Raw genomic sequence first — 55,528 nt, forward strand, 5'->3', positions numbered from 1 at the left:
AGTCGGCACCTGCGGGCACAGGCGCGCCGGTGAAGATCCGCGCACAGGTACCCGGCTTCAAGGGCTCCGGGGCCTGGCCTGCAAAAATCTTCTGACTGACCACCAACGGCTCTCCCGTCCAGTCGGCCAGGTGCAAGGCATAACCGTCCATGGCACTGTTGGGCCAAGGCGGCAAATCAAGTGTCGAGACCAGGTCAGTGGCCAGTACACGCCCCTGAACCTGCACCAACGGCAAGCGTTCGTGTTCATCAATCTTCGAGGCGTCGGCCATTTCCAGTAAACGCGCCAGTGCTTCCTCGACAGCCATCAGGTTGCCAGTCTTGCCTGGCTTACCCGCGGGATTCACAGGGTGCCGCCTGTTTCAGATGGGCCACGAAATTGCACGGACGGTGACGCGAATCCAGTTGCTCGGCGAGAATGCCATCCCAACCGGTGCGCACCGCATTGGTCGAGCCGGGTAAACAGCACACCAGCGTGCCATTGGCCAGACCGGCCAAGGCCCGGGACTGAACCGTCGAGGTGCCAATATCCGCGACCGATATCTGCCGGAACAATTCACCAAAACCATCGACTTGCTTATCCAGCAGGCAACTCACGGCTTCGGGCGTGCTGTCGCGACCGGTGAACCCGGTACCGCCGGTGATCAACACCACTTGCACGACCTCATCGGCAATCCAGCTGGCGACTTGCGCGCGAATTTTGTAGAGGTCATCTTTAAGCAGTACACGGGCCGCCAGGTTATGACCGGCAGCGCTCAAACGGTCGACGAAGACCTGGCCTGAGGTATCGGTTTCCAGGGTACGGGTATCGCTGACAGTCAGCACCGCGATATTGAGCGGTGCGAAAGGTACATCAGCCTTGGCTTTCATAGGCTCGTCCAGTTGTAGGAGAAACAGCCCGGTGTTATATCACAGCGCCTCATTTTTTCGCCGCCCCCATGGAGAAGTGCGATGACCTCGAATACACCTCTGCCGCCTTGCTCCATTCTGCTCCTGGCCGGCGGCCGTGGCCAACGCATGGGCGGTCAGGACAAGGGGTTGCTGGATTGGCACGGCGAACCGCTGATCGCCCATCTGCACCGCAAGACGCGCCCGCTGAGTGATGACCTGATCATCTCCTGCAACAGAAACCTGGAAAAATATGCGCCTTATGCGGATCAGTTGGTCCATGACGACGAAGGCGACTTTCCAGGACCATTGGCCGGTATTCGCGCAGGCTTGAAAGCCGCCCGCCACACTCACTTACTGGTGCTGCCCTGCGATGTACCACGCATCGATGCCGCGCTGCTCCAGAACATGCGTGAAACCGCCGGACAGCATCCGGACAAACCGTTGATGCTGCGCCATGGCGAACATTGGGAACCCTTGCTGTGCATCATTCCTGTCGCGCTTTCAGCGGCTTTCGAGACCGCCTGGAACGAAGGCGAGCGCAGCCCGGGTCGCCTTATGCGCAAGCTGGGCGCCACAGCCCTGCAATGCCCGGACAACGACCCTCGCCTGGCCAATCTCAATACGCCGGAACTGTTAGGCACACACCACACTGTGTCAGACTGACATGCGAAGGAACTTGCGTGCGTTGTACACGTCTCAAGCTCGGCAACCAAAAGAATTCCCATTCGGAGACACACCCATGACCCAACGGACCCTCGCCACTTTCATGCTCGCACTGGGCCTTGCGACCCTCGCCGGTTGCGCATCGCCTACAGTGATCACCTTGAATGACGGTCGAGAAATCCAGGCTGTCGACGCGCCTAAGTACGATGAAGAATCGGGCTTTTACGAATTCGAACAACTGGATGGCAAGCACACCCGCGTCAATAAAGATCAGGTCCGTACCGTTAAAGATCTGTAATCTTTGCGGCGACAACCGGATACAGAAAAGCCCGCTTTATAAAGCGGGCTTTTTCGTGGCTGAAGAAAAGCAGAGTCGTTAGACCTGTGATCACCACTGCAAGGTGATAGTGCTTTCGAATTCTCTTTCCTGCCCCGTGACCGGATCGACAAATCGCAGCCCTTGGGCCAACAGCTTCAAGGGGTTGGCATAGTCATCTTCAACGTCCTTGAGCACCTGCGGATAGAACGGATCATTGCAGATGCTGGCCCCCAGAGCTGTCATGTGAACTCGCAACTGATGTTTCTTGCCCGTCACCGGGTACAGAGCATACCGCCAGAGTTCACCATTTTTTTCCCTGACCTCGACAGCCGTCTCGGTGTTGCTGAGGCCCGGACCTTCTTGCATGCGAAAAAACGGCTCGCCATCGATAAGTCGACTTTTATGGACCAGCGGAAAGGAGTGTTCTGGCAATGCCCGGGCGATTGCCTCATAGCGCTTTTCGATCTGGCGTGCAGGAAACAAGGATTGATACGCCGACCGACTCTGAGGGTTGGCTGAAAACAGTACCAGCCCCGCCGTATGCCGGTCGATCCGATGCAAAGGCACCAAGTGCGGGTTATCCAGGCGACGGATCAGGCGCCGTAGCAATGTCTGCTCAACGTATTCACCCGCCGGCGTCACAGGGAGAAAGTGCGGTTTGTCCGCCACCACCAGATGCTCGTCGGCGTAGAGGATCGACTCCACCACCGGGATCGGTTTTTCGTCCGGTACTTCACGGAAATAATGAATCCTCAGACCTTCCTTATAAGGCAGATCCAGGGCGATCGGCAGGCCTTGCCCATCGAGGACACGACCGCGCGCAATTCTGTCCAGCCATTGTTCACGACCGATGGCGCTGAAGTGTTCGCACAGGCAATCGAGTACGGTCTGCCACGGCCCAGGCGGCAGATAGAGCGTGCTGGCCTGGTTGTGTGCAGCAGAAAAAGATGAAGTGGACATACGAAAAGCTCTAACCCTCAATACAGAGCGGCATTATCCAACAGTGGCCGGAACGAACCTAGAAGAGAATCCTCAGGCCGGTATCGACTGTGTTCGAGCGGCCGCTTCGGTGAACTCCTTGAGCCAGCGCAGCACATCGACCGCTTCCCAGCGCCCCGGATCATAAAGCGCATACAACAACCCCTGATAACCCACGACATCCAGTTGTCGGTGATAGCCCGCACGCTGGAACAAGGCTTCGATTTCGGCGAAACAGGTATTGAAATGCAATTTGTTGAAGGGCGTTTTCCCCTCCGTGACCAAGCCATCCAGACGCAATTCGAGGACGGCCTCGCGCACCACGTCCGCCGACATCCGGTTCACGCTGTTCTTCAATTGTTCGACATTGACCATGATTCATCCCTCTTGCACCCGACTTGCCTGCTCAAACCCGAAAACCAGCGGCGGCAAGGCAGCATCACGAATAACTGTATACGCATACAGTATCCGAATAACATCGGTTAAGCCAAGGTATCAATCATAAAGTTCGACACGCGGGAACACCGTCACCGTCCCTCCTACCGCAGGAACGCCACCACTTCATCGGCACCGAACGGCCAGCCCAGCTCAGCGCCGGTATCGACCCGTCGTAACACCGGAATACGCAGACTGTAAGCTTCGAACCAGGTTTCATCGTCAGCGATATCCACCAGCTCCACCAACAGACCACGCTCGACAAATTCCATCAGCATGGCTTCGGCGAGTTCACAGAGATGGCAACCAACGGTGCCGAACAGCTGACATTCAGGAGGCATGACGACAAGACCAAACGAAGTAAGCGCTCATTCTAGGCCCGCTATCAAAAGCAGTCGAGCCGATGCCCGATCTGTCTGAGCAATGGCTGATTTCAAGAGATTTCGGCAAACTCCTGACGCACATCATTCGCCTCAACTGTCATTTGCGCGATGCTCGCGTCTTTTTTGCCTCTACGCTTGAGTAGTCAGAACCCTCACCGGAGTTTTTTGTGTTCGCCAATCTGTTGATCATCTTCACCTCCTCTCTGGTGGTGATTGCACTGTTCCAGCGCCTGCGCTTGCCACCGGTGCTGGGCTACCTGTGCGTAGGGCTGATGATCGGGCCGACCGCGTTCAACTGGGTGAATGAAAGCGAAGAGTTGCCCGACCTTGCCGAGTTGGGCGTGGTGTTCTTGCTGTTCTCCCTCGGGCTTGAGTTTTCCCTGTCGAAAATGCTCGCACTGCGCCAAGTGGTTTTTGGCCTGGGCAGCCTGCAAGTGCTGTTTTCCGGGATAGTGCTGGGGGGGTGCTGATGCTGTTTGGCATGCCAACCATACCTGCACTGTTACTCGGTGCCGGTTTGGCGCTGTCGTCCACCGCCATTGTCAGCAAGGAGTTGAGCAGCCTCGGTGAGCTTTTCAGCCGCCACGGCCAGAATGCCATCGCCGTGCTGTTGTTCCAGGACGTGGTCGCGGTGTTGCTACTGACCCTGGTGCCGGTGTTCGCCGGCACCAGCGACCAGGTTTGGTATTGGGCTCTGCCATTGACTCTGGGCAAGACCATGGTGCTGTTCGTCGGGCTGCTGCTGGTCAGTCGCTGGTTTCTGCCACGCCTGTTTCATGAAGTCGCCGCGTCCCGGTCCGCGGAGCTGTTCGTGCTGTTGGCGCTGGTGATCGTTCTGCTGACGGCCTGGCTGACTCACCTGCTCGGCCTCTCTCCAGCCCTGGGCGCCTTTCTCGCCGGCATGCTACTGGGGGAAAGCCACTACCGGCATCAGATCGAGGCGGACATCCGTCCGTTCCGCGACATTCTGCTCGGGGTGTTCTTCGTCAGCATCGGCATGCTGATCGACTTGCGCTTGTTTGCCAGCCACGGCCTGCTGATTCTCGGTCTGACGCTGGGGTTGCTGCTAATCAAAGGCACCGTGGTCGCGCTGCTGGTCAAATGGCGCGGCAGCGATGTCGAAACCGCCTGGCGCAGCGGCCTGGCATTGGCTCAAGGGGGCGAATTCTGCTTTGCCCTGATGACGCAGATGCAGCAGAACAAACTGATGCCCGCCGACTTCGGTGGCCTGCTGCTGGCCGCCACGTTCTGCTCGATGCTGGTGACGCCTTTACTGCTGCGCGCCGCTCCCCACATCGCCACACGTTTGCACCACAAGCCCAACGAAGAAGCCGAGCTCGAAGAAATCAGCGCGCTCAACGCTGGCTTGCACAATCACGTAGTGATTTGTGGCTACGGCCGCGTAGGCCAGTCCATCGGGCGCGTCCTGCGTAATGTAGATCAGCCTTACATTGCGCTGGATACCGACCCGGTGCGGGTTCAGGAAGCAGCGGTCAATGACAGCTGTGTTCATTACGGCGACTCACGTCGCGGCGAGCTGCTGGTCGCGATAGGGCTGGAACGCGCCAGACTGCTGGTGGTCGCCGTGGACAAGACGGACATCGCACTGTTGATACTCAAGGAGGCACGCCGGTTCAACCCTAGCGTGTCGATCCTGGTGCGCACACGGGACGACAGTCAGTTGGCCGAGTTGAAGGCGGCGGGCGCCAGCGAAGTCGTACCCGAGTTGCTGGAGTCGAGCCTGATGCTCGCCTCCCACGCGCTGATCATGCTGGGCATACCCGGCCAGCAGGTGCGAGACCGGGTCGACCAGGTACGGCGTGACCGCTATCGCCTGCTGCACGGTTTTTACCCCGGCGCTGACGATGAGGAACGGTGATTCAATCCTGACTCACGGCACCGATCTTGTGCACCGACAAGTCCGCGCCGTGATATTCCTCTTCCTGGCTCAAGCGCAGACCATGGAACGTCTTGATCGCGCCGTACACCGCAAAACCGCCGGCCAGCGCTACGATCACCCCCAGAGCAGTGCCGATCAACTGACTGATCAGGCTCACGCCCCCCAAACCACCCAAGGCGGTTTGACCGAAGATGCCACAAGCGATTCCGCCCCAGACACCACACAGTCCATGCAAAGGCCAGACGCCCAGCACATCGTCGATATGCCATTTGCCTTGGGCGGCGGTAAAGCACCAGACAAACAGTGCCCCGGCGATGGCTCCGGTCACCAATGCGCCGATCGGGTGCATCAGATCCGAGCCGGCGCAGATCGCCACCAGTCCGGCCAATGGGCCGTTATGCAGAAAGCCCGGGTCATTGCGCCCGATGATCAACGCCGCCACGGTGCCGCCGACCATGGCCATCAGCGAGTTCACCGCCACGAGCCCGCTGACCCCTTGCAGCGTCTGGGCGCTCATCACGTTGAAGCCGAACCAGCCGACGATCAAAATCCACGAACCCAACGCGAGAAAGGGAATGCTCGACGGCGCGAATGCCACCAGTCGTCCGTCGCGATAGCGACCTTGCCTTGGCCCGAGCAACAACACCGCCGCGAGTGCCAGCCAGCCGCCCATGGCGTGAACCACCACAGAGCCTGCGAAGTCATGGAAGCTGGCGCCGAAGCGTTCCAGCAACCAGGCTTGCAGACCAAAGTTGCCATTCCAGATCATGCCTTCGAAGAAGGGATAGATAAATGCCACGATCAGCGCCGTCGCACACAACTGAGGGGCGAACCGGGCGCGCTCGGCGATGCCTCCGGAAATGATTGCCGGTATCGCCGCAGCAAAGGTCAACAAAAAGAAAAATTTCACCAGCCCATAGCCATGATCGGCAGTGATCACCGCCGCCGGCTGCATGAAAGTGACCCCGTAGGAAATCCAATAGCCTATAAAGAAGTAGGCCAGGGTCGAAATGGCGAAGTCGCTGAGGATCTTCGACAAGGCGTTGACCTGGTTCTTTTGTCGAACCGTACCCACCTCGAGAAAGGCGAAACCGGCGTGCATGGCCAGAACCATGACCGCACCGATAAGGATGAACAACGTGTTGGAGCTATGGACCAGACTGTCCACAGCACTTTGCAGATTTTCCATGGATTGGCAGACCTGAAGGCTGAAAAAGCACCAAAGCAGTTCGCGCAGATGGCTCGCGCACCAAGTTGCAGCTTATCCAGACTGAAGCGTTGATCCGGATGAACCGCTTTGGCGCACAAGAACGGAGCCTTTGCGCGAGTTTTGATTATTTGAGTTAAGGTTTTCCTGAAATCATGCCCAGCAACAGCGCAATGGCGCAGGCTGACGCACCACGACACAGCAAAAGTTGTACCAGTCATTTGTACTGAACCTTCACGCAAGGCTCATACTCGAACGCTTCAGAAGCCACTCACGGAGATCACCAATGGCACGCACCACAGCAAAGACTGCTCAAGAAGTTCTGATGGAAGATTTTCAGACGCTGGTCACCGACACCGAAAGGTTGCTGGAACACACCAAATCCCTGGCTGGCGATCAAGCCGATGAATTGCGCCAGCAGATCCATGACAGTCTGCTGCGCGCGCGGGAAACCCTGAGATTGACCGAAGACTCTGTGCGCGAGCGCGGCAAAGCCGCTGTCACCGCCACGGAAGATTACGTCCAGGCCAATCCATGGCAATCGGTCGGAATCGCGGCTGGCGTGGGTTTTCTGATCGGCCTGCTAGCCACTCGGCGCTGATATGGCGATCGGCGAATCCGGCCCGTCCGCGACGGGCACCGGCTCATCACCGCGGCGCCTCGGTGCCGCGTTTCTTGGACTGCTGCACAGTCATGTCGAACTGTTCGGCATTGAATTGCAGGAACAAAAAGCACGCACCGTAAGCCTGTTGCTGTTTGCAGGCTTGACGCTGGTCTTTGCCTTGTTATTGCTGGTGGGCTTGTCGACGCTGGTGTTGATCCTGTTTTGGGACACCTATCGCCTGGCAGCAATCATCGGGCTCTGTGTGTTCTATACCCTCGCAGCGTTGTTCTGTGCGATGCGCTTGAGAGCAGCGATTTTCGATGAATCCTCGCCCTTCCATGGCACCCTGGAAGAGTTGACCAATGATCGGGAGCGTCTGTTGCCATGAGCATGTCTGAACTTCCCCGCAACAGCTCGCGCACGGAAATGCGCAAGGCGCTGATTCGCCTGCGTATGGAAATGCATCGCCAGGAAATTCGCCACGAATCCCAACACCTGCTGCACCCCCTGCAACGGGTGCGTGGCATGACGCAAAACCTGCAAGATGGCCTCGGCATCAAACACGCCCCGCTCTGGGGCATCGCGGCCGTGATCGGGTTGGGCTTTCTGACCGGCAAGGGTGCCAAGGGTGGCGGTATCGGCAGCCTGACTCGGCTGGCTCGCCTGGGCGTCACGCTGGGGCCACTGATCAAGCTGATTATGCAAAGCGCTTCGCGCAAACCTTAATCAGCCCTGTCTGGCTGCATTCTTGCTATACCTGCGGGATTGACCTCTTTAACCAGAGGTTGATCCTGCGTGCCTGCCTGGTGTCCAGGTTTACCCGGAACAAAACCTTACGGCAAGCGACTGCTGCTCATTGATATCAGTGCCGCAGGGTTGTAGTTCTCCTTGCAGGTATCAGCGCGAACCCGGAAGCTAGGGGATCAGTCACCTGACGGAGAAACCAGCCTTGGATTGGCAAACCCTGCTCACCCGCGAACGCCTCGGAAAGCCTGTGCACAGCCCGGAAGAACTCGGCCGCAGCCCTTTCCATAAAGACCACGACCGCATCATTTTCTCGGGCGCGTTTCGTCGTCTCGGACGCAAGACCCAGGTCCATCCGGTCTCCAGCAACGATCACATCCACACGCGCCTGACCCACTCGCTGGAAGTCAGCTGTGTCGGCCGTTCGCTGGGCATGCGTGTCGGTGAAACCATCCGTAGCGCCCTGCCCGACTGGTGCGAACCGAGCGACCTGGGAATGGTGGTGCAATCAGCTTGCCTGGCCCATGACATCGGTAATCCGCCCTTCGGTCATTCCGGTGAAGACGCCATCCGCCACTGGTTCCAGCAGGCCGCAGGTCGTGGCTGGCTGGATGCCATGAGCGAAACCGAACGCAATGACTTCCTCAATTTCGAAGGCAATGCCCAAGGTTTCCGGGTGCTTACCCAGCTTGAATACCACCAGTTCGAAGGGGGAACCCGGCTGACCTACGCCACGCTGGGCACCTACCTGAAATACCCGTGGACTGCTCGACACGCCGACTCACTGGGCTACAAGAAGCACAAGTTCGGCTGCTACCAGAGCGAACTGCCGCTATTGGAACAGATCGCTCATAAACTCGGCCTGCCCCAGCTGGACGAACAGCGCTGGGCGCGCCATCCGCTGGTGTACCTGATGGAGGCCGCCGACGATATCTGCTACGCGCTGATCGATCTGGAAGATGGCCTGGAAATGGAGCTGTTGGAGTATGCCGAAGTCGAATCCCTGCTGCTGGACCTGGTGGGCGACGATCTCCCGGAAACCTATCGCCAGCTCGGTCCACAGGATTCGCGTCGACGTAAGCTGGCGATTTTGCGGGGCAAAGCCATCGAACACCTGACCAACGCAGCAGCCCGAGCGTTCGTTGAGCAACAGGATGCGCTGCTGGCCGGCACGCTGCCTGGCGATCTGGTGGAACACATGCATGGCCCCGCCAAACGCTGCGTCTTGAATGCCAAGGACATGGCGCGCAAAAAAATCTTCCAGGACAAGCGCAAGACACTCCACGAAATAGGCGCCTACACCACCCTGGAAATCCTGCTCAACGCCTTTTGCGGCGCGGCACTGGAACAGCACAACGGCCGTACGCCCTCCTTCAAGAACCGCCGCATACTCGACCTGTTGGGCAACAATGCGCCCGATCCTCATGGCCCTTTACACACCTCCTTCTTGCGCATGATTGATTTCATCGCCGGTATGACCGACAGCTATGCCGGTGAAATGGCGCTGGAAATGACCGGTCGTTCAAGCCACCGATAAAAATGTATCGATCAGCCGTGCCAGAGAACGCTGAACGGCTGATCGAACTCCTCGACATTCATCTGTATTTCAACGTCGACAGAATCGCCCTACACCCTGTGCAGAGCTGACTGATCGATTGTTCGACCGTCTCGCGCAATAATCACATTCCCCGGCTCGACAGATGACGCATGAAAACTCCTATGTTCAAACATGATTGGCGCATCTTGCTGGTGGAAGATCATCCCTTTCAGCTACGAGCGACTCAATACCTGCTGGAGAGTTATGGCTTCACCCAACTGACCGCTACTGACAGTGCCGAAAGCGCTTTGCAACATATGCTCAACGCTGCGCAACCATTCGATATTCTTCTGTGCGATCAATGCCTGCCCGACCTTCCAGGCATTGATTTGATCGAATACGCCAGTCGCCGGGGGATGATCAGACAGGCAATACTTCTGAGCAGCCTGACATCCGACGAACTGGACAAACTTAAAGTAATGGCTTACGAACATCGACTACCCTTGCTCGGTTACTTGATCAAGCCATTGAAACAATCAGACTTCAGAAACTTATTGACCTTGGCTTTACTATAAAAACGCAAAAACCCAAACACACTAAAACAATGATCAACGCATAGATTCAAACCTCTAACTCAACGCTTTCAACCTCTTGATTACTCCTACCGAACATTCGCCTTTCCTCATGCAAAACCTAGTTGATACGTAGTCCTATTCTTCTTCAGTTGTAGGACTTTTCCTATATTGCTGCTACAGCCCCCTCAGTTCATGCGGCCCCTCAACTATCTGAGCTAAGGTGCGCGCTTTATTTGTGCACGTATGGGATTTGATTATGAACTCCGTTTTTATTGTCGACGATCACCCTGTCATCCGTCTTGCCGTTCGAATGCTGCTGGAACATGAAGGTTACAAAGTCGTCGGCGAAACTGACAATGGGGTCGATGCAATGCAGATGGTTCGCGAATGCATGCCTGACCTGATCATTCTCGACATCAGCATTCCCAAACTGGATGGTCTGGAAGTTCTTGCCCGTTTCAACGCCATGAGCACCCCTCTCAAAACTCTTGTATTAACTGCACAGTGTCCGACACTTTTCGGTATTCGCTGCATGCAGTCCGGCGCATCGGGCTATGTATGCAAACAGGAAGACCTCAGTGAACTGATGAGTGCGATCAAAGCGGTCTTATCAGGTTACAACTACTTCCCCAGTCAAGCCTTGAACCCTGTTCGTCGCGACGACGCGCGCTGGGCCGACCTGGAATTATTTAAATCCGTTAATGATCGAGAACTGATGGTATTACAGCTTTTCGCCCAGGGTCGTACCAACAAGGAAATTGCCAAGGGGATGTTTCTCAGCAACAAGACGGTCAGCACTTATAAAAAACGACTCATGCAAAAACTCAAGGCCAAATCCCTGGTTGAACTCATCGATATGGCAAAACGTAATGCGTTAGTGTGAGAAACAGGATGCCCAGCCGCTTTAAAGATTATCTAATACTCATGGCCGCGGGTTTGTGCCTGAGCACCTCGGTACCCGCAGCTCAGACAGTCAGCGAGCACTACACCCTGCTCAGTCGCTCGACGGTCGGGCACATGGAAGTCCCACTGGATACCTCACAACGACAATGGGTTAAAGACAAACGTGAATTGATCCTGGGTACATCGGCCCCGGATTATCCTCCCTTCGACCTGACCCTCAGCGGCCACGATTATGAAGGTTTCACCGCTGATTACGCAGGCATCCTCGGCAAGGCCATAGGGTTGCCGGTCAAGGTTCAGCGCTTCGCCTCCCGAGGGGCCGCGATCGAGGCGCTGGAAAAAGGCCAGATCGACATGCTCGGCACCGCCAATGGGTTCGAGGCCAACAATGCCGACATTGCCCTTTCCACACCTTATGCGGTGGATCAACCGGTACTGGTGACACGAGAAGGAGAAACCAGATCGCTGACCGATGGACTTGCCGGCATGCGACTCAGCATGGTGTATCACTATCTGCCTCTGGATGAGGTCAGGGCGCTGTATCCGCAGGCAATCATCACCTCCTACCCGTCCTACCAGAATGCAATCAATGCGGTCGCCTTCGACCAGGCCGACGTTTTTCTCGGCGACACCATTTCAACACACTACATGATCAACAAGGGGTATCTGAACAACATCCGCATGGCCAACTTCGGTAAACACGAAGCCCATGGTTTCAGTTTTGCCGTGCAAAAGGGCAACCCGGATCTGCTCGGGATCATCAACGCGGTACTCAAGACCATCCCCACCAGCGAGCGAGAAAACATTGCCAAACGCTGGAGTGCCGGCAGCGACATTCTTCTCACCGATCAAAAACTGCAACTCAGCCACCGCGAAGAGCGCTGGCTGGCACAACATCCGGTCGTACGCGTCGCGGTCAATGAAGCGTTTGCGCCGCTGACGTTTTTCGACAGCGAGCAACTTTCGGGGTGTCACAGCTGACCTGCTCGAGTTGATCAGATTGCGCACCGGTTTACGTTTCGAGATCCAGCGCAGCCGAAGCGATGACAAGATGATCGAGCAGATCGCCAACCATCAGGCCGACCTGATCGCCGCCCTACTCCCCAGTGCTCAACGTGAAACGACGTTGAACTTCAGCCGCCCCTACCTGGAAAACTCCTTTGTGCTGCTGACGCGCAAAGCGGCCGACAGCCCGACAAACCTCACGCAATTGCAGGACAAACGCCTGGCCATCGCCCAGGGCAATCCTCTGGTGGATTACCTGCGCAGCGAATTTCCACGGATCAACCTGATTGAAACCCCGGACACGTTCAGTGCCGTGGAGTTGCTCGCCGAGGGCCGGGCCGAAGGTGCTGTGAACTCACTGGTGATCGCCAATTACTTCATCTCATCGCGGATCTTCGAACAGACACTTCAGATCAGCACCACCATCGGAACCCGTCAGGCCGCGTTTTCCCTGGCGACAGGGCGCGACGCCAAAGAACTGAATGGCATCCTCGACAAGGCACTGCTGAGCATCGCACCGGAAGAGCTGGGCATCATCAACAACCGCTGGCGTGGCTATTCAGCGGCCTCACAAAGTACCTGGCGCAACTATCACCGCGTGTTCTATCAGATCGTTATCAGTGCCGGTGTGTTACTGCTGATATCCATTGCCTGGAACGCCTATATGAGGCGCCAGATAAAACAGCGGCAGGCGGCCGAGCGTGCATTGAACGATCAACTGGAATTCATGCGATCGCTGGTCAATGGCACGCCTCATCCCATTTACGTACGCGATCGCCAGGGATTGCTGCAAAGCTGCAACGACAGTTATCTGGAAACCTTCTGCGCGAAACGCGAAGACATCATCGGTAAAGGCGTCATACAGGGCGCCCTCGGTAATGCCTTCGAAGCACGGGAATATCAGGCGGACTACCAGCGCGTCATGGCCGAGGGGACGCCGCTGATTCTCGACCGGCCGTTGCACATCGACGACCGCAAGCTGACGATCTATCACTGGATTCTTCCCTATCGAGACTCCAGCGGTGACGTGCAAGGCATCATTGGCGGCTGGATCGACATCAGCGAACGGCGGCAACTGTTCGATGAATTGCGGGCCGCGAAAGAGCAAGCCGATGCTGCCAATCGAGCTAAAAGCACCTTTCTGGCGACCATGAGCCATGAGATCCGCACGCCCATGAATGCAATCATCGGCATGCTCGAGCTGACGCTCAAACGTATCGATCACAGTCATCCGGATCGACCGGCCATCGACGTCGCGTACCACTCGGCGAAAGACCTGCTGGAACTGATCGGGGACATACTCGATATTGCGCGCATCGAATCCGGGCGTTTGAGCCTAAGCCCGGAGCGCGTCAATCTGGCTGAAACCGTAGCCTCGGTGGTGCGGATCTTCGACGGGCTGGCCCGGCAGAAAAATCTCGGATTGCAACTGCAGTTCAGCCCTGCCAAACCGGCGATCGATGTCCTGTTGGACCCAATGCGCTTCAAGCAGGTGCTGTCCAACCTGGTCAGCAATGCGATCAAGTTCACGCAACAGGGCCAAGTCAGGATCCGCGTAGAGTTGCAGCCGACCGACGAGTCCGACCGGGTCAACCTGCAATTGCTGGTTGAAGACAGTGGCGCAGGGATCAGCGAGCAGGATCAACAGCGGCTGTTCGAGCCTTTCGTTCAGGCCGATAACTCCGGCCAGTTAGCCCGAGGCGGTGCGGGACTGGGCTTGGTGATCAGCCGCAATCTGTGCGAAATGATGGGCGGCAATCTGCAATTGAACAGTCAGCCGGGAGTCGGCACACAAGTCCGGATTTCGCTGAACCTGGCGACCTTGCCGACGGAACGGCGGCCGGAGCCTGCCGAGCCGCAAATCCACCCGAGTACTACCCCCTTGAACGTTCTGGTGGTCGATGATCATCCGGCCAATCGCTTGCTCATGTGCCAGCAACTAGAGTTTCTGGGGCATCGATTCACTGTCGCAGCAGATGGCGAGACGGGCTTCGAGGCATGGAAGAATCAGCCATTCGATTTGGTGATTGCTGATTGCAACATGCCGATCATGAATGGATATGAGCTGGTCCGTGCCATTCGCCAACATGAACAGCACCTGCAGCGTCCTTCTTGTATCGTGCTGGGTTTCACCGCCAATGCGCAGCCGGAGGAAAGACAACGCTGCAAACTGGCCGGCATGAACGATTGCCTGTTCAAACCCCTCAGCCTGACGGCCTTGAGCCAATGGGTCGAAGGCATCACGCCGGCCCGCGAGCCGGCCTTCAGTCTGGAAGGATTGTACCTGTTGACCGGTGGCAACCCGACACTGAACCAGCGATTGTTGACCGAACTGCTGAACAGCAACCGCCTGGACCGCAAAGCGTTGCTGGCGTTATCCGCGTCAAAGGACCGGCAGTCACTCCTCGACATTGCTCACAAAATCAAGGGCGCGGCCCGAATCGTCCAGGCCTCCCGACTGATCGACAGCTGCGAGGCGCTCGAACAGGCCTGCAATAACAGATTCCACCACGATGAAGTGGCCGATTGCAGCAAGTCCATGGAGCGCGCCATGCTCGAACTGGAGCAATCATTGCAACAACAGATGGCACGCCATGACAAAAGCAGAATGAAGGAGCATTAACTATGCTTGGGGGCTGGTTCGGGCTGTTCATCAACGACGAAGTCTATTTGCAGTACACCAACCGTTTTCTCGACCCTCGACAAATTGATGCGGTCGACTCGTCAGCCTGCTGAACAGGGCCGGCTTGATAGCTTGATCAGCAGTCGGTCAGACGCAGGAAAATCGCCGCCAGTTGCTCGATACCGGCTTGATCTTGCGCGGTAAAACGCGCGAGTTTCGGGCTGTCGAGGTCCAGCACACCGATCAGTCGACCGTCCTTGACCAGCGGCACCACCAGCTCGCTGTTCGAGGCACTGTCGCACGCAATGTGCCCGGGGAACGCATGTACGTCTTCGACCCGCTGGGTCTGCAAGGTGGCCGCCGCCGCCCCGCACACACCGCGACCGAATGGAATCCGGACACAGGCGATCTGCCCCTGAAACGGGCCAAGCACCAGTTCCTCGTTGCGATTCAGGTAGAAACCGGCCCAGTTCAGGTCATCGAGCTGGTTGAACAGAAAGGCCGAAAATTGTGCGGCATTAGCGATAAAATCACGCTCGTCTGCCAGCAGTGATTCCAGCTGTGCCCATAGCATGCCGTAGCCCTCCAGGCCCTGGCCGCTCTTTTGTAAATCGATCATGCCTTGTGCTCCAGCAGCTTCAGCCCGACCCAATAGCGGGCAAATTGATACGCGCAACGTCCGTTGCGATTGCCCCGCCCCGTGGCCCAGCGCACTGCGAGTATGTCCAGCGCTTCGTCACGCTGCCACTCGAGGCCGGCCTTGTCGGCCAATTGGCCGATCCAGTGTTCGACGACGTTGAGGAAATGCTCCTGAGTAAACGGATAGAACGACAGCCACAGGCCAAAACGGTCCGACAGCGCGATCTTGTCTTCCACCGCCTCACTGGGATGGAGTTCGCCATCGACCCTTTTCCAGTTTTCGTTATCGCTTTCCTTTTCCGGCACCAGATGGCGACGGTTGGAAGTGGCGTACAGCAGAACGTTGTCTGGCGCCTGTTCGAGCGAACCATCGAGCACGCTCTTGAGCACGCGGTAATCACCCTCGCCCGACTCGAACGACAGGTCATCGCAGAACAGCACAAAGCGCTGAGGCAACTTGGCGATCTGCTCGACCACGCGCGGCAAGTCCGCCAGGTGGTCGCGTTCGATCTCGATCAGCCGCAGGCCGCTCGTGGCGTGTTCCGACAGCAAGGCGCGCACCAGCGACGATTTACCGGTGCCACGCGAGCCCCAGAGCAAAGCATGGTTGGCCGGCATACCGTCGAGAAACTGTCGGGTGTTGCGACCCAGTTGCTCCAGTTGCCGGTCAACGCCGATCAAGTCGGACAAACGCGTGTCCAGGCTGACTTGCAGCGGCAACAGAAAACCGCTGCGCCCCTCGCGCTGCCAGCGTGCGGCCAGGCAGTGCGTCCAGTCGATGGCTTGCCGAGGCGCGGGAAGCAGCGGCTCGATACGGGCCAGAACGGCATCGGCGCGTTCAAGAAAAGCATTCAATCGGGAATCCACGTCTTCTCCTCGAGCACATTCACGGTAATGATGGCGATACAGCGACGAAACACAGCGTCTACACCCCTTACAGGTGTTTTGCGAGAACATCGGAATCCATTGATGATCGACTATGCTTGAGCAGCGAAGGGAAACGGAAGTGGTTCAACATCCCATGGATATCAAGTTCAGCCACCGGCTGTCGTACAAACAAGCCAGGATTACGGTGCTGGCCGGTTTCATTCTGGGCACGCTGCTCAGCCTGCTGCAAATAGGCATCGATTATGCCAGCGAAGATGCCTCCATCAACCGCGAAATACTGTCCTTGCTGGAAATCAGCCATAACCCCGCATCCCGCATCGCCTATAACATCGATGCCGAACTCGCTCAGGAACTGGCCCTGGGTCTGTTGCGCTCCCCGGCAATCATCGGCGCGCAATTGACCGACAACAACAATACCGTGCTGGCCAGCGTCAAACGCCCAGGTCTGGAAAACAATGACCGGATGATCAGCGACTTCCTGTTCGGCGCCAACCGGCAATTCGAAGATCGCCTTTATCTCGATCACTTGCCGGACGAATCCCTCGGGACCTTGCGCCTGGAAGTCGACACCTACACCTTCGGCAGTCGTTTCCTGCGCCGGGCCGAAGTGACCCTGCTCAACGGCTTCGCGCGCAGCCTGATTCTCACGGGCATTCTCCTGGCGCTGTTTTACGTGATGCTGACCAAACCGCTGGTGCGGGTTATCCGCGAACTCAGTGGTCGTGATCCGCGCAGCGCGGAGCCGACGTGGCTGGAGTGTCCGACGGGGCATGAAAACGATGAAATCGGGGTCTTGGTCGAGGTCGCCAATCAGCAGTTCGAAAACATCGCCACCGAAATCCAGCAACGGCGCAACGCCGAAAATCGCCTGACCGATTACCTCTCGCAACTGGAAAACATCGTCTCGGCCCGCACCGCGGAACTCAAGGCGATCAACACTCGGCTCAGCCAATCCAACGAGGAGCTGGAAGTAGCCCGCAGCACTGCCCTGGACATGGCCGAAGCGCGCTCGGTATTCCTGGCCAACATGAGCCATGAAATCCGCACGCCTCTCAACGGCCTGCTGGGGATGATCGCGCTCTCGCTGGACGGCCCGCTCAATGCCGAGCAGCAGCAACAACTGTCCATCGCCCATGACTCGGGCAAAGTGCTGGTGGAACTGCTCAACGATATTCTCGACCTGTCGAAATTCGATGCCGGTCAACTTGAGCTCGAACACATTCCATTCGACCTTGGTTCGCTGATCGAAGACACCGCCAACCTGCTGTCTCAGAACGCCGCGCCGAGTGTCGAGTTGACGTGCCTGATTGACCCGCAATTTCCCGCACTGGTGCTCGGTGATCCGACCCGGGTCCGGCAGATCGTCAGCAACCTGTTGTCCAACGCCCTCAAGTTCACCCGTTTCGGGCGGGTCGATGTGCGTCTTTCAACGTTCGAAGACGGTGTGCGAATCGAAGTCTGCGACACTGGCATCGGCATCGCCCAGGATGCGCAGGTCAAAATCTTCCAGCCGTTCACCCAGGCCGGTGCCGGCATTACCCGGCAATTCGGCGGGACCGGACTGGGCCTGGCGCTGACTTATAGCCTCTGCGAAACCATGCAGGGGCGTCTGACGATCAGCTCGGAAGCGGGCTTCGGCAGTCAGTTCTGCGCCGACCTGCCCCTGCCCTGCCATACCCGGGCCATTTCTCCGGCAGCACTGCAAGGCAACATCATCGCGATCACCGCCGCCAGCAGTGGTCTTGCGGAACTGTTGAACAGTCTGTTGCCCGGCTGGGGGCTCGACTATCAGCAGCGATCCATCGATGACCGGTTGATCGGTCTGGAGCCGGATGTACTGATCACCGACTGCCCTGAATGCCTGTTTGGCCTGCGCCCTACCTTCGCCGCGCCGATTCTGCTGGTAACCGCTTACGGCAGTTTCCTGCCCAGCGAGCAAGTCAACGCTCTCGCGCCCTTGCAACAACAGGCGCGGCCTCTGGCGCGCAATGCGCTTTACCAGACATTGCGGCGGATCTTGCAGCCGGAACTCACCACGATCAACGGGGCCCGGATCGAAGCCATCTCATCCCAGCGACGCGGACGCATCCTGCTGGTGGAGGACAACCCCGTCAATCAGTTGGTGGCCAAGGGAATGCTCGGAAAACTCGGTTGCGAGGTGAGCGTCGCGGGCCACGGCGCCGAAGCCCTGGATCAGCTCGAGCTGAGCGAATTCGATCTGGTGCTGATGGACTGCAACATGCCGGTGATGGACGGCTATGAAGCCAGTCGGCAGATTCGTCGCAGCGGGCGCTGGCCACAGTTGCCCATCGTCGCCCTGACCGCCAACGCCATGTCCGAAGAACGCGAACGCTGCCGTGCGGCGGGCATGAGTGACTACCTGGCCAAACCTTTCCGCCGGGAAGAACTGGCCGCCCTGCTCGACCTGTGGATACCCACTACGACAGCGCTTTGATTTGCCCCAACAGGTGATCGAGGCCATCGCGCAGATCATTCAAGCGATCCAGATCGACGCCGCTATCGCACAACAGCCGGGCCTTGAGCGGCCCCACCTGATCGCGCAAAGCCTTGCCGGCAGGCGACAGGCTCAAATGCACCTCTCGCTCATCGCGCGCCGAACGCTGTCGCTGCACCAATTGCAATTGCTCAAGCCGCTTGAGCAGCGGCGTCAGAGTCCCGGAATCCAGCGCCAGGCGCTCACCCAAGGCCTTGACCGTCGGCAGCTGCGGCGCCGCCTCCTGCCATTCCCACAGCACCAGCATCGCCAGGTATTGCGGATAAGTCAGGCCCAACTGATCGAGCATCGGCTTGTAGGCACGGATCACCGCCCGCGATGCGGCGTACAGCTTGAAGCAGAGCTGACTGTCGAGCTTCAGCGAATCAACTGACAACGTGTTCATTTGAGCAGGGCTTCGATCTCGCGGCTCAGGTCCTGCGGTTTAGTCGCCGGAGCAAAGCGCTTGACCAGCTGGCCGTCCTTGCCGATCAGGAACTTGGTGAAGTTCCACTTGATGCCTTGGGAACCCAGCACGCCCGGTGCGCGCTTTTTCAGCTGAACGAACAGTGGATGGGCGTCGGCACCATTCACTTCGATCTTCTTGAACAGCGGGAAACTCACCCCGTAATTCAACTCGCAGAACTCGGAAATCGTCCCCTCGTTGCCCGGCTCTTGCTTGCCGAACTGATTGCAGGGAAAGCCGAGCACCACCAGACCTTGATCCTTGTAGGTCTGCCACAGCTCTTCGAGGCCTTTGTATTGCGGGGTGAAGCCACATTTGCTGGCGGTGTTGACCACCAGCACCGCTTTGCCGGCGAAATCGGCCAGGGTCTTTTGCTCGCCCTTGATGGTGGTGCAAGGGATGCTCAGCAGGTTATCGCTCATGGCACGAACTCCGAGTGGAAGAACAAAGACCAAACATAGCGAGCAATTGAATTGTGTGCAATTTAAAATACTGAACGCCGTTCATCTGTGGAGCGAAGCTTGCTCGCGAAGGCGCCGGGCCAGTCAACATCAGTGTTGAATGCCAAGACGCCTTCGCGAGCAAGCTCGCTCCTACAGGGCTCGCATTATGAGCGCGGCACCAGGTCCAGGCACACCGAGTTGATGCAATAACGCAGTCCTGTGGGCGGCGGGCCGTCCGGGAACACATGCCCAAGATGAGCATCGCATGTGGCACAAACCACTTCGGTGCGGATCATGCCGTGGCTGACATCACGGATCTCGACCATGGCGCTGTCGCCGATCGGCGCATAGAAGCTCGGCCAGCCGCAGCCGGAATCGAATTTGGTCTTTGAGTCGAACAGCGGCGCGTTGCAGCAGATGCAGTGGTAAACACCGTCGACCTTGCTGTCGTTGTACTTACCGGAGAACGGCCGTTCGGTGCCCTTGAGGCGGCAAACGTTGTACTGCTCCGGGTCGAGCATTTCACGCCATTCTTCCAGGGTTTTTTCCAACTTTTCCATCATCACACCTCTGCAGTTGAAAAAGCCCGATCTGTACCTTTTCCACGGATCGGGCGGCACGTATGATTGCGCCTCGTCAAACGCCAGTCTGGCAGCCAGACCACGCGCATTCAAACGGATTCTGAGTGCCGTCGCTCAAGGCGTCAGGCCTGTGTGAATACGCAGGATTCCCAGCACGGTCGTTCATACGCCGCCTGGATCGTTCATTTTCGGGAACACATCGCCATGCAGGTCAGCAAATCGAACAAGCTCGCCAACGTCTGCTACGACATTCGCGGCCCAGTGCTCAAGCACGCCAAACGCCTGGAAGAGGAAGGCCATCGCATCCTCAAGCTGAACATCGGCAACCCGGCCCCCTTTGGTTTCGAAGCGCCGGATGAAATTCTTCAGGACGTGATCCGCAACCTGCCGACCGCCCAGGGCTACAGCGACTCCAAGGGGTTGTTCAGCGCTCGCAAGGCTGTGATGCAGTACTACCAGCAAAAACAGGTGGAAGGTGTCGGCATCGAAGACATCTATCTGGGCAACGGCGTTTCCGAGCTGATCGTGATGTCGATGCAGGCCCTGCTCAATAACGGTGACGAGGTGCTGGTGCCGGCTCCCGACTATCCGCTGTGGACTGCCGCAGTGAGCCTGGCGGGCGGCAACGCGGTGCATTACTTGTGCGATGAACAGGCCAACTGGTGGCCGGATCTGGCCGACATCAAGGCCAAGATCACCCCGAACACCAAGGCTCTGGTGATCATCAACCCGAACAACCCGACCGGCTCGGTGTACTCGAAAGAAGTCCTGCTGGGCATGCTGGAACTGGCCCGTCAGCACAATCTGGTGGTGTTCTCCGACGAGATCTACGACAAGATCCTGTACGACGACGCCGTCCACATCTGCACCGCCTCGCTGGCGCCGGATTTGCTGTGCCTGACCTTCAACGGCCTGTCCAAGTCCTATCGTGTGGCTGGCTTCCGTTCCGGCTGGGTCGCCATTTCCGGTCCGAAACATCACGCCCAGAGCTACATCGAAGGCATCGACATATTGGCCAACATGCGCCTGTGCGCCAACGTGCCGAGCCAGCACGCGATCCAGACCGCGCTGGGCGGCTATCAGAGCATCAACGATCTGGTGCTGCCGCAAGGGCGTCTACTGGAACAGCGCAATCGTACCTGGGAACTGCTGAACGACATTCCTGGCGTAAGCTGCGTCAAGCCGATGGGCGCACTGTACGCGTTCCCGCGGATCGACCCGAAAGTCTGCCCGATCCACAACGACGAGAAATTCGTGCTCGACCTGCTGCTCTCGGAGAAGCTGCTGGTGGTGCAAGGCACGGCCTTCAACTGGCCATGGCCGGATCACTTCCGCGTGGTCACCCTGCCACGGCTCGACGACCTGGATCAGGCGATCGGCCGGATCGGCAACTTCCTCAAGTCCTACCGCCAGTAAGTGGCCTGTCACCGTGCGACGCTGATTAAAGTCGCACGGTGATTAATTCAGCAACACATCTGTGCGCCCTACCCTGCATCGTTGTTTCAAGCTCTGACGGACGACACGTTTCATGCCCGCGCCTAACAACGGCGGGGCCTGCGACGCTAATTGGCTGACAACCGTTTCCCATGTCGACGTCGGAAATGCCCTTCAAACAGCTAGACTGTTGCTGTAGGACACAGTTTGAAATAGTCACCCGGTTGAATAGCCCGTCGCAGCACCTTATATACCCCGCAGTACGCTACATCTTTAGCACCGAGGAGATTTCTATAACCATGATGCGCATTTTGCTGTTTTTGGCCACTAACCTGGCGGTCGTGCTGATTGCCAGCATCACCCTGAGCCTTTTCGGCTTCAACGGGTTCATGGCGGCCAACGGGGTTGATCTCAACCTCAATCAGCTGCTGATTTTCTGTGCGGTCTTTGGTTTCGCCGGTTCCCTGTTCTCGCTGTTCATCTCCAAGTGGATGGCGAAAATGAGCACCAGCACCCAGATCATCAGCCAGCCGCGCACCCGGCACGAGCAATGGCTGCTGCAAACCGTCGAGCAATTGTCCCGCGAAGCCGGGATCAAGATGCCCGAAGTGGGGATTTTCCCGGCCTATGAAGCCAACGCCTTCGCCACCGGCTGGAACAAGAACGATGCACTGGTTGCGGTCAGCCAGGGCTTGCTCGAGCGTTTCTCACCGGATGAAGTGAAAGCCGTTCTGGCCCATGAAATCGGCCACGTGGCCAATGGCGACATGGTTACCCTGGCGTTGATCCAGGGCGTGGTGAACACCTTCGTGATGTTCTTCGCCCGGATCATCGGCAACTTTGTCGACAAGGTGATCTTCAAGAACGAAGAAGGCCAGGGCATCGCCTACTATGTGGCCACCATCTTCGCTGAACTGGTTCTGGGTATTCTGGCCAGCGCCATCGTCATGTGGTTCTCGCGAAAACGCGAATTCCGTGCCGACGATGCCGGTGCACGCCTGGCCGGTACCAGTGCAATGATCGGTGCCCTGCAGCGTCTGCGTGCAGAACAAGGGCTGCCGGTGCACATGCCGGATACTCTGAATGCTTTCGGCATCAACGGTGGTCTCAAACAAGGGTTCGCTCGCATGTTCATGAGCCACCCGCCGCTGGAAGAGCGCATCGACGCACTGCGTCGTCGGGGCTGAGAGGCTCCGCACTAAAAGAAAAGGCCCGCAGTGAATGCGGGCCTTTTTTTGTCTGTTTGATTAGTGCGGTGCTCTTCAGGTCCCCTTCGCGAGCAAGCCCGCTCCCACAGTGGACCGCGTCCATTCAGATCACGCGGTCAACTAATGTGGGAGCGGGCTTGCTCGCGAAGAGGCCAGCAACTTCAACACACCTTAATGGCTGGAAACCCGATAAACCCGCTCTTCAAGCCGCGTCACACCGGCCTCAAGAAACTTCCAACTCTCACCCAGAACATCCTGGTCTTCCAGAATCTTCAGCGCCCACACATCGCCAAACAACCGTTGCACTTCATCATCCAGCACCGCAAACGGCGGCCCGTCCATTTGCGCCTGGTCGTAATCCAGCGTAATCAAAAGCCCTAAAGAATCCTTCGGCAAAATCCGAATCAGATGAGCCGCGTATTGCTCACGCATCGTCGGCGGCAGGGCAATCAACGCCGCGCGGTCATACAGCGCGCTGCAATCGGCGACATCGCCTGCCGTCAACTCGAAGAAATCGCCACACCACAACTCGATCGACCCGGCACGGTAGACCTTGAACGGCCCCTGCTCACTGACGTCCGGGTCAAACTGATGCTCACTGAAGAAATCCTCCACGGCCTTTTCCGACAGCTCAATCCCCAAGACTTCATGACCTTGGTGCGCCAGCCACAACAGATCCAGACTTTTCCCACACAACGGCACCAGCACGCGAGCGCCCTCTTCCAGGCCCAACGCTGGCCAGAACCGTTGCAGATAAGGATTCACTTCCGGCAGATGAAAGCCGATCTGATTCGACGCCCATCGTTTGTGCCAAAACTCCGGCTGCATAATTAACCCCGAAAAATTCGATCAAAAGACCCTAAAACTTATATTAGATTTAGATCAATGATCTGACTGAAGATGGTGCCATCTTACTCTCAGGAGCTCATTCATGTTCCCCAGCCTGTATATCTCTCATGGCTCCCCGATGCTAGCCCTGGAACCGGGCGCCAGCGGGCCGGCCCTCGCGCGCCTGGCCGCCGCATTGCCGAAACCCAAAGCCATCGTGATGGTTTCCGCGCACTGGGAAAGCAGCGAACTGCTGGTCAGCGGCAACCCCCAGCCTGAAACCTGGCACGACTTCGGCGGCTTTCCGCAGGCCTTGTTCGAGGTGCAATACCCGGCCCCCGGCAATCCGCAACTGGCGGCGGAGGTGGTCGAGCGGCTGAAGGCCGATGGCCTGCCGGCGCGCATCGACAGCCAGCGACCGTTCGACCACGGTGTTTGGGTGCCCTTGTCGTTGATGTATCCGCAAGCTGATATCCCGGTGGTGCAGGTTTCGCTACCCACCCGTGGCGGCCCAGCCCTGCAAACCCGCATCGGCCATGCCTTGGCCAGCCTGCGCGAACATGGCGTGCTGTTGATCGGCTCCGGCAGCATCACCCACAACCTGCGCGAACTGGACTGGCATGCCGGCCCGGAAAGCGTCGAACCCTGGGCCAAGGCGTTCCGCGACTGGATGATCGAGAAACTCGAAGCGAACGACGAAGCCGCGTTGCACGACTATCGCCAACAGGCTCCGAATGCTGTGCGTAACCATCCGAGTGACGAGCATCTGCTGCCGCTGTACTTTGCCCGCGCGGCCGGGGGGAAGTTCAGCATTGCGCACCAGGGTTTCACCATGGGTGCGTTGGGGATGGATATTTATCGCTTCGGGTAACAGGTAGACCGATTTGCCCCCTTCGCGAGCGAGCCCGCTCCCACACTTGATCTTCAGTGAATTCAGAATTTATGTACGACGCAGATCCAGTGTGGGAGCGGGCTTGCTCGCGAAGGGAGCGACACGGCTCTTCAGGCAAGACACAAAACAGCAGGCGAAAAAAATCCCCGAACCAGTCGGGGATTTTTTATGTTCGATCCGTCGCGAGGGAGCGGATCAATCTTCGCGATAGCGACGCAGCTTCAACTGCTTACCGGCAACGCGAGTGTCCTTCAGTTTGGTCAGGAGTTTCTCCAGACCATCTTCCGGCAGCTCGACGAGGCTGAAGCTGTCACGCACCTGGATGCGACCGATGGCTTCACGCGCCAGACCACCTTCGTTGAGGATGGCACCCAGCAGGTTCTTGGCAGCGATACCATCACGCGCACCCAGCGCGGTACGGCAACGAGCACGACCTTCGGCCAATGGAATCGGAGCACGACGCTCGCGATCACCACGGTCCGGACGATCACCGGAACGCTCTGGACGATCGCCACGCGGTGCGTTGTTCGGCACCAGTGGACGTTCTTTCTCGATTGCAGCCAGGGTCAGCGCCTGAGCGTTGGTTGCCTTGCGCAGCAGAGCAGCGGCCAATGCACGCGGGGTGCAACCGATGTCGGCGGTCAGGCGATCCAGCAGATCACCGTGAGTCGATTCGGCATCAGCGACCAGCGGCGACAGGCTGTTGGTCAGCTTCTTGATGCGGGCATCAAGAACGGCCTGGGCATCCGGCAGACGAACTTCGGCAACCTTCTGACCGGTTACACGCTCGATCACTTGCAGCATGCGGCGCTCACGAGGAGTCACCAGCAGCAGTGCACGACCTTCGCGACCGGCACGGCCGGTACGGCCGATACGGTGAACGTAGGATTCCGGGTCGTACGGCATGTCAACGTTGAACACGTGAGTGATGCGCGGAACGTCCAGGCCACGAGCAGCAACGTCGGTCGCCACAACGATGTCCAGACGGCCATCCTTGAGGGAATCGATCACGCGCTCACGCTGGTTCTGAGCAATGTCACCGTTCAGCGCAGCGGCTTTGTAGCCTTTGGCTTCCAGGGCACTGGCCAGGTCCAGGGTCGCTTGCTTGGTGCGCACGAACATGATCAGGGCGTCGAAATCTTCCACTTCCAGCAGGCTCAATACAGCCGAGGTCTTCTGGTCAGCGTGAACCAACAGGTGAGCCTGTTCGATCGCGGTAACGGTCTGAGTCTTGGTCTGGATCTTCACGTGTTGCGGATCGCGCAGATGGCGTTCGGCAATGGCACGGATCGACTGCGGCAGGGTGGCCGAGAACAATACGGTCTGACGGGTTGGAGGCAAGGCCTTGAAGATAACTTCGAGGTCGTCCATGAAACCCAGTTTGAGCATTTCGTCAGCTTCGTCGAGAACCAGGTGGTTCACGGTAGCCAGAACTTTTTCGTCACGACGCAGGTGGTCGCACAGACGGCCCGGCGTGGCGACAACGATCTGTGCGCCATTACGGATTGCTTTCAGTTGCGGGCCCATAGGCGCGCCGCCGTAAACGGCCACAACGGTAACGCCCGGCATTTGCTTGGCGTAGGTTTCGAAAGCGGTTGCTACTTGCAGCGCCAACTCACGGGTTGGCGCCAGGATCAGGGCTTGCGGCTCGCGCTTGGCAGGATCGATGCGGTGCAGGATCGGCAGGGCGAACGCGGCGGTTTTACCCGTACCGGTTTGCGCCTGACCAATCATGTCGTGACCGGCCATGATGATCGGGATCGATTGCTGCTGAATAGCCGAAGGTTCTTCGTAGCCGGTCGCAATGACAGCTGCAAGAATATTCGGATTAAGATTAAAAGCGGCGAAGCCGCCGGTTTCCTGGGTCATGGGTCTGCCTCTAAGTGCATCCGCAAAGACCCATGCTCCAAAGCTGCGCATGCCGTGTAAGACTCAAGAGTCGCCCTGGCTGCTTTGTCGGCGGGGATTTGCGAAAACGAATGAATGAAAAAGATTCGTCAAGGGAGAGTCCGCTGTGCGGACGTGCAGCCGAAGCTGACTTCGGGGAATTGCGCTACCTAAACGCGGCCCGGTTAAAGGCCGGCGCGCACTATACCGGAATTCGCCCGAAAAGGGAGCTTTTTTTATCGGAAAAAACCGGCGTACGCCGTTGTGTCACGGGCTTTTCGGATAATTGTGCGACGGTCTATTTTGCAAAGGCCCGGCCCTGCTGACGATGGCGCTAAAACGGTTCACTCTAGCGACGCAGACCTTCGGTCTCACACCCCCTTCCCCACCCGAGGAAATGTCCCATGAATCAGCCCAGCCCCAGTCGTGTAACCCGTGAACGACACGGTCATGTCCTGATGATCGGCCTGGATCGGGTGGCCAAACGCAATGCCTTCGACCTCGACCTGCTCAACGAACTCAGCCTGGCCTATGGCGAGTTCGAGGCCGACAGCGAGGCGCGGGTCGCGGTGGTGTTCGGCCATGGCGAGCATTTCACGGCCGGGCTCGATCTGGTCAGCGCCGGTGCAGCCCTGGCCGAAGGCTGGCAGGCACCGCCCGGTGGCTGCGACCCATGGGGTGTACTCGCCGGCCCTCGGGTCAGCAAGCCGGTGATCGTCGCGGCTCAAGGCTACTGCCTGACCGTTGGCATCGAGTTGATGCTGGCTGCCGACATCAACCTGTGCGCCAGCAATACCCGTTTTGCCCAGAAGGAAGTGCAGCGCGGGATCTTCCCGTTCGGCGGCGCTACCTTGCGCCTGCATCAGGTCGCCGGCTGGGGCAATGCCATGCGCTGGTTGCTCACCGGTGATGAGTTTGACGCTCATGACGCCTTGCATCTGGGGTTGGTGCAGGAAGTCATGGCCAGCGAGGACTTGTTGCCACGAGCCATTGAATTGGCGGAGCGGATTGCCCGGCAGGCGCCGCTGGGGGTTCAAGCGACGTTGATGTCGGCCCGGCAGGCGCGCTATGAGGGTGAAATGGCGGCAGCTCAGGCCTTGCCGGCGCTGGTGAAGACATTGCTGAATAGCGAGGATGCCAAGGAGGGTGTGCGGTCGATGGTCGAGAAGCGGCCGGGCATCTTTAAAGGGGTTTGAGGGACGTATTGGCTGTGAGGCCCTCTTCGCGAGCAAGCCCGCTCCCACATTAGAACGCGATCCAATGTGGGAGCGGGCTTGCTCGCGAAGGGGCCCGAACAGACAACGACTTATGTCGCCGGCCGAATCGCCTTGATCAACGACTGCAACGAATACCCCAATTGCGGCGCCAAGCCTTCAGCGCGCGCGATCAACCCATCCATATTCAGTTCCTGATCCAGCTCAGACGGCACGATCAGAATCACGTTGCCCTCCTTCACTGGCAACTCCCAGTAATGCCGGTGATAGAGACCGCGTAACAATGCCGCCCCCAACGGTCGACCATCGTCGGTGGCCCACTGATTGATCACCAACCAGCCACCCGGATTCAAACGCTTCTGACAGTTTTCCAGAAAACCCCAAGCCAGATGCCCGACACCCGGCCCGACATCGGTATAGAGGTCGACGAAAATCAGATCGGCCGGTTCAGCCGTATCTAGCAATTCCAAGGCATCGCCGACGCGGATGTACAGCCGCGGATCATCATCCAGCCCGAGGTATTCGATGGCCAGGCGCGGTACATCCGGACGCAGCTCGATGGCTTCGACATCTTCCAGAGGCAGGAACTTGAGGCAAGCCTGGGTCAGTGTCCCGGCACCGAGCCCGAGGAACAGCGCGCTTTCCGGCTGTTCGTGGCACAGTGCGCCAATCAGCATCGCCCGGGTGTAATCGTACTCGAGCCAGCTCGGGTCAGCGGTGAACACGCAGCTTTGTTCGATGGCATCACCGAACTCCAGAAAACGGTAATCGGCCACTTCCAGCACGCGAATCACGCCGAATTCATCCTGTACCTCGGCGAGCAACTGCTCGACGCGCTCCTCAGTCATTTCGTCTCCTGATCGTTACCGGGCCTGCAATGCAGTAAATAGCAGCGCAATAAGACCGCGTGGGTGGCGGCAAAGGAGCGATTGTCCGCGAAGCGACGGGAACAGGTCACGCACTAATTGCTGATAACATAACCGTCCGAGCGTTAAACACTAGAGACTGCAATGAGCCAACCCTGGAGCCCTGACAGCTGGCGCGCCCTGCCGATCCAGCAACAACCTCAATATCCCGATGCGGCGCATTTGCTGCACGTCGAGCAAACCCTGGCGAGCTATCCGCCGCTGGTGTTTGCCGGTGAAGCCAGGGAGTTGCGCCGTCAGTTCGCCGAAGTGACCCAGGGCCGGGCGTTTCTGTTGCAGGGCGGCGACTGCGCCGAAAGCTTCGCCGAATTCTCCGCCGCGAAAATTCGCGACACGTTTAAAGTGTTGCTGCAAATGGCGATCGTCATGACCTTCGCCGCCGGTTGCCCGGTGGTCAAGGTCGGACGCATGGCCGGCCAGTTCGCCAAACCCCGTTCGGCCAACGATGAAACCATCAACGGCGTGACGCTGCCGGCCTACCGTGGCGATATCGTCAACGGCATTGGTTTCGACGAAAAAAGCCGTGTACCGGACCCGGATCGTCTGCTGCAGTCTTACCACCAGTCCACTGCAACCCTGAACCTGCTGCGTGCCTTTGCCCAGGGCGGCTTTGCCGACCTGCATCAGGTGCACAAGTGGAACCTGGACTTCATCGCCAACTCGGCGCTGGCCGAGAAATACAGCCACCTGGCCGACCGCATCGATGAAACCCTGGCCTTCATGCGTGCCTGCGGCATGGACAGCTCGCCACAACTGCGCGAAACCAGTTTCTTCACCGCCCACGAAGCGCTGCTGCTGAACTACGAAGAAGCCTTCGTGCGTCGCGACAGCCTGACCAACGACTACTACGACTGCTCGGCCCACATGCTGTGGATCGGCGACCGTACCCGTCAACTGGACGGCGCGCATGTCGAATTCCTGCGCGGAGTGCACAACCCGATCGGCGTGAAGGTCGGCCCAAGCATGAACCCCGAAGACCTGATTCGCCTGATCGATGCGCTCAACCCGGACAACGATCCGGGCCGCCTGAACCTGATTGCGCGGATGGGCGCGAACAAGGTCGGCGATCACCTGCCGCAGCTGATCCGCGCGGTGCAGCGCGAAGGCAAGCAGGTGCTTTGGAGTTCCGACCCGATGCACGGCAACACCATCAAGGCCAGCAGCGGCTACAAGACCCGTGACTTCGCGCAGATCCTTGGCGAGGTGAAACAGTTCTTCCAGGTTCACGAGGCGGAAGGCAGTTATGCCGGTGGCATCCACATCGAAATGACCGGGCAGAACGTCACCGAATGCATCGGTGGCGCGCGGCCGATTACCGAGGATGGATTGTCGGATCGTTACCACACCCACTGCGACCCGCGGATGAATGCCGATCAGTCGCTGGAATTGGCGTTTTTGATTGCCGAGACGTTGAAGCAGGTTCGGCGGTGAGTCAGTAAGTCTTTGGTTGCCTGATACACCGCCTTCGCGAGCAAGCCCGCTCCCACAGTTGACCGCATTCCAAATGTGGGAGCGGGCTTGCTCGCGAAGGCGTCAGCTCAATCACCGCCAAATTGAGCCAATGCCACCCGCAACCGCGCCGCACTCGCCCGCGGGCAATTCAATTGAATCTGCTCCAGCCCCAACCAATCCGCCATCTGCTGCAGATTGACCGCCAACGCCATCATCCCGTCCTCATCCAGCCCCGGCTCTTCCTCATGCACGGCATGCACCGCCAACCGGCCCAACGCTCGCTCGGCCCGCAAGTCGACCCGCGCGGCAATCCGCTCATTGTGCAAAAACGGCAATACGTAATAGCCGTAGATGCGCTTGTGCTGCGGCGTATAAATCTCCAGCCGATAACGAAAATCGAATAACCGCTCGGTACGGCTGCGTTCCCAGATCAGCGAATCGAACGGTGAAAGCAGCGCACTGGCCTCGACCTTGCGCGGCACTTTCGGCTCTGCCAGGCAATAGGCCGGCTGCCGCCAGCCTTCAACCTCACAGACCAACAGATCACCCTCCTCGACCAGTTCCGCTAGCCGCGGCCGGCTGTCTGCCGGGCTCAAGCGAAAATAATCCCGCAGGTCCTTTTCCGTACCAACACCCAAAGCCGCGGCGGCGTGCAGTAATAGGCCGCGCTGAGCCTCGGCCTCGCTAAGCAAAGGTTGTTGAAGTATCGCCGAAGGAATCACCCGCTCCGGCAAATCATAAAGCCGTTCGAACCCGCGCCGACCGGCCACGGTCACTTCACCGGCGGCGAACAGCCATTCCAGCGCATGCTTTTCCGCGCTCCAGTCCCACCACGGCCCTGCCCGCTCCTGCCGGGTCGACAAGCTGCCAGCACCCAGTGCACCGAGCTCCTGAACCGACGCCAAAACGCGGCGAATCGTGCCTTGCTGCTCACGACCAAAACGCGCGAGTTGCTGATAGATATCTTCGCCGCTGGCCGCGCGCTGCATGCGCCAGCGCATCAAGGGGTACATCGACAAGGGCAACAGAGACGCTTCATGGCCCCAGTACTCGAACAACGTGCGTCGACGGCCCTGACTCCAGGCAGCCTGATCAAGCAAGTCGGATGAATAATTGCCAAGACGGGAAAACAAGGGAAGGTAGTGCGAACGCACTAACGCATTGACCGAATCGATCTGCAGAATGCCCAGGCGTTCGATCAGCCGGTTGAGCTGAACCGCTTTGATCGTCGCCGGCGGCTGGCGCCCGTTGAACCCTTGGGCGGCCAGCGCCAGACGCCGAGCCTGTTTGAGGGAAAAAGACAGTGTGGCGGGCATGAGCATCTCCTTGTCTGCTCGCAACCTACCTCACCCGGAAGCGGTTTGTGTAGCGATGGCATCATCATTTATGCATCGGATCATCCCAGAACGGTCTTACCGTCTCATGCTCCACATCCGCACGGCTCACGCCGATATCCTTCAGTGCTTCGTCGCTCAAGCCCGCCAGCATTTCACGTTCACGGTGAAGTTCGTACCAGCGACTAAACTTGTGCAGCAGATCGGATACCGCGTGGATTGAGAATTTTTGTTCCGTTACATGCTCGTTGTGACCTTTCATCGTATTGCCCTCCTTTAGGGATGGCTCAAGTCTCGCGCCAGCGATAAGATCAATCCAACGAATGTTTCTGATGGCATACATCTCGGAGATTGATGAATGTCCGCCTACCCCAGTATCGACACCGATGTACTGCGCACCTTCGTCGCGATCGCCGATCAGGGCGGTTTTACCCGCGCCGGTGAAATGGTCAACCGCACCCAGTCGGCGGTGAGCATGCAGATGAAACGCCTGGAAGAAGACGTGCTGCAGCGCCAGCTGTTCGAACGCGACGGGCGCCAGGTCAAGCTGACCGCCGAAGGCCAGGTATTGCTTGGCTATGCGCGGCGCATCCTGAAACTCCATAGCGAAGTCTTCAATACCCTGCGTGAGCCGCACATGGTCGGCACGGTGCGCATCGGCACACCCGACGATTACGTCATGCGCTTTCTGCCGGGCATCCTGTCGCGCTTCGCGCAGTTCTACCCGCTGATCCAGATCGAGGTTCATTGCGAATCGACCCGGCAACTGTTGCAGCGCCAGGACCTGGACCTGTCCATCGTTACCCGCGAGCCGGGCAACGAGATTGGCCAATTGTTGCGCAAGGAGCGTTTTGTCTGGGCCGAAGCCCAATGCTTCAGCGCCCATGAACAAACACCGCTGCCGCTGGCGATGTTCAACAGTGATTGTTTCTGCCGCCTCTGGGCATGCAATGCCCTGGATGCCATGGGCCGCGACTACCGCATTGCCTACAACAGCTCCAGCCTGTCGGCATTGATGGCCGTGGTCAGCGCGGGTCTGGCGATCACCGCGCAATTGGAAAGCCTGATCACACCGGACATGCGCATCCTTGGCGCCAACGAAGACCTGCCGTTGTTGCCGGAAGCCAGCATCATGCTGATCCGCAACCTGAACAACCCTTCGCCGATCACCGAATGCCTGGCCGAGCACATCGTCGAAGGTTTCAAACTTTAAACGCGAGCATCACTGCACAGACCACCAGAAAACCACAGAACAGCCCGCGCAGGAGTCGCTCCGGCAATGCGTGGGCAATTCTCACGCCCCAACTGATGCTCATCAATCCACCGACCGCCAACGGCACACCGATCGCCCAATGCACCTGATGGTGCACCGCATAAGTCGCCAGGGTGACGCCCGTACTCGGCAACGCCAGCGCCAGCGCCAACCCCTGGGCAACCACTTGAGTGGTACCGAACAGACTGGTCAGCACCGGCGTTGCAACCACCGCCCCGCCCACTCCAAATAGTCCGCCCATCGTCCCGGAAGCTGCGCCGAGCACACCCAGCCACGGCCAGGAATAGCGCATCTGCGAAGAGGTCGGTGCGTTGGCGGTGAACATTCGCATCAGGTTGTAGGCCGACAGCGCGATCAGGAAAGCGACGAAGCCCAAGCGCATGGTTTGCGCATCGATACCCACCGCCCAGATCGAACCGATCCAGGCAAAGCAGAACCCCATCGAGGCCAGTGGCAGCGCATGCCGCAATTCGATGCGATTGCGTTGGTGATAGCGCCACAGCGCCAGCATCACGTTGGGCACGACCATCACCAGCGCCGTGCCTTGGGCAATCTGCTGATCAAGACCGAACCACACGCCCAGCAGCGGGATAGCGACCAATCCGCCCCCAATGCCGAACAGGCCGCCGAGGGTTCCCAAGGCCGCGCCAAAAACCAGATACATCAAGAACTCAATCACAGGCGAATTTCCTTTTGTCAGGCTGTTCATCCTACGCAGTCGGCTCTGGCGGGGAAACGCACAGCAACGCACAATGGCTGTGCCAATTTCGCACAGCCGACGAACCATGAACCCCAATCAATTAACCGAACAACTTGGCCTGTTTCTCGATGTGCTGGAAAGCGGCAGTTTTTCCGCCGCGTCCCGTCGCCATCCATTGACGCCTTCGGCCGTGGCGCGACGCATCGACAGCCTCGAAAGCGCGGTCGGCAGCCAGTTGTTCATTCGCAGCACCCATGCCGTGCGCGCGACTCCGGCCGGTCTGGCTTTTGCCGAGCGTGCGCGGCGGATCGTCGCTGAACTGCGCCTGGCCCGGGCGGAAGCAGTATCTCTTAGCAGTGCGCCGGAAGGACTGATTCGGGTGGATGCGCCGGCAGCCTTCGGACGCCGACATCTGGCGCCGGTGATTGCCGATTTCCTGACGCTTTACCCCGGCCTCGACGTGCAATTGCACCTGATCGACAGCTTTGTCGACATGCAGGGCTCGAACCTGGGCAAGGTCGATCTGGTGTTGCGTGCCGGGCAGATGGCCGACACGCGACTGGTGGCCACGCCGCTGGCGAGCATGGTGCGCATTGCCTGCGCCAATCCCGATTACCTGCAACGCCGTGGCGTGCCGACCGACCCTGCGCAGTTGACTGAACATGATGGTCTCGATTGGGAGGGCCTGGCTCCGCCCTTCGCCTGGCGCTTCGAACGGGATGGGCAGATGCACTTGCATCGGCCAGCGCGAATCCGCATGAGCGCCAACAATGCCGAGGCACTGGTCTGCGGCGCACTGGCCGGATTGGGCATCGCGCACTTGCCGACCTGGCTGGCCAGCGAATATTTATTGCGCGGCGAACTGCTGCCTCTGTTCTGCGAAAACGGTCTGCCGAAACCGGAAAGCACCGGTATTTATGCATTGCGCCTGGAGCAGCAACCCAGTTCGCGCAGCCGCTTGTTGCTGGAATACCTGAAAACCCGTTTCAGCCCCATCCCGCCATGGGATCTGGCGCTGCAAACCAACCTGGACCGCCACTAGTCCAGAATTATCTGGCGCATTAAAGATTCGCCCGCTAGATTCATGACGATCACTGATCAAGGCTTTGAAATGAACACCGAACGCAACAACCCGGACAACTGCGACGACCTGCTGCTGGACAATCAGGTCTGCTTCGCCCTGCATTCCACCTCGCTGCTGATGACCAAGGTCTACAAGCCGCTGCTGCAAGCGCTGGGCCTGACCTATCCGCAGTACCTGGCGATGATGGTGTTGTGGGAAAAGGATGGGTTGACGGTCGGCGAAATCAGCACCCGACTGCTGACCGATCCCGGTTCCCTCACCCCGCTGCTCAAGCGTCTGGAAGCCGAAGGCCTGCTGAGCCGCACCCGCAGCCGTGAAGACGAGCGAGTGGTGATTGTCGAACTGACGGAGCAAGGCCGTGCGCTGCGAGACAAGGCCCGGGGCATTCCTCAGTGCATCCTCGGCGCCAGTGGACAAACGCTGGAACAGTTGAAGAAGCTGCAAGCGGATCTTCAAGCGCTGCGGAGTCATCTGCAAGACAGTCTCTGACACTCAAAACACCCCAGATCCCTTGTGGGAGCGGGCTTGCTCGCGAAAGCGGACTGTCAGCCAGCACTAATGCTGAATGATAAACCGCTTTCGCGAGCAAGCCCGCTCCCACATTTGTTTTGTGGTGTCCTTTCCCCTCGTTCGCCTCCTCTCCTCGAAAAAAATTCTCCGCCGCAAATTCCGCCACGACAGCTCTAACTCAGCACGTTTAATCGCGTGCGTTCACGTGAGGTTAAATTTTTTCGAAAATTTATATTGCGCGCTAAATATTCGTGAGCTACATTCATTTCGCACTTACTTAGCGCGCAAACATTTAGCGCAAAACATCCAAACCCGAATGAGGCTCACACCATGCAAACTCTCTACACCGCAATCGCAACCTCCACCGGCGGCCGTGACGGTCGTGCGATCTCCAGCGACAACGTCCTCGACGTCAAACTCGCCACGCCTAAAGAACTCGGTGGTGCTGGCGGCGCCGCAACCAACCCTGAACAATTGTTCGCAGCCGGATACTCCGCCTGCTTCATCGGCGCGCTGAAATTCGTCGCCAGCCAGACCAAACGCAAAATCCCGGACGACGCATCGATCACCGCCCATGTCGGCATCGGCCAGATCCCTGGCGGTTTCGGTCTGGACATCGACCTGCACATCAGCCTGCCGGGGCTTGAACAGGCTGATGCACAAAGCCTGGTCGAAGCCGCCCACCAGGTCTGCCCGTACTCCAACGCCACCCGTGGCAACGTCGATGTGCGTCTGCACGTTACCGTCTAACTGCTGACTCCAAGGTCGAACAGGAAATGAACATGAACACTTTCAGCAAAGTCTTGACCGGTACTCTTCTCGCCCTGTCCATCAACAGTGCATTCGCAGGCAATGGGGTTGAACACAACACCCAGGCGTTCCTTGACGTGCTGAATGCCGGCACCGGCAAACCGATGGAACAGCTCACCCCTGCCGATGCCCGTGCGGTGTTGGTGGGTGCGCAGGCCGGGGTGAAACTGACGCTGCCCAAAGCCGATGTCAGCGAGAAGACCATCCAGGTCGACGGCCAACCGATCAGCCTGACCATCGTTCGGCCGGCCGGGGTCAAAGGCGAGCTGCCGGTGTTCATGTTCTTTCACGGCGGTGGCTGGGTGCTGGGGGATTTCCCGACCCACGAACGGCTGGTTCGGGACTTGGTAACGGGTTCGGGCGCGGCGGCGGTATTCGTCAATTACACCCCGTCACCAGAAGCGCATTACCCGGTGGCGATCAACCAGGCCTACGCCGCGACGAAGTGGGTGGCCGAGCACGGTAAAGAGATCAACGTCGACGGCAAACGTCTGGCCGTGGCGGGTAACAGCGTCGGTGGCAACATGGCGGCTGTGGTTGCGCTGATGGCCAAAGACAAAGGCACGCCGGCGATCAGATTCCAGGTGTTGTTGTGGCCGGTGACTGACGCCAGCTTCGAGACGGCGTCCTATAACCAGTTCGCCGAGGGGCACTTCCTCACCAAAAACATGATGAAGTGGTTCTGGGACAACTACACCACCGACGCCAAACAGCGGAACGAAATCTACGCCTCACCGCTGCGGGCAACCACCGCGCAACTCAAGGGCTTGCCACCCGCTCTGGTGCAGACGGCCAGCGCCGATGTACTGCGCGATGAGGGTGAAGCCTACGCCCGCAAACTCGACGAGGCGGGTGTGCCGGTCACGGCAGTTCGCTACAACGGCATGATCCACGACTACGGTTTGCTCAACGTGGTGAGCCAGGTGCCCGCGGTGCGTTCGGCGATGTTGCAGGCGTCTGAAGAACTGAAGCAACACCTGAAGAAATAACGCAGGACAAATGTGGGAGCGGCGGTGCGACGATTCGACTTGCTCGCGAAAGCGGTGTGTCAGTCGACAACAATGTTGAATGATAAGCCGCCTTCGCGAGCAAGCCCGCTCCCGCAGGGGGTCATCGCTGAACCTGAAACTGCACGCACAAAAAAGCCCGACTCAATGGTCGGGCTTTTTCATTCCTGAAGCGGTGCTTATTTAGCACGGCCTTTGTAGGAACCGCCTTCGCGGGTATCGATTTCGATCTTGTCACCGATTTCGATGAAGTCAGCAACTTGCAGCTCAGTACCGTTGCTCAGCTTGGCAGGCTTCATCACCTTGCCGGAAGTGTCGCCGCGAGCCGAACCTTCGGTGTAGTCAACTACGCGCACGATAGTGGTCGGCAGCTCTACGGAAACCAGACGCTCTTCGAAGAAGATCGCTTCGCAAACATCGGTCATGCCTTCTTCAACGAAAGGCAGAACGGCTTCGATGTCTTCAGCGTTCAGCTCGTACATGGTGTAGTCGGTGGTGTCCATGAACGTGTAGGTGTCGCCGCTGATGAAGGACAGGGTCGCTTCTTTGCGGTCGAGGATTACGTCGTCCAGTTTGTCGTCGGCGCTGTAAACGATCTCGGTCTTGTAACCGGTCAGCAGGTTTTTCAGCTTGGTCTTCATGATCGCGCTGTTACGACCGGATTTGGTGAATTCAGCTTTCTGAACCAGCCAAGGATCGTTTTCGAGACGGATCACGGTACCGGGTTTCAGTTCTTTACCAGTTTTCATTGCGAATATCCGAATTTGGATGGGATTTACAAAAATCTAGGCCGCGTATCATATCCAATTTAGGTAAAACTGTACCAGCGCTGCGGCAAGATCTGCCTGCAAGGCTTGTTCCAGACACCATGTCTCGGCATGTTTTTCCAGTTCAGGCCAGTGTTTTCGGGTTGATTTCCAGTGATCCGTCATTGTCTCACCTGCATTCCATGCCCGCCATAGACCGCTGATCGCCTCACCAGCAGGTTTGGACAGGCCTTGGGTGTACAGGGTCAGGAAGGCATCGAGCTTGTCCAGATGGATGTCTTCGTCCTGCTGATAGATATGCCAGAGCAGCGGACGGCCTGCCCATTGGGCGCGAACAAAGGAATCTTCGCCGCGCACGGCGTTGAAATCGCAGCTCCACAGCAGCAGGTCATATTGATCCTGTCGGACGAACGCCAGCACTTGCACGGTCAAGGCATCGCGCCTATGCACCGCACCGGCTGTCAGCCCGTCCACGCCGAGCCAGCGTTCGACGTCGCCGAGAATCCGACTTTCGGGCACCAATAGATGAGTGGGTGTCGAATCGGCCGCCATCGTGTCGAGCCAACTGGCCAGCCCGGTATTTTCGTAGGCAAACAACGAGATCAGCTGTGCATTCGGCGCGCGATCAACCCCCAGGCCTTGCAGGAATTCTCTCTGAGCTTGCGGACTTTGCTGAAACTGCCGACGCCGTTCCAGCAATCCCCTCTCACGCAGCAGGCCACCAGTGCCTTTGCGAAAGCCCGGGAAGAAAAAGAACTTCTGCACGTTCTTGTACTTCACCGACGGCAAGCCGTGGCAGCCGACGACCCAGTCTTCGGCGCTCAGATAATCGAGGTTCATCCACAGCGGCGGTTTTTCCCGTTCGGCCATGGCTTCCATGTAGGCACTCGGCAACTGGCAGGCGAATGCGGCGATGACGACATCAGCGGCTTCAGTGGGCTGCCAGTCGGCCGACCACTGTCGCACCTCGACGCCTTGCTGCCACTGCTGCGCAGCGTTGATGTCGATGTCCGGACACAAACGCTCGAAGGCCCGCAGGTCGTCGACCCACAGACGCACCGCCACTGAATGCTCGGCCACCAGTTGTCGGGCCAGACGCCAGGTCACACCGATGTCGCCGAAGTTGTCGACCACGGTGCAAAAAATATCCCAGCGGGTTTTCATTTCAGGCATTCCAGGCTCCCGTTGGCAAAGGCACCGATTGTCCGCATAAATTACCCCGTGCAGAAGAGCCGACGGCGATTAATCTTCATGCGACAATCACCACTTGCCCGCGACCACCCGCCAGGAGGCAGTAATGCCCTACCGTCCCAACCCGCGCCGTCCCTTGCCGATTCAGTTTAATGCGCTGCAACTGACCGGCAGCATTGCCCTCGGTGTGTGGCTGGGATTCATCGCGATCGCACTGACGTGCTGGCTCGCCTGGCGCCTGTTGTTCAACGAGCAATTGGCGCCCTTGGCCCAAGCGGTGGAACAACTGGCCAAGCCACCGGTGATTGAGCAACCTGCCCAACCTGCCCCGCAGAACCCGATGTTCGAACAGTACGAAGACCATCTGCGCAGGAATGAACAGCAGCAACTGGTGGAACAGGCCAGAAGCAGCAAACACAATCTGTCCAATCCAAAATGCCAGTTCTGGCTGCAGCAAAATGAAACTGCGCCGAGCGAAAAAAGCCGCGCCAACGTCCTGCAATTCTGCGATTGATCATGAAGCTCTCTATGCACAAGCCGACCGTCCACCAACTGATTATCGACAAGCTGCGGATCGATCTCGACATCGCCGAGCGTGCCGCACAAACCGCTTACGAAACCGCGACCCACGAAGAAAACATAGCCGAAAACAAGTACGACACTCTGGGGCTGGAGGCGTCTTACCTGGCGGCCGGACAGGCCAGACGAGTGGAAGAAATCAGGCAATCATTGGCCCTTTGCCAGAACCTGACACTGCGACCTTATGACGACCGGCGCGGCATCGAAGTAGGCGCCTTGCTCGGTCTGGAAGACGAAAAAGGTCGCGAACAATGGCTGTTCCTGGCCCCCGACGCAGCCGGGTTGAAGGTTGATCTGGTGGGGCAACTGATTACCGTCATCACCCCCCGCTCGCCGCTGGGCAAAAGCCTGCTGGGCAAGTTCGAAGGGGATGAAGTGGAGATTCTGGTGGCGGGTGCTCGGCAACAATTTTCTATCACCGAGGTGGTCTAGCGATTGTCTGGCAATTAATGAACCGGCAGTTCGACGCCGTCGAACAGCTCTTCCAGTTCCTGTTTGTTGTGGCACTGAATGGCTTTGGCCATGACTTCGCGGGTCAGGTGCGGAGCGAATTTCTCGATGAAGTCGCACATGAAGCCACGCAGGAACGTACCGCGACGGAAACCGATTTTGGTAATGCTGGATTCGAACAACTCGCTGGCATCGAGCACCACCAGGTCGCTATCGAGCTTGGTGTCGACCGCCATTTTCGCCACGATGCCCACGCCCAGGCCGAGACGAACGTAAGTCTTGATCACGTCGGCGTCGGCGGCGGTGAACACCACTTTCGGTGTCAGGCCACGATGGCTGAAGGCTTCGTCGAGTTTCGAACGGCCGGTGAAACCGAACACATACGTCACGATCGGGTATTCGGCCAAGGCTTCGAGAGTCAGCTTCGACAGCTTGGTCAGCGGGTGGCCCTGAGGCACGACCACGCAGCGGTTCCAGCGGTAGCACGGCATCATCACCAGGTCGCCGAACAACTCCAGCGCTTCGGTGGCGATGGCGAAATCGACGGTGCCGTCAGCGGCCATCTCGGCGATCTGCATCGGCGACCCCTGGTGCATGTGCAGGGCGACGTCCGGGTATTGCTTGATGAAATTGCTGATCACCGGTGGCAACGCATAACGCGCCTGGGTGTGCGTGGTGGCGATCGACAAGGTGCCCTTTTTCTCGTTGGAGAATTCCTGAGCGATCTGCTTGATGCTTTCAACTTTGCGCAGGATCTCACCAGCGGTGGTGATGATGCGCTCGCCGGCCGGGGTAACACGAGTCAGGTGCTTGCCGCTGCGGGCGAAAACCTCGACCCCCAATTCGTCTTCAAGCAGACGAATCTGTTTGCTGATGCCCGGTTGCGAGGTGTAGAGGCTTTGGGCAGTAGCAGAAACGTTGAGGTCGTGGTGCGCCACTTCCCAGATGTAGCGCAATTGTTGAAGCTTCATATGAATCCCTCAAAGCAGGTAGACGCCACGGGCATCAGCGACGATATATAACTATATTAATGGTTTGAATAATAAATCTAGAACTTTTTTATCAAAATGCCATTATTCGTGTCCTAGCGATCCCCTTTGCGGCGACGCTCCATCAGCGGCACCAGATAGACCGGCACCCTGGACAGTTGCAGCACGCGCGCAGCGGTTCGACCCAATGGCGTTTCCGCGCCAGCGCCATGACTGTGACTCCCTACGATCAGCAAATCGACGGAGAGTTTCTGCGCCTGGTCGAGAATCACCTGCGACGGATCGCCCTGCAGTACCCGCACTGCCCGAATCCGTTCCAGGTCCTGCTCCCCTTCATCCCCCAGTTCTTCGCGAAAGCTGTCGAGCACCCGCTGCTCGATATTGGCAATCACCGTATTCAGACCCTGACTGTGAAACTCGTTCAGGGCCTGCTCATCGAGGTAACTCTGAAGCACCGATTCGGCGAACAATCCCATCGGCTCAACCGCGTGCACCACATACAAGTCGGCATTGAATGTTCGAGCCAGTGCCAACGCATGCTGCATCACAAAAGGTGCATACAGACCGAGGTCGGTGGCATACAGCATCGAATGAATCATAGTGACCTCCTTTAATGCCAACATGGCGGAGATTGATTCAGCTTAGCAGTGCCGTGGCGAGTGCGGCGCAACGCATTGAACCGCAGCGCTTTAAATCGACGGCTCGTTACTGATGCCATGCGGCACGTGACCGGTGGCGACCACTTCGCGGGCCAGCTCGCAATGGCCGGCCTGATCGTCGAAAAATACGTCGGCGGCAAAGGCTTCGAGAAAAGCCGATTTGGTCAGCCCCCCAAGGAACAACGATTCATCCAGACGGATGTCCCATTCGCGCAAGGTGCGGATCACCCGTTCATGAGCCGGCGCCGAGCGCGCGGTCACCAGCGCGGTGCGAATCGGACAGGCATCATCGGGGAACTCGCGCTGCAAAAGATTGAGCGCTGCGAGGAAACCTTTGAACGGCCCGCCGCGCAGGGGTTCGCGGGCTGACTCGCGTTCGCTGGCCTGAAACGCTGCCAGGCCTCCCGACTGATAGACCCGCTCCGACTCATCGGAAAACAGCACCGCGTCACCGTCGAAAGCAATGCGTAATTCATCGCTGGCGGCGCGACTGGCACCGCCCGACAGAATAGTCGCTGCGGCGAAACCTGCATCCAGCGCACTGCGCACATCGTCGGCATGGGTCGAAAGAAACAGGTCGCAGCCAAAGGCCTTGAGGTACGGATAAGGACTGCGTCCGCCGACAAATGCCGCACGCGAGATCGCCAGGCCATAGTGATGAATCGAATTGAAAACCCGCAGGCCGGTGTCGGCGCTGTTGCGCGACACCAGGATTACCTCGACCCGGGCACGGCCGAGACTGGCGTTCAGGTTCAGGAGTTTTTCGACCAACGGGAACGCATCGCCGGGCTCGAGAATTTCGTCTTCGTGTTCGATCTGATATTGCCGATAGGCCTCGACGCCGCTCGACAGATAAACCTTGTGGCTCTCGCTCAAGTCGAACAGTGCTCGCGAAGAAATCGCCAGCACCAGTTTGTCGTCTATGCCATTGGCCATGCCCTTACCTCTCCTTTTGACCGACTCAGTGATTACGTCGGTCGATAAAACTCAAGCTGCGATACAAGGCTTCGATGCGCGGTAATTCACATCCCGCGGCTTTTGCCGCCGCCAGTGGCCGAGTGTAGATCGCGTCCAGTTCCAGCGGTCGCTTGTGCAGGAAGTCGTGGTACATGCTCGGCCAATAGTCGGGCATTTTCTCGGTCATCATGAACAGATAATCGGCGTAACCCGACGGTATGTCGTGGCCACAGGCCTTGGCTCCCTGAACCACTTCGGCCATCAAGGCCTGAATCAGCGCGCGACTGTCGGCATCCGCCATCAACGGCGTGGTGCTTGCCCCGAGTACAACCGACAGACCGTTGTAGGGAATATTCCAGACCAGTTTCTGCCAGCGCGCCTGGCGCAGGTTCGGCATGGCCTGGGCGTCGATGCCGGCGGCGCGAAACAGCCCGGCGCCCTCCTCGACGATGTTCATGCGCGCCTGCTCATCGGCGGCGGGACCACTGTGATAGCCGACGTTCACGGCCCCGAGCGCCTGATGGGTAATGACCCCTGGGCCGGCGCGATGGACGCAGATCAGACAGAGCCCGCCCAGCAGGTGCAGTGAATCAGGGAGCAACTCGCGCAGACTGTCTTCGACGTCCAGGCCATTTTGCAGCAACAGCACTTTGGCATCAGGTGCCGCCGCTTGAATAATGGCCGGTGCCAGGTCCGCGTTACTGGTGGTCTTGGCGCCCACCAGTAGCCAGTCACATGGCGGCATGTCGGCAGCCGACGAATAGGCCTGAACCGGGTTCAAGACCAGCGGGCCCAACGACGCATGGTCGAGATGCAAGCCCCGTTCGGCCACCGCTGAAAACTCACTGCGCAACAGCAAATGCACATCGAAGCCGGCACGCGCCAGCATCAGCCCGTAGAAACCACCGATCGCCCCGGTACCGATAATACCGATTGTCGGCTTGGCCACTGTGCCTGTCATGGCAACTCCTCCGCTTGTCGACTCAGCGCCTGACCCACGGCCTCATTGAGCGCGGTGCGGGTCAGACGCGACTGTAGTGCCCCGAAGAACTCACCGTCGCGCACCACAAACAGCGCCGGCAAATGAAAGACCCGATAACGCTCGACCACCCCGCCATTGTTCCCGGCATCGATCCAGCACAGTCGATCGACCGCCAGATCGAACGTGGGCAATTGTTCACGGGCAAAACGGCAACTGGCGCAGCCGACGCTGGTAAAAATCACCAGGGAAATGCCGTTCATCGCCAGCAGCCGTTGGTCGGCGTCGAAATCGGTCAGTTCCAATTCGCCCACTATACTGGGAGAAACGATGTCAGATGGCCGACACAGGGAGTCCGTGTTCATGAGACGTTATCTTCCTCATCCTGACGATGTGCCCGTTGAATTAACGTTGTTCAAACATGAGTGCATTTCGCGGCAAGAGCTGCACACTATCAGCCTCGGCGGCATGGCTTGCAATTACCACCGCGCGTGGCGCCACGGTACGGCGCTGGAAGTACGCATGCCAACCCTGAACCCGGACTTGTGTTTTCTGGGCTATGTGGCCTGGTGCCTGCGACGCAAGCGCGGCTATCTGGTCGGCATCGCTTTTGTTGACGAACACACGCTGTTCAGTGCCAGGATGGGCGAACAGGTGTGTCAAATCGAACGTTTCTGCCGCCTGCATGACGCGCACGACGACCTGCAGGATATTCAGGCCCTAGCGCTCGAATGGGTCCAGATGCACGCCAACGAGTTCTCCCACGACACGGTTCGCAAGGCATTTGCATAGCCTGCGCGGGATTAGGGGGCGTCTCAATTAGATTCCCCGCCGGCGGGAAAACTAACTGAGAATGCCCCCTAACCGCTGTCTGCCCATTGTCTAGCCACGGTGTAACGCGCTAAGGTTCGGCTCCCCGACGCGCTTAATTTGCTGTGCTCCGCCGCGCGGGTTCGCTGGCGGCCGGCACCCGTGACCTGACGAGTAAACGATGGCTGATTTACCGATCAACGACCTTAACGTCGCCTCCAACGAGACCCTGATCACTCCCGATCAGCTCAAGCGTGATATCCCTCTGAGCGACGCTGCCCTGCGCACCGTCACCAAGGGCCGCGAAGTCATTCGCAACATTCTTGATGGTACCGACCACCGCCTGTTCGTCGTGATCGGGCCGTGCTCGATCCATGACATCAAGGCTGCCCACGAATACGCCGAGCGTCTGAAAGTGCTCGCGGCCGAAGTGTCCGATACCCTGTATCTGGTCATGCGCGTGTATTTCGAGAAGCCACGTACCACTGTCGGCTGGAAAGGCTTGATCAACGACCCGTACCTGGACGACTCGTTCAAGATTCAGGATGGCCTGCACATCGGTCGTCAGCTGCTGTTGGACCTGGCCGAGATGGGCCTGCCGACCGCGACCGAAGCCCTCGACCCGATCTCCCCGCAATACTTGCAGGACCTGATCAGCTGGTCGGCGATCGGCGCACGCACCACTGAATCCCAGACTCACCGTGAAATGGCTTCCGGCCTGTCCTCGGCCGTCGGTTTCAAGAACGGCACCGATGGCGGCCTTACAGTGGCCATTAACGCCTTGCAATCGGTGTCCAGCCCGCACCGTTTCCTGGGCATCAACCAGGAAGGTGGCGTGTCGATCGTCACCACCAAGGGCAACGCCTACGGTCACGTGGTATTGCGCGGCGGCAACGGCAAACCGAACTACGATTCGGTCAGCGTCGCGCTCTGCGAGCAAGCGCTGAACAAGGCAAAGATCAAGCCGAACATCATGGTCGATTGCAGCCACGCCAACTCCAACAAAGACCCGGCTCTGCAACCGCTGGTGATGGAGAACGTCGCCAACCAGATCCTCGAAGGCAACCAGTCGATCATCGGCCTGATGGTCGAAAGTCATCTGAACTGGGGCTGCCAGGCGATCCCGAAAGACCTCGCCGATCTGCAATACGGCGTGTCGATCACCGATGCCTGCATCGATTGGACCGCCACCGAAAACACCTTGCGCAGCATGCACGCCAAGCTCAAGGACGTGCTGCCTAAACGCGATCGCAGCTGATCGCCGTTTCGTTTCACGCATAAAAAAACGCCAGGTTTAAGCCTGGCGTTTTTTTATGCGTTCGCTTTGTTCACAGCTTGGCGGCATGCCGCTGGTGACGCTCCATGTAGCGCTCCACGTAGGAACACGATGGAATGACCGTGTAGCCCATTTCCTCGGCGTATTGCAGTGCCTGCTCGGTCAACGCCGCTGCGATGCCGCGACCACGCAGCGCGTTGGGTACAAAGGTACGATAAATATCCAGGGTCTGCTTCCCCAGATCCATATAGGTCAGGTAGGCACGATAACCGTCCACAGTGGTCTCGAACTGATGACCAGCCTGGTCATGGTGGATGGACAACGCCTCGCTCATCACTACTCCTCGCGGGTCTTTGATTCTGACCCCTACCTTACCGATGTTTTTCCGGCGAAGGAACATCTACGCCACCCCGTGCCTGAATGGACACCGAGAGAGCAACACCCATCTCGCGCAACCGAGCACGTACAAATAGTAGGCACCATTGGCAGAAATGCTCAAGGGACGCTCGTCATGCTGGCAGGAGGGTGTTGCCTGGGGTAATGCAGGGGCGGCTCGACCGGGATATTCCCGAGTCCAGGCCTGAACATTGCCGGATATTGAGACTTAAGACGAGCGCCCTTTGTTTAAGTCACCTCAACATGGATAAAGATATGAGAGCCGCTGCGCAAAATCCGAACAAAAGTGTGGACGATTCCATCTAGACAGACTTTAGTCGAGACTGAAAAACAGCTGCCGACACCGGGAACTTTTCCCCGGCGCCTCGCTCAGTTCGGGCTTCGCAGCTGGACATTTTTTATACAATGCAGTTAAAAGTTGCTCGAAAAAGAATCAACGCCTACAATTTTTTTTGCTTCTTGCTCGACGTCAGTTTACTTACTACAAGTAATGGGTAGTATGTACGCCGGCTATTTCCTCACTCTGAGGAGACAGCTACTTAATAGAAAGTCCTTGAAGGGGAACACGATGAACAACGTTCTGAAATTCTCTGCTCTGGCTCTGGCCGCAGTTCTGGCTACCGGTTGCAGCAGCGTATCGAAAGAAACCGAAGCACGTCTGACTGCTACTGAAGACGCAGCAGCTCGCTCCCAGGCTCGTGCAGACGAAGCTTACCGTAAAGCTGATGAAGCTCTGGCTGCTGCTCAAAAAGCACAACAGACTGCTGACGAAGCTAACGAGCGTGCTCTGCGCATGCTGGAAAAAGCTAGCCGCAAGTAATAGTCCTTCGGGATTGTTATCAAGCCGACCCATTTTTTGGGTCGGCTTTTTTATTGCCCGCCATTTCTGCAGGCCATAAAAAACCCGCCGACGCGGCCTGCGTCGGCGGGTTGCTTTAACGCGTTACTGCTGCAGGTCGATCGGTGCACTCGATACCATCGGCGCCGACGCATTCGGTATAGCGATTTCCACCGGCAGACCATCTTCAGCGGCAACCACGTCACGCACCACATCCCAGTCCATGCGCAAGTTGTTGGTGATGTCCTCACGCTTGAGCATCGCATTGATCACTGCGGTGTGTTTGTCGACTACCGAAGGGTTGCCCTTGTCATCCAGCGGCGTGTGCGCCTCCAGATAAACCTTGCCGCCACTGAGGCCGAACTTGTACGGGTCGTTGAGGATGCGCACCGACGTCCCTACCGGCACCATGCCAGCCATTTCCAGCACGTTATTGTTGAACATGCGGAAACAACCGTGGCTGGTGCGCATGCCGATGCCGAACTTCTTGTTCGAACCGTGGATCAGGTAACCCGGAGTACCCAGCGTGAACTTGAACGGCCCCAGCGGGTTATCCGGGCCGGCCGGCACCACATTCGGCAGTGGATCGCCATCGGCCGCGTGCTCGGCCTTGATCGACGCTGGAGGCGTCCAGGTCGGGTTCGGCGTCTTGGCGATGATGCTGGTGTGGGCAATCGGCGAGCCCCAGCCTTCACGGCCGATACCCAGCGGGAAGGTGTACACCACGTTCCGGCCTTTCGGGAAATAGTAAAGACGGTATTCAGCCAGGTTGATGACGATGCCTTCACGAGGGCCCGGCGGCAGGATGAAGCGCGTCGGCAGCACCACTTCGGTGCCCGCGCCCGGCAACCATGGATCAACGCCAGGGTTGGCCGCGACCATTTCCGAATAGCCCAGATCGTAGGTGGTGCCAAGGTCGGCGAAGGTATCTTCGTACTTGGCCTTGATCACTTGCACCTGGCCGATGATGTCTTCACCGGGTGGTGGCAGGGGTAGCTCCAATGCTGCTACCGGACCCGCGACACAGAGGGCGGCAAGAGACAGGCAGCGGGTGACGGCGGGAAAGCGCGGCAACATCCGGAAAATCCTTCGCATGATCGACAAGGGTATAAAAACAGGATTGTACACCGCCGTCCGTAATTTCGGGGAGGTCGAGAAGTGACAGGCGATGCAAGGCACTTGGGGGCGCAATTTCCGCAAATGGATTTTTACCCATACCCTTGAGGTGCATGGGAAGCCGCCTTCGCGAGCAAGCCCGCTCCCACACTGGATAGGTGCCGAACACAAATACTGTATTCACTGAACATTTAATGTGGGAGCGGGCTTGCTCGCGAAGGGGCCCTAAAGCTCGAACCGCAACTCGGGCCAGATCGGCGAGGTGCCGCGTTTTTGCGATTCCAGGATGGCCCGGCACAGCGAGCACAGGCGCTGGTCCTGGAACACTGTACGGTCGACGCTCGACCAGCGCGGTTGCGCCGGCAACAGGCTGCCACACAAGGTTCGGTCCGCCGAGCCGCCCAACTCCAGCTGACGGGTCACCAGATGCACCCGCACTTCCTGGCAGGCGAACAGATCCAGCTGTTCGTCAGGCTCGATCAGTTGGTAGGCAAAAAGGGACCAGGCAGGACGCGGCATCGGGGGCTCCAAATCGGGGGCGCCACCTTAGCCGAAACACCGCCGCTAGAAAAGCGTCAAAGCAGCGGTTTCAGTGTCGGCCAGACATTTTCCAGCAACTTGCCCTGAGCCGCCGCAGCCGGGTGCAGGCCGTCGCCTTGCATCAGGTCCGGATGACCGCCCACACCATCGAGGAAAAACGGCACCAGCGGGATCTTTTTCTCGTTGGCGACCTTGGTGAAAGCCTCGGCAAAGGCCTGGGTGTAACGCACACCGTAGTTGGGTGGCAGTTGCATGCCCAGTAGCAATACCTTGGCACCACTGGCGCGGGAGCTGTCGATCATCGACGCAAGATTTTGTTGCAATTGTGTTGGCAGCATTCCGCGCAACCCATCATTGCCCCCCAACTCGAGGATAACCAGCGCAGGCTTATGCTCTGCAAGCAGCGCCGGCAGGCGCGCCCGGCCTCCGGCACTGGTATCGCCGCTGATGGACGCATTGACCACTTTATCGTCGAAACCTTCGTGCTTGAGCCGTTGCTCGAGCAATGACACCCACCCCAAGCGGGTATCCAGGCCGAAACCGGCGCTGATACTATCGCCAACGATCAGGACTGTACCCGCCGCTGCGTTCTGGGCCATGCACATCAAGGCCAGGCCAGCACTCAAAAACCACACACGCATCGGATTCTCCATGGGCGCAAGCATTCTCACCGCGAAGAACCTCAGCAAAGTGGTTCCCAGCGCGGAAGGTGAACTGACTATCCTGCACGAACTCAGCCTGGAACTGAACAAGGGCGATAGCCTGGCCATCGTCGGCGCCTCCGGTTCTGGCAAATCCACCCTCCTGGGCCTGCTCGCCGGCCTCGACCTGCCGAGCAGCGGCGAAGTCACCCTCGCCGGGCAAGGCCTGAGCAATCTCGATGAAGACCAACGCGCGCGCATCCGCGCCGAGCATGTGGGGTTTGTTTTTCAATCATTCCAGCTGCTCGACAGTCTCAACGCTTTGGAAAACGTCATGCTGCCGCTGGAGCTCGATGGCCGCAAAGACGCCCGTGAGCGCGCCACCGAACTGCTGCAACGGGTCGGTCTGGGCCAGCGCCTGACCCACTCACCGCGCCAGCTTTCCGGTGGAGAGCAGCAGCGCGTGGCGATTGCCCGGGCCTTCGCCGCTGAGCCCGACGTGTTGTTCGCCGATGAACCCACCGGCAATCTCGACAGCCACACCGGCGAGCGCATCAGCGATCTGCTGTTCGAACTCAACCAGGAAAGCGGCACGACCCTGGTGCTGGTGACCCACGACGAACGCCTGGCACATCGCTGCCGGCGCCTGATCCGCCTTGAAGCCGGCCTGCTGGTCGCCCCTCTGGAGCCTTGATGGCACGCCTGCCGCTGTTGCGCCTGTTCAGTCTCGCTATTCGCCAATTGCTGCGCGATGCCCGCGCCGGTGAGTTGCGCGTATTGTTCTTCGCCTTGCTGGTGGCCGTGGCGGCAAGCACCGCTATCGGTTACTTCGGCGCTCGCCTGAACGGCGCCATGATGCTGCGCGCCACCGAGTTTCTCGGTGCCGACCTGGTGCTCGAAGGCAGTTCGCCGGCGCGGCCCGAACAGATAAGAAGCGGCACGGAGTTGGGCCTTGAGCATGCTCAAGTGGTGGAATTCTCCAGTGTCATCGCCACCGACAACGGCATTCAGCTGTCCAGTATCAAAGCCGCCGATGACGTCTACCCGTTGCGTGGCGAACTGAAAAGCGCCCCCGCGCCCTTCGCGACGGAGGAACCCGGTGGCGGTCCGAAACCCGGCGAAGCCTGGGTCGAAGCACGACTACTGACCGCGCTGGACTTGAAGATCGGCGACAGCATCGACGTCGGCATGAAAACCCTGACACTGGGGCGAGTGCTGACCTACGAACCGGATCGTGCCGGCAATTTCTACAGCCTGACGCCACGGGTGCTGATCAACCTCAGCGACCTTGAGGCAACCGGCGTGGTGCAACCCGGCAGCCGGGTCAGTTACCGCGAACTCTGGCGCGGCAACGCCTCGGCGCTGGAAACCTATCGGCAGCTGATCAAGCCAGGCCTGGCCGCCAACCAGCGCATCCAGGATGCTCGCGATGGCAACCGGCAGATCGGCGGCGCCCTGGGCAAGGCTGAACGCTACTTGAACATGGCCAGTCTGGTGGCGGTGTTGCTGTCCGGCGTGGCCGTGGCGTTGTCGGCGACACGCTTCGCCACGCGCCGATTCGATGCCAGCGCATTGCTGCGCTGCCTGGGTCTGTCCCGTCGGGAAACCATGGTGCTGTTCAGTCTGCAACTGACCGTACTCGGACTGCTCGCCAGCATCAGCGGCGCCCTGCTCGGCTGGCTGGCGCAACTCGGGCTGTTTGCACTGCTGCATGATTTACTGCCGACCGATGTTCCACCGGGTGGCCTGCTGCCGGCCATCGCCGGGATCGGCACCGGGCTGGTCGCACTGGCCGGCTTCGCCCTGCCGCCATTGGCCGCTTTGGGTCGAGTGCCGCCGCTGCGCGTGTTGCGTCGCGACATGCTGCCGATTCCGTCCAGCACCTGGATTGTTTATGGCGCGGCATTGGGCGCCCTCGGCCTGATCATGTGGCGCTTGAGCCTGGACCTTTTGCTGACCTTCGCCCTGCTCGGCGGCGGTGTGATCGCGGCACTGGTGCTGGGCGGTTTGCTGTTGCTGCTACTCAAGAGCCTGCGTCGGATGCTGGCGCGCGCCGCATTGCCATGGCGCCTCGGGTTGGGCCAACTGCTGCGCCATCCACTGGCGGCGGCGGGTCAATCCCTGGCCTTCGGTTTGATTCTGCTGTCCATGGCGCTGATCGCTTTGCTGCGCGGCGAGTTGCTCGACACCTGGCAAAACCAGTTGCCAAAAAATGCCCCGAATTATTTCGCCCTGAACATTCTGCCAGCGGACAAACAGGCCTTTACCGATCGACTGATGGAGTTGTCGGCACAATCGGCGCCGCTGTACCCGGTGGTGCCGGGACGGCTGATCAGCATCAATGGCGAGCCGGTGCAGGACATCGTCAGCAAGGACTCGGCCGGCGATCGAGCCATTCAACGCGACCTGAGCCTGACCTGGGCGGCAGACTTGCCGGCGGACAACAAACTCACCGCTGGCAACTGGTGGGATCAGCAACCAGCAGATGAAATACCCGGTGTTTCGGTGGAAGGTAAAGTCGCCGAAAGCCTCAAACTCAAGCTCGGCGATCATATGGTGTTCACCGTCGGCGGGGCCAATCGGGAGGCGAAAGTCACCAGCCTGCGGGAGATCAACTGGGACAATTTCCAGCCGAACTTTTTCATGATCTTCCAGCCCGGCACCCTGAAGGACTTGCCAGCGACCTACCTGACCAGTTTCTATCTGGCGGCCGGTCATGATCAGCAGATCGTCGACCTGTCCCGCAGCTTTCCGGCAGTGACCATTCTGCAAGTCGAAGCCTTGCTGGCGCAGCTGCGCAGCATTCTCGGCCAGGTCACCCTGGCGGTGGAATACGTGCTGTTGTTTGTGCTGGCGGCGGGGATGGCGGTGTTGTTCTCCGGCTTGCAGGCAACGCTGGATGAACGCATTCGCCAAGGTGCATTGCTGCGAGCGCTAGGCGCCGAGCGGCAGTTGCTGGTCAGGGCTCGGCGGATTGAGTTCGGCCTGCTCGGCGCGGTCAGCGGGTTGCTGGCAGCACTGGGTTCGGAACTGGTGAGCATGGTGCTTTACCGCTACGCCTTCGACCTGCCCTGGCATCCGCATCCATGGCTATTGGTGTTGCCGCTGATCGGCGCCGTGCTGATCGGCGGTGCCGGTGTGTTCGGCACGCGCCGCGCCTTGAACGCCAGCCCCCTGACAGTCTTGCGCGAGGGTTGATAAACTCAAGCGCTCTGATCACGTATTCAACACAAGAAGTCGCCATGAGCCGTTATCGCCCACCCCGCACCGCTGGCACCGCGCTGATCACCCCCGAAGGTGAAGCGCGGATGCGGGCCGAGTTTCATGAGCTATGGCATGTGCGCCGACCGCAAGTGACGCAATCGGTCAGCGAGGCGGCGGCACAGGGCGATCGCTCGGAAAACGCCGAATACACCTACGGCAAAAAGATGCTGCGCGAGATCGACAGTCGCGTGCGCTTTCTCACCAAACGCCTGGAAGCGCTCAAGGTGGTCAGTGAGAAACCCAGCGATCCGAACAAGGTTTACTTTGGCGCTTGGGTCACGATTGAAGATGAAGATGGCAAAGAGTCGCGCTATCGCATCGTCGGACCGGATGAGCTGGATCTGAAACTAGGCCTGATCAGCATCGACTCACCGTTGGCGCGTGCCTTGATCGGCAAGGCACTGGACGCCGAAGTGCGGGTCCAGACACCGACCGGTGAACAATGCGTGTATATCGTGGCGATCGACTATTTTTGAGCCGCGGCGCTCTGAGCCGCAGCGCTCTGAATCTCAGCGACGGGTAATCAGCCCTTGGCGAGCCACGCGAGTCAGCTGCCTGATCACTTGCGGCGCATCCTCGGCGTTGGGTGCCAGAATCACCGCCAGATCGAAACTGTCGTTGGCAAACCGTGCCAGTGACTCGCCGTCGTCGACAAACTGAATCAGGAAGGCAGCAGGCCCACCGGTACGACGTGGCCAGCCATCGAGGTAACGCAGAAGCGTCGGCTGATGTTTACCGCCAAGCAGGATTTTTGGATTGCGCTGGGAGAGGTGTGCCGTGATCGGCGCAGGGCGTATAACGGGGCTTAATGCATTCATTGTGTCGTGTCTCTGCCTCAAAAGTCTGCATGGCAGGTGAGAGGCAACACCGAACCAGCGCTTTAGCGGTATTTCGAAGCCTGTTTCAAGCTTCTATCGGCAACTGAATGAGTCACCTGGCGCCCCGCAAGTAGCTGTTTAAATCGGCGCATGGGCAGCATCCTAGAGAAGCTGACCGGACAGTGTCAAGAATCACGCGCAACAAAAAAGGCCTGCACAGTGCGTCGCACAATGCAGGCCTTTTTGTTGAGCGAGAGCGGTCAGTCGGTGATGGCGCGGTCTACCGACAGCTTGCCTGCACCTTCGATCAGCACCGCGAGGCTGCCACCGAGCAAAGCCAAGGCGAATTCATAACCGTTGTTGGCCATGAACAGACCATTGCTGATATGCACCGTGAAAATAGCCACTAGCGAGAGGAAGGTCAGCCCCAGCGCTGCCGGGCGTGCCAGCAGGCCGATGATCAGCGCCAGACCGCCGAAGAACTCGGTACCACCGGCCAGGATCGCCATCAGGTGACCGGGTGCCAGCCCGATGCTTTCCATGTACTGCGCGGTGCCGGCAATGCCGTAGCCGCCGAATGCCCCGAAGAGTTTCTGTGAGCCGTGGGCCGCGAAGATGATGCCGACGAAAATGCGCAGAATCGTCAGACCGTAGCCCGCGCGAGTGAACAGTACCTTGTTGATCAGTGTGCTCATGCTGTGTCATCCATTGTGAGTGTGTGTTGGTTGACCACTATATTAATCAATAAAACTCATGTTAAAAGCGTAAAAAACGCACCATAACAATCAGCTTAGTCGATCATTTCCGTGAGGCAACTTTTTGCCCCTGAGGCTCCAACGACTCCCGCTCCCGATCGAACGCCAGGTAATACTTGTTCACGCTATTAACATAGCTGACAGCCCCCATTCCCACCTGCTCCATGGCGATGCGCTCGACCTGGAAAAACCACTGATTAGGATTCAAGCCGCGCCGCCGCGCTTCGGCGCGCATGCCTTGAACCCGCTCCGGTCCCATGTTGTAGGCCGCCAGCACAAACGCCATGCGCTCGCGCTCGTTGAGTTTGGGGCTGGCAAAAAACTTGCGGCGGATCATCGCCAGGTACTTGGCCCCGGCCTGCACATTGGCGTCGAGGTTTTGAATATTACCGACCCCAACTCGTTGCGCCGCGGATGGGGTGATTTGCATCAGGCCGGTGGGGCCGCTGCCGCTTCTGGCGTTGGGTTGCAGCGCCGACTCCTTGAAAGCCAGCGCCGCCAGGTTCAGCCAGTCCATCCCTTGGGCTTCAGCATGTTTTTGCAACACCGGTCGAAGTTTTTCCAGGCGCTGCCGATCAGCCTTGGCCAAGGGATAGTGCACTTGATACAAGCGTCGATAGATCCGCAGGAACGCCGCATCCTGGTCCGACGGTTTCTTGTAGGTAGTCAGGAAGCGATCGATGCTCGAGCGCAGCATCGAGGCGTCGCGGCGCACGAACCAGTATTCCTCGCCTGGCTCGCTAATAAGGACCTGACGATCGAAGCGCAATTTGGGCAGGATCTTGCCCCAGCGTTCGGCAATCGGTTGCTCGACAATCGTCAGATGAAAGATCCCACCCTGGACCATTTCCAGTACATCCTCGACCGCCAGACTTGGATCGACCCACTCGATCGTCACCGGAGGCAGTTTGTGCAGTGCGAGTTTCTGATTGATCTGACTGACCGCATCCCCGGCGGCACTGCCGGTGGGGAGCGCGAGGGTTTTGCCCGAAAGTTGTTCGAGACGGGTGTAACGTCGTTCGCCTTTGATTCCCACCAGCAGCAACGGCACATTGCTGGCGATCGGTTGACTGGTGCTGACCGCGAGGCCCGATTGCGGATCGAGCAATTCCCCTGGTGCGACCAAATCACCCTCCCCGCGCTGCAACGCGCCGAGCAGTTGATCCTTGGCTTTGGGAATGATCTTGAGGGTGATTTCCTGGCCGTCACGGGCATGGCCATTGAGGTATTGTTCGAAAGCGCGCAGGCGATGGTATTCGACGCCGATGGCCTGGCCCTGGACTTCACCGGAGCTGTTGCGACTCTGGTTGACCAACACCCGCAACACGCGACTGCTGCGAATCTCCGCCAGATCGCGGACCTTGGCCCCGGGCACGGCTTGCAACGGCCCGGCCAGACGCGCAACCGCCGGCATGGGCAGCAGCAACGAGCAGCACAGCAGTAACAAAACCGAGGGACGAATCATCCACTCTCCGGAAAGAATACTGGCCGACCTCATGGGTGATTTCATGATGTCGAGCGACAGAAACAGAGCGCCTGAAGCGCTGATAAAGTGCGTGAGAGTGGCACAATGATGGCGAATCTACCAACCCGGCCTGCCTCGCGGCCTCAACAGACAGCTTTAACTCATTGTAGTTCTTGGCTTTTCTTATAAATCTACAGCTCTG

58 protein-coding genes and 2 pseudogenes (1 of these 60 running past the window's edge) are annotated in these 55,528 nt (G+C 58.7%); 29 read left to right on the forward strand and 31 right to left on the reverse strand.

Features of this window, described 5'->3' with window-relative positions; genetic code table 11:
• Both glp and moaB read right to left on the reverse strand, forming a co-directional pair.
• On the reverse strand, positions 1-307 hold the beginning of the coding sequence (gene glp / locus IC37_RS15315; protein WP_371916328.1) for a gephyrin-like molybdotransferase Glp. The gene continues 881 nt to the left of window position 1, outside the view; the window shows 307 of its 1,188 coding nt (coding positions 1-307); its start codon is at positions 305-307; its stop codon lies beyond the left edge, outside the window.
• 22 nt (positions 308-329) lie between these two features.
• Positions 330-869 (reverse strand): molybdenum cofactor biosynthesis protein B, encoded by a 540-nt coding sequence (gene moaB, locus IC37_RS15320; RefSeq protein WP_030132298.1) that lies wholly within the window; start codon positions 867-869, stop codon positions 330-332.
• A gap of 81 nt (positions 870-950) precedes the next feature.
• Here moaB and mobA point away from each other — a divergent pair, with 81 nt between their 5' ends.
• Both mobA and IC37_RS15330 read left to right on the forward strand, forming a co-directional pair.
• Positions 951-1,553 (forward strand): molybdenum cofactor guanylyltransferase MobA, encoded by a 603-nt coding sequence (mobA, locus tag IC37_RS15325; RefSeq protein WP_030132299.1) that lies wholly within the window; start codon positions 951-953, stop codon positions 1,551-1,553.
• A 76-nt stretch (positions 1,554-1,629) separates the two neighbouring features.
• Positions 1,630-1,851, forward strand: coding sequence for a YgdI/YgdR family lipoprotein (locus tag IC37_RS15330; RefSeq protein ID WP_007895056.1), 222 nt, complete (start codon positions 1,630-1,632; stop codon positions 1,849-1,851).
• Between the two features lie 90 nt (positions 1,852-1,941).
• On the opposite strand, the gene IC37_RS15335 is transcribed toward IC37_RS15330, so the two are convergent.
• From IC37_RS15335 to IC37_RS15345, 3 genes are all read right to left on the reverse strand, one after another.
• Complete coding sequence (locus tag IC37_RS15335) at positions 1,942-2,832, reverse strand: pseudouridine synthase (RefSeq protein ID WP_030132300.1); 891 nt, start codon at positions 2,830-2,832, stop codon at positions 1,942-1,944.
• A 72-nt stretch (positions 2,833-2,904) separates the two neighbouring features.
• Positions 2,905-3,225, reverse strand: a complete 321-nt coding sequence (locus IC37_RS15340; protein WP_007895054.1) for a hypothetical protein — start codon at positions 3,223-3,225, stop codon at positions 2,905-2,907.
• A gap of 164 nt (positions 3,226-3,389) precedes the next feature.
• Positions 3,390-3,626 carry a glutaredoxin family protein gene (locus tag IC37_RS15345; RefSeq protein WP_030132301.1) on the reverse strand — a complete coding sequence of 79 codons (237 nt, stop codon included), beginning with the start codon at positions 3,624-3,626 and terminating at the stop codon, positions 3,390-3,392.
• Positions 3,627-3,835: 209 nt separating this feature from the next.
• Between IC37_RS15345 and IC37_RS15350 the strand changes: the two are divergent.
• Positions 3,836-5,547, forward strand: a pseudogene (locus IC37_RS15350) (cation:proton antiporter).
• A gap of 1 nt (position 5,548) precedes the next feature.
• Here IC37_RS15350 and IC37_RS15355 read toward each other — a convergent pair.
• Positions 5,549-6,757, reverse strand: coding sequence for an ammonium transporter (locus tag IC37_RS15355; protein WP_030132303.1), 1,209 nt, complete (start codon positions 6,755-6,757; stop codon positions 5,549-5,551).
• A 304-nt stretch (positions 6,758-7,061) separates the two neighbouring features.
• On the opposite strand from IC37_RS15355, the gene IC37_RS15360 reads away from it, so the two are divergent.
• The 7 genes and pseudogenes from IC37_RS15360 (at position 7,062) to IC37_RS15390 (ending at position 14,766) form a co-directional block, all read left to right on the forward strand.
• Complete coding sequence (locus IC37_RS15360) at positions 7,062-7,376, forward strand: YqjD family protein (protein WP_008009371.1); 315 nt, start codon at positions 7,062-7,064, stop codon at positions 7,374-7,376.
• Position 7,377: 1 nt separating this feature from the next.
• A complete protein-coding gene (locus IC37_RS15365) occupies positions 7,378-7,767 on the forward strand; it encodes a phage holin family protein (protein WP_030132304.1) in 390 nt (129 codons plus the stop codon).
• Entirely contained in the window at positions 7,764-8,105 is a 342-nt protein-coding gene (locus IC37_RS15370) for a hypothetical protein (protein WP_030132305.1), read from the forward strand. Before IC37_RS15365 ends, IC37_RS15370 begins: the two co-directional genes overlap by 4 nt.
• 223 nt (positions 8,106-8,328) lie before the next feature.
• The gene (locus IC37_RS15375; protein ID WP_030132306.1) at positions 8,329-9,660 is read left to right on the forward strand and encodes a deoxyguanosinetriphosphate triphosphohydrolase; all 1,332 of its coding nucleotides are present in this window, start codon (positions 8,329-8,331) and stop codon (positions 9,658-9,660) included.
• A 170-nt stretch (positions 9,661-9,830) separates the two neighbouring features.
• On the forward strand, positions 9,831-10,235 hold the full coding sequence (locus IC37_RS15380; RefSeq protein WP_030132307.1) for a response regulator: 405 nt from the start codon (positions 9,831-9,833) through the stop codon (positions 10,233-10,235).
• Between the two features lie 256 nt (positions 10,236-10,491).
• Positions 10,492-11,118, forward strand: coding sequence for a response regulator transcription factor (locus IC37_RS15385; protein ID WP_030132308.1), 627 nt, complete (start codon positions 10,492-10,494; stop codon positions 11,116-11,118).
• Between the two features lie 8 nt (positions 11,119-11,126).
• Positions 11,127-14,766: pseudogene (locus IC37_RS15390) on the forward strand (transporter substrate-binding domain-containing protein).
• 136 nt (positions 14,767-14,902) lie between these two features.
• On the opposite strand, the gene IC37_RS15395 reads toward IC37_RS15390, so the two are convergent.
• Positions 14,903-15,385 (reverse strand): GAF domain-containing protein, encoded by a 483-nt coding sequence (locus IC37_RS15395; RefSeq protein ID WP_030132309.1) that lies wholly within the window; start codon positions 15,383-15,385, stop codon positions 14,903-14,905.
• A complete protein-coding gene (locus tag IC37_RS15400) occupies positions 15,382-16,272 on the reverse strand; it encodes an ATP-binding protein (protein ID WP_030132310.1) in 891 nt (296 codons plus the stop codon). Before IC37_RS15400 ends, IC37_RS15395 begins: the two co-directional genes overlap by 4 nt.
• A 154-nt stretch (positions 16,273-16,426) precedes the next feature.
• Between IC37_RS15400 and IC37_RS15405 the strand changes: the two genes are divergently transcribed.
• The gene (locus IC37_RS15405) at positions 16,427-18,748 is read left to right on the forward strand and encodes a response regulator (RefSeq protein WP_030132311.1); all 2,322 of its coding nucleotides are present in this window, start codon (positions 16,427-16,429) and stop codon (positions 18,746-18,748) included.
• Here IC37_RS15405 and IC37_RS15410 read toward each other — a convergent pair.
• From IC37_RS15410 to msrB, 3 genes are all read right to left on the reverse strand, one after another.
• Positions 18,732-19,193, reverse strand: coding sequence for a MarR family winged helix-turn-helix transcriptional regulator (locus IC37_RS15410; RefSeq protein ID WP_030132312.1), 462 nt, complete (start codon positions 19,191-19,193; stop codon positions 18,732-18,734). The genes IC37_RS15405 and IC37_RS15410 overlap by 17 nt on opposite strands.
• Positions 19,190-19,675: a glutathione peroxidase gene (locus IC37_RS15415; protein ID WP_030132313.1), complete on the reverse strand. Its 486-nt coding sequence runs from the start codon at positions 19,673-19,675 to the stop codon at positions 19,190-19,192. The genes IC37_RS15410 and IC37_RS15415 overlap by 4 nt, the downstream gene beginning before the upstream one ends.
• Positions 19,676-19,860: 185 nt before the next feature.
• A complete protein-coding gene (gene msrB, locus IC37_RS15420; protein ID WP_030132314.1) occupies positions 19,861-20,256 on the reverse strand; it encodes a peptide-methionine (R)-S-oxide reductase MsrB in 396 nt (131 codons plus the stop codon).
• 225 nt (positions 20,257-20,481) lie between these two features.
• On the opposite strand from msrB, the gene IC37_RS15425 reads away from it, so the two are divergent.
• Together IC37_RS15425 and htpX are read left to right on the forward strand one after the other, a co-directional pair.
• Positions 20,482-21,693 (forward strand): pyridoxal phosphate-dependent aminotransferase, encoded by a 1,212-nt coding sequence (locus IC37_RS15425; RefSeq protein ID WP_030132315.1) that lies wholly within the window; start codon positions 20,482-20,484, stop codon positions 21,691-21,693.
• A 317-nt stretch (positions 21,694-22,010) separates the two neighbouring features.
• On the forward strand, positions 22,011-22,898 hold the full coding sequence (htpX, locus tag IC37_RS15430; protein ID WP_008075669.1) for a protease HtpX: 888 nt from the start codon (positions 22,011-22,013) through the stop codon (positions 22,896-22,898).
• 192 nt (positions 22,899-23,090) lie between these two features.
• On the opposite strand, the gene IC37_RS15435 is transcribed toward htpX, so the two are convergent.
• Positions 23,091-23,747, reverse strand: coding sequence for a thiopurine S-methyltransferase (locus IC37_RS15435; protein WP_030132316.1), 657 nt, complete (start codon positions 23,745-23,747; stop codon positions 23,091-23,093).
• Positions 23,748-23,850: 103 nt separating this feature from the next.
• Here IC37_RS15435 and IC37_RS15440 point away from each other — a divergent pair, with 103 nt between their 5' ends.
• Positions 23,851-24,618: a class III extradiol ring-cleavage dioxygenase gene (locus tag IC37_RS15440; protein ID WP_030132317.1), complete on the forward strand. Its 768-nt coding sequence runs from the start codon at positions 23,851-23,853 to the stop codon at positions 24,616-24,618.
• A gap of 216 nt (positions 24,619-24,834) precedes the next feature.
• Here the strand turns inward: IC37_RS15440 and IC37_RS15445 are convergent, their stop codons facing one another.
• Positions 24,835-26,508 (reverse strand): DEAD/DEAH box helicase, encoded by a 1,674-nt coding sequence (locus IC37_RS15445; protein ID WP_030132318.1) that lies wholly within the window; start codon positions 26,506-26,508, stop codon positions 24,835-24,837.
• A 422-nt stretch (positions 26,509-26,930) separates the two neighbouring features.
• Here IC37_RS15445 and IC37_RS15455 point away from each other — a divergent pair, with 422 nt between their 5' ends.
• On the forward strand, positions 26,931-27,722 hold the full coding sequence (locus tag IC37_RS15455) for a crotonase/enoyl-CoA hydratase family protein (protein ID WP_030132319.1): 792 nt from the start codon (positions 26,931-26,933) through the stop codon (positions 27,720-27,722).
• Positions 27,723-27,832: 110 nt separating this feature from the next.
• On the opposite strand, the gene IC37_RS15460 is transcribed toward IC37_RS15455, so the two are convergent.
• Complete coding sequence (locus IC37_RS15460; RefSeq protein ID WP_030132320.1) at positions 27,833-28,588, reverse strand: spermidine synthase; 756 nt, start codon at positions 28,586-28,588, stop codon at positions 27,833-27,835.
• A gap of 162 nt (positions 28,589-28,750) precedes the next feature.
• On the opposite strand from IC37_RS15460, the gene IC37_RS15465 reads away from it, so the two are divergent.
• A complete protein-coding gene (locus tag IC37_RS15465) occupies positions 28,751-30,097 on the forward strand; it encodes a class II 3-deoxy-7-phosphoheptulonate synthase (RefSeq protein ID WP_030132321.1) in 1,347 nt (448 codons plus the stop codon).
• Positions 30,098-30,204: 107 nt separating this feature from the next.
• Here the strand turns inward: IC37_RS15465 and IC37_RS15470 are convergent, their stop codons facing one another.
• On the reverse strand, positions 30,205-31,434 hold the full coding sequence (locus IC37_RS15470) for a winged helix-turn-helix domain-containing protein (protein WP_030132322.1): 1,230 nt from the start codon (positions 31,432-31,434) through the stop codon (positions 30,205-30,207).
• Between the two features lie 64 nt (positions 31,435-31,498).
• The gene (locus IC37_RS15475) at positions 31,499-31,714 is read right to left on the reverse strand and encodes a DUF1127 domain-containing protein (protein ID WP_008075682.1); all 216 of its coding nucleotides are present in this window, start codon (positions 31,712-31,714) and stop codon (positions 31,499-31,501) included.
• Positions 31,715-31,810: 96 nt separating this feature from the next.
• Between IC37_RS15475 and IC37_RS15480 the strand changes: the two genes are divergently transcribed.
• Entirely contained in the window at positions 31,811-32,665 is an 855-nt protein-coding gene (locus tag IC37_RS15480) for a LysR substrate-binding domain-containing protein (protein ID WP_007899911.1), read from the forward strand.
• Here IC37_RS15480 and IC37_RS15485 read toward each other — a convergent pair.
• Positions 32,655-33,389 (reverse strand): sulfite exporter TauE/SafE family protein, encoded by a 735-nt coding sequence (locus IC37_RS15485; RefSeq protein WP_371916329.1) that lies wholly within the window; start codon positions 33,387-33,389, stop codon positions 32,655-32,657. The genes IC37_RS15480 and IC37_RS15485 overlap by 11 nt on opposite strands.
• Positions 33,390-33,510: 121 nt before the next feature.
• Here IC37_RS15485 and IC37_RS15490 point away from each other — a divergent pair, with 121 nt between their 5' ends.
• The 4 genes from IC37_RS15490 (at position 33,511) to IC37_RS15505 (ending at position 36,818) form a co-directional block, all read left to right on the forward strand.
• Positions 33,511-34,467, forward strand: a complete 957-nt coding sequence (locus IC37_RS15490; RefSeq protein WP_030132324.1) for a LysR family transcriptional regulator — start codon at positions 33,511-33,513, stop codon at positions 34,465-34,467.
• 69 nt (positions 34,468-34,536) lie between these two features.
• Positions 34,537-34,998, forward strand: a complete 462-nt coding sequence (locus IC37_RS15495; protein WP_007899914.1) for a MarR family winged helix-turn-helix transcriptional regulator — start codon at positions 34,537-34,539, stop codon at positions 34,996-34,998.
• Positions 34,999-35,349: 351 nt separating this feature from the next.
• Positions 35,350-35,769 carry an organic hydroperoxide resistance protein gene (locus IC37_RS15500; protein ID WP_008009416.1) on the forward strand — a complete coding sequence of 140 codons (420 nt, stop codon included), beginning with the start codon at positions 35,350-35,352 and terminating at the stop codon, positions 35,767-35,769.
• 32 nt (positions 35,770-35,801) lie between these two features.
• Positions 35,802-36,818: an alpha/beta hydrolase gene (locus IC37_RS15505; RefSeq protein ID WP_030132325.1), complete on the forward strand. Its 1,017-nt coding sequence runs from the start codon at positions 35,802-35,804 to the stop codon at positions 36,816-36,818.
• A gap of 197 nt (positions 36,819-37,015) precedes the next feature.
• On the opposite strand, the gene IC37_RS15510 is transcribed toward IC37_RS15505, so the two are convergent.
• Positions 37,016-37,585 carry an elongation factor P gene (locus tag IC37_RS15510; RefSeq protein ID WP_028619992.1) on the reverse strand — a complete coding sequence of 190 codons (570 nt, stop codon included), beginning with the start codon at positions 37,583-37,585 and terminating at the stop codon, positions 37,016-37,018.
• A 48-nt stretch (positions 37,586-37,633) separates the two neighbouring features.
• Positions 37,634-38,776 carry an elongation factor P maturation arginine rhamnosyltransferase EarP gene (earP, locus tag IC37_RS15515; RefSeq protein ID WP_030132326.1) on the reverse strand — a complete coding sequence of 381 codons (1,143 nt, stop codon included), beginning with the start codon at positions 38,774-38,776 and terminating at the stop codon, positions 37,634-37,636.
• 124 nt (positions 38,777-38,900) lie between these two features.
• Here earP and IC37_RS15520 point away from each other — a divergent pair, with 124 nt between their 5' ends.
• Positions 38,901-39,308, forward strand: coding sequence for a hypothetical protein (locus tag IC37_RS15520; protein ID WP_030132327.1), 408 nt, complete (start codon positions 38,901-38,903; stop codon positions 39,306-39,308).
• Between the two features lie 14 nt (positions 39,309-39,322).
• On the forward strand, positions 39,323-39,805 hold the full coding sequence (locus IC37_RS15525) for a GreA/GreB family elongation factor (protein WP_030132328.1): 483 nt from the start codon (positions 39,323-39,325) through the stop codon (positions 39,803-39,805).
• Between the two features lie 14 nt (positions 39,806-39,819).
• Here IC37_RS15525 and cysB read toward each other — a convergent pair whose 3' ends face one another.
• The 5 genes from cysB to IC37_RS15550 all read right to left on the reverse strand — a co-directional run bounded on the left by cysB (position 39,820) and on the right by IC37_RS15550 (position 43,772).
• Positions 39,820-40,794, reverse strand: coding sequence for an HTH-type transcriptional regulator CysB (cysB, locus tag IC37_RS15530; RefSeq protein WP_007899921.1), 975 nt, complete (start codon positions 40,792-40,794; stop codon positions 39,820-39,822).
• 113 nt (positions 40,795-40,907) lie between these two features.
• Positions 40,908-41,411 (reverse strand): universal stress protein, encoded by a 504-nt coding sequence (locus IC37_RS15535; protein ID WP_007899922.1) that lies wholly within the window; start codon positions 41,409-41,411, stop codon positions 40,908-40,910.
• A 90-nt stretch (positions 41,412-41,501) separates the two neighbouring features.
• Positions 41,502-42,407 (reverse strand): 5'-nucleotidase, encoded by a 906-nt coding sequence (locus IC37_RS15540; RefSeq protein WP_030132329.1) that lies wholly within the window; start codon positions 42,405-42,407, stop codon positions 41,502-41,504.
• A gap of 25 nt (positions 42,408-42,432) precedes the next feature.
• Positions 42,433-43,389 (reverse strand): putative 2-dehydropantoate 2-reductase, encoded by a 957-nt coding sequence (locus IC37_RS15545; RefSeq protein WP_030132330.1) that lies wholly within the window; start codon positions 43,387-43,389, stop codon positions 42,433-42,435.
• Entirely contained in the window at positions 43,386-43,772 is a 387-nt protein-coding gene (locus tag IC37_RS15550) for a co-chaperone YbbN (RefSeq protein ID WP_030132331.1), read from the reverse strand. Before IC37_RS15550 ends, IC37_RS15545 begins: the two co-directional genes overlap by 4 nt.
• On the opposite strand from IC37_RS15550, the gene IC37_RS15555 reads away from it, so the two are divergent.
• A complete protein-coding gene (locus tag IC37_RS15555) occupies positions 43,771-44,199 on the forward strand; it encodes a PilZ domain-containing protein (protein ID WP_030132332.1) in 429 nt (142 codons plus the stop codon). The two genes, IC37_RS15550 and IC37_RS15555, sit on opposite strands and share 2 nt — an antisense overlap.
• A gap of 199 nt (positions 44,200-44,398) precedes the next feature.
• Positions 44,399-45,475, forward strand: a complete 1,077-nt coding sequence (locus IC37_RS15560) for a 3-deoxy-7-phosphoheptulonate synthase (protein ID WP_008009435.1) — start codon at positions 44,399-44,401, stop codon at positions 45,473-45,475.
• 70 nt (positions 45,476-45,545) lie between these two features.
• On the opposite strand, the gene IC37_RS15565 is transcribed toward IC37_RS15560, so the two are convergent.
• A complete protein-coding gene (locus tag IC37_RS15565) occupies positions 45,546-45,827 on the reverse strand; it encodes a GNAT family N-acetyltransferase (protein WP_030132333.1) in 282 nt (93 codons plus the stop codon).
• Between the two features lie 630 nt (positions 45,828-46,457).
• On the opposite strand from IC37_RS15565, the gene oprI reads away from it, so the two are divergent.
• Entirely contained in the window at positions 46,458-46,709 is a 252-nt protein-coding gene (oprI, locus tag IC37_RS15570; RefSeq protein ID WP_003172710.1) for an outer membrane lipoprotei OprI, read from the forward strand.
• 123 nt (positions 46,710-46,832) lie between these two features.
• Here the strand turns inward: oprI and IC37_RS15575 are convergent, their stop codons facing one another.
• The 3 genes from IC37_RS15575 to IC37_RS15585 all read right to left on the reverse strand — a co-directional run bounded on the left by IC37_RS15575 (position 46,833) and on the right by IC37_RS15585 (position 49,024).
• Entirely contained in the window at positions 46,833-47,804 is a 972-nt protein-coding gene (locus IC37_RS15575) for a L,D-transpeptidase family protein (RefSeq protein WP_030132334.1), read from the reverse strand.
• A 264-nt stretch (positions 47,805-48,068) separates the two neighbouring features.
• Complete coding sequence (locus IC37_RS15580; RefSeq protein ID WP_007899882.1) at positions 48,069-48,362, reverse strand: hypothetical protein; 294 nt, start codon at positions 48,360-48,362, stop codon at positions 48,069-48,071.
• Positions 48,363-48,418: 56 nt separating this feature from the next.
• Positions 48,419-49,024 carry an arylesterase gene (locus tag IC37_RS15585; protein WP_030132335.1) on the reverse strand — a complete coding sequence of 202 codons (606 nt, stop codon included), beginning with the start codon at positions 49,022-49,024 and terminating at the stop codon, positions 48,419-48,421.
• Between the two features lie 10 nt (positions 49,025-49,034).
• On the opposite strand from IC37_RS15585, the gene IC37_RS15590 reads away from it, so the two are divergent.
• Genes IC37_RS15590 through greB form a run of 3 tightly spaced genes read left to right on the forward strand, consistent with a single transcriptional unit; the run spans position 49,035 to position 52,764 of the window.
• Positions 49,035-49,718, forward strand: a complete 684-nt coding sequence (locus IC37_RS15590) for an ABC transporter ATP-binding protein (protein ID WP_007899869.1) — start codon at positions 49,035-49,037, stop codon at positions 49,716-49,718.
• The gene (locus tag IC37_RS15595) at positions 49,718-52,222 is read left to right on the forward strand and encodes an ABC transporter permease (protein WP_030132336.1); all 2,505 of its coding nucleotides are present in this window, start codon (positions 49,718-49,720) and stop codon (positions 52,220-52,222) included. Before IC37_RS15590 ends, IC37_RS15595 begins: the two co-directional genes overlap by 1 nt.
• Before the next feature lie 44 nt (positions 52,223-52,266).
• The gene (greB, locus tag IC37_RS15600; protein WP_018929803.1) at positions 52,267-52,764 is read left to right on the forward strand and encodes a transcription elongation factor GreB; all 498 of its coding nucleotides are present in this window, start codon (positions 52,267-52,269) and stop codon (positions 52,762-52,764) included.
• Positions 52,765-52,797: 33 nt separating this feature from the next.
• Here greB and IC37_RS15605 read toward each other — a convergent pair whose 3' ends face one another.
• The 3 genes from IC37_RS15605 to IC37_RS15615 form a co-directional block, all read right to left on the reverse strand.
• Positions 52,798-53,106: a hypothetical protein gene (locus tag IC37_RS15605; RefSeq protein WP_030132337.1), complete on the reverse strand. Its 309-nt coding sequence runs from the start codon at positions 53,104-53,106 to the stop codon at positions 52,798-52,800.
• 260 nt (positions 53,107-53,366) lie between these two features.
• Complete coding sequence (locus IC37_RS15610; RefSeq protein ID WP_030132338.1) at positions 53,367-53,801, reverse strand: DoxX family protein; 435 nt, start codon at positions 53,799-53,801, stop codon at positions 53,367-53,369.
• Between the two features lie 103 nt (positions 53,802-53,904).
• Positions 53,905-55,326 carry a transglycosylase SLT domain-containing protein gene (locus tag IC37_RS15615; RefSeq protein WP_030132339.1) on the reverse strand — a complete coding sequence of 474 codons (1,422 nt, stop codon included), beginning with the start codon at positions 55,324-55,326 and terminating at the stop codon, positions 53,905-53,907.
• Between the last annotated feature and the right edge of the window lie 202 nt (positions 55,327-55,528).

The organism is Pseudomonas sp. QTF5 (assembly GCF_000512695.2).
GTDB lineage: Bacteria > Pseudomonadota > Gammaproteobacteria > Pseudomonadales > Pseudomonadaceae > Aquipseudomonas.

Bases quoted from the DNA above. Each gene is read 5' to 3' on its own strand.
- IC37_RS15545 (WP_030132330.1), bottom strand. From the start codon at position 43,389: ATGACAGGCACAGTGGCCAAGCCGACAATCGGTATTATCGGTACCGGG.
- IC37_RS15520 (WP_030132327.1), top strand. From the start codon at position 38,901: ATGCCCTACCGTCCCAACCCGCGCCGTCCCTTGCCGATTCAGTTTAAT.
- IC37_RS15410 (WP_030132312.1), bottom strand. From the start codon at position 19,193: ATGAACACGTTGTCAGTTGATTCGCTGAAGCTCGACAGTCAGCTCTGC.
- IC37_RS15555 (WP_030132332.1), top strand. From the start codon at position 43,771: ATGAGACGTTATCTTCCTCATCCTGACGATGTGCCCGTTGAATTAACG.
- IC37_RS15550 (WP_030132331.1), bottom strand. From the start codon at position 43,772: ATGAACACGGACTCCCTGTGTCGGCCATCTGACATCGTTTCTCCCAGT.
- IC37_RS15455 (WP_030132319.1), top strand. From the start codon at position 26,931: ATGAATCAGCCCAGCCCCAGTCGTGTAACCCGTGAACGACACGGTCAT.
- IC37_RS15585 (WP_030132335.1), bottom strand. From the start codon at position 49,024: ATGCGTGTGTGGTTTTTGAGTGCTGGCCTGGCCTTGATGTGCATGGCC.
- msrB (WP_030132314.1), bottom strand. From the start codon at position 20,256: ATGGAAAAGTTGGAAAAAACCCTGGAAGAATGGCGTGAAATGCTCGAC.
- IC37_RS15605 (WP_030132337.1), bottom strand. From the start codon at position 53,106: ATGAATGCATTAAGCCCCGTTATACGCCCTGCGCCGATCACGGCACAC.
- IC37_RS15525 (WP_030132328.1), top strand. From the start codon at position 39,323: ATGCACAAGCCGACCGTCCACCAACTGATTATCGACAAGCTGCGGATC.
- IC37_RS15345 (WP_030132301.1), bottom strand. From the start codon at position 3,626: ATGCCTCCTGAATGTCAGCTGTTCGGCACCGTTGGTTGCCATCTCTGT.
- IC37_RS15580 (WP_007899882.1), bottom strand. From the start codon at position 48,362: ATGCCGCGTCCTGCCTGGTCCCTTTTTGCCTACCAACTGATCGAGCCT.
- IC37_RS15460 (WP_030132320.1), bottom strand. From the start codon at position 28,588: ATGACTGAGGAGCGCGTCGAGCAGTTGCTCGCCGAGGTACAGGATGAA.
- IC37_RS15380 (WP_030132307.1), top strand. From the start codon at position 9,831: ATGAAAACTCCTATGTTCAAACATGATTGGCGCATCTTGCTGGTGGAA.
- IC37_RS15370 (WP_030132305.1), top strand. From the start codon at position 7,764: ATGAGCATGTCTGAACTTCCCCGCAACAGCTCGCGCACGGAAATGCGC.
- IC37_RS15500 (WP_008009416.1), top strand. From the start codon at position 35,350: ATGCAAACTCTCTACACCGCAATCGCAACCTCCACCGGCGGCCGTGAC.
- IC37_RS15595 (WP_030132336.1), top strand. From the start codon at position 49,718: ATGGCACGCCTGCCGCTGTTGCGCCTGTTCAGTCTCGCTATTCGCCAA.
- IC37_RS15360 (WP_008009371.1), top strand. From the start codon at position 7,062: ATGGCACGCACCACAGCAAAGACTGCTCAAGAAGTTCTGATGGAAGAT.
- IC37_RS15495 (WP_007899914.1), top strand. From the start codon at position 34,537: ATGAACACCGAACGCAACAACCCGGACAACTGCGACGACCTGCTGCTG.
- IC37_RS15480 (WP_007899911.1), top strand. From the start codon at position 31,811: ATGTCCGCCTACCCCAGTATCGACACCGATGTACTGCGCACCTTCGTC.
- IC37_RS15610 (WP_030132338.1), bottom strand. From the start codon at position 53,801: ATGAGCACACTGATCAACAAGGTACTGTTCACTCGCGCGGGCTACGGT.
- IC37_RS15615 (WP_030132339.1), bottom strand. From the start codon at position 55,326: ATGATTCGTCCCTCGGTTTTGTTACTGCTGTGCTGCTCGTTGCTGCTG.
- IC37_RS15560 (WP_008009435.1), top strand. From the start codon at position 44,399: ATGGCTGATTTACCGATCAACGACCTTAACGTCGCCTCCAACGAGACC.
- earP (WP_030132326.1), bottom strand. From the start codon at position 38,776: ATGCCTGAAATGAAAACCCGCTGGGATATTTTTTGCACCGTGGTCGAC.
- IC37_RS15485 (WP_371916329.1), bottom strand. From the start codon at position 33,389: ATGTATCTGGTTTTTGGCGCGGCCTTGGGAACCCTCGGCGGCCTGTTC.
- IC37_RS15575 (WP_030132334.1), bottom strand. From the start codon at position 47,804: ATGTTGCCGCGCTTTCCCGCCGTCACCCGCTGCCTGTCTCTTGCCGCC.
- IC37_RS15330 (WP_007895056.1), top strand. From the start codon at position 1,630: ATGACCCAACGGACCCTCGCCACTTTCATGCTCGCACTGGGCCTTGCG.
- IC37_RS15540 (WP_030132329.1), bottom strand. From the start codon at position 42,407: ATGGCCAATGGCATAGACGACAAACTGGTGCTGGCGATTTCTTCGCGA.
- IC37_RS15435 (WP_030132316.1), bottom strand. From the start codon at position 23,747: ATGCAGCCGGAGTTTTGGCACAAACGATGGGCGTCGAATCAGATCGGC.
- IC37_RS15395 (WP_030132309.1), bottom strand. From the start codon at position 15,385: ATGATCGATTTACAAAAGAGCGGCCAGGGCCTGGAGGGCTACGGCATG.
- greB (WP_018929803.1), top strand. From the start codon at position 52,267: ATGAGCCGTTATCGCCCACCCCGCACCGCTGGCACCGCGCTGATCACC.
- mobA (WP_030132299.1), top strand. From the start codon at position 951: ATGACCTCGAATACACCTCTGCCGCCTTGCTCCATTCTGCTCCTGGCC.
- IC37_RS15470 (WP_030132322.1), bottom strand. From the start codon at position 31,434: ATGCCCGCCACACTGTCTTTTTCCCTCAAACAGGCTCGGCGTCTGGCG.
- IC37_RS15465 (WP_030132321.1), top strand. From the start codon at position 28,751: ATGAGCCAACCCTGGAGCCCTGACAGCTGGCGCGCCCTGCCGATCCAG.
- IC37_RS15355 (WP_030132303.1), bottom strand. From the start codon at position 6,757: ATGGAAAATCTGCAAAGTGCTGTGGACAGTCTGGTCCATAGCTCCAAC.
- IC37_RS15425 (WP_030132315.1), top strand. From the start codon at position 20,482: ATGCAGGTCAGCAAATCGAACAAGCTCGCCAACGTCTGCTACGACATT.
- moaB (WP_030132298.1), bottom strand. From the start codon at position 869: ATGAAAGCCAAGGCTGATGTACCTTTCGCACCGCTCAATATCGCGGTG.
- IC37_RS15505 (WP_030132325.1), top strand. From the start codon at position 35,802: ATGAACACTTTCAGCAAAGTCTTGACCGGTACTCTTCTCGCCCTGTCC.
- IC37_RS15590 (WP_007899869.1), top strand. From the start codon at position 49,035: ATGGGCGCAAGCATTCTCACCGCGAAGAACCTCAGCAAAGTGGTTCCC.
- IC37_RS15405 (WP_030132311.1), top strand. From the start codon at position 16,427: ATGGATATCAAGTTCAGCCACCGGCTGTCGTACAAACAAGCCAGGATT.
- htpX (WP_008075669.1), top strand. From the start codon at position 22,011: ATGATGCGCATTTTGCTGTTTTTGGCCACTAACCTGGCGGTCGTGCTG.
- IC37_RS15385 (WP_030132308.1), top strand. From the start codon at position 10,492: ATGAACTCCGTTTTTATTGTCGACGATCACCCTGTCATCCGTCTTGCC.
- IC37_RS15340 (WP_007895054.1), bottom strand. From the start codon at position 3,225: ATGGTCAATGTCGAACAATTGAAGAACAGCGTGAACCGGATGTCGGCG.
- cysB (WP_007899921.1), bottom strand. From the start codon at position 40,794: ATGAAGCTTCAACAATTGCGCTACATCTGGGAAGTGGCGCACCACGAC.
- IC37_RS15415 (WP_030132313.1), bottom strand. From the start codon at position 19,675: ATGAGCGATAACCTGCTGAGCATCCCTTGCACCACCATCAAGGGCGAG.
- IC37_RS15565 (WP_030132333.1), bottom strand. From the start codon at position 45,827: ATGAGCGAGGCGTTGTCCATCCACCATGACCAGGCTGGTCATCAGTTC.
- IC37_RS15440 (WP_030132317.1), top strand. From the start codon at position 23,851: ATGTTCCCCAGCCTGTATATCTCTCATGGCTCCCCGATGCTAGCCCTG.
- IC37_RS15365 (WP_030132304.1), top strand. From the start codon at position 7,378: ATGGCGATCGGCGAATCCGGCCCGTCCGCGACGGGCACCGGCTCATCA.
- IC37_RS15335 (WP_030132300.1), bottom strand. From the start codon at position 2,832: ATGTCCACTTCATCTTTTTCTGCTGCACACAACCAGGCCAGCACGCTC.
- IC37_RS15510 (WP_028619992.1), bottom strand. From the start codon at position 37,585: ATGAAAACTGGTAAAGAACTGAAACCCGGTACCGTGATCCGTCTCGAA.
- IC37_RS15535 (WP_007899922.1), bottom strand. From the start codon at position 41,411: ATGATTCATTCGATGCTGTATGCCACCGACCTCGGTCTGTATGCACCT.
- IC37_RS15445 (WP_030132318.1), bottom strand. From the start codon at position 26,508: ATGACCCAGGAAACCGGCGGCTTCGCCGCTTTTAATCTTAATCCGAAT.
- IC37_RS15475 (WP_008075682.1), bottom strand. From the start codon at position 31,714: ATGAAAGGTCACAACGAGCATGTAACGGAACAAAAATTCTCAATCCAC.
- oprI (WP_003172710.1), top strand. From the start codon at position 46,458: ATGAACAACGTTCTGAAATTCTCTGCTCTGGCTCTGGCCGCAGTTCTG.
- IC37_RS15490 (WP_030132324.1), top strand. From the start codon at position 33,511: ATGAACCCCAATCAATTAACCGAACAACTTGGCCTGTTTCTCGATGTG.